We start from the raw sequence: 57,671 nt of genomic DNA, 5'->3' as shown, positions 1-57,671 counted from the left end.
TTGATTAGCCGCGACGGCATCATTCCAATTTCCCATAGCCAAGATACGGCAGGACCAATGGCACGCTCTGTCACTGGTGCCGTTATATTGTTAGATGCCTTGGCAAGCTACGATAAAAATGACCATGACAGTTATTCAAGCCAACAAACTTTTGCCACACATTTAACGCTGGAAGGACTGAAGGGAAAACGAATAGGCGTTGTACGTAATTTAATGGGTTATCACCCTATATTAGATGCGCGTTTTGAGGAACAGCTCAAGTTGCTGCAAGCCCAAGGAGCTGTGCTGGTTAATAATGTAAATCTACCCGAAATGAACAAATGGCAAGCACTAGAACTACCCATTTTACTGCATGAATTTAGACAAGGGATTGCAGATTACTTAAATAGTACCGAGTTGCCCTATAAAACACTCACCGACCTTATAGAAGCCAATAAAGCCAATGCCAATGAGGAGCTAGGGATTTTCGGCCAAGAACTGTTTGAGATGGCCGACAACAATCATTTCGAGTCACAACAAGCCTATCAACAAGCCTTAAGCGATGCTAAACAATTAGCCGGAAAACAGGGGATTGATGCGGTATTGGCTGAACATAAGTTAGATCTATTAATAGCACCGACCGTCGGCCCGGCCTGGAAAATAGATCATATCAATGGCGACCATTATTTAGGCGCAGCCAGTTCACCGGCGGCTGTTGCCGGATACCCACACATTACTGTTCCTATGGGACTAATAACCGCAGGCGATGCCAAGCCTTTACCCGTTGGACTGAGTTTCTTTGGTACAGCGAAATCTGAAGCCACGCTCATCGAAGCAGCATATGGTTACGAACAAGCGAGTCAAGCACGTCTGCCACCCAAGCAATAACTTAGTCTTATGCTGTAAGGTATAAAAAGAGCTTTTAAAAAATTAACTGATATGAAAAAAATGCCACGCCGATGAGGGCGTGGCATGCTTGAAGCTCGAGCTCTACTGTACTTATTCGGTTATGGGTAGATCCATCCATTCACTTGGCGTCAAGCCTGACTCAGCAGCAGGCGCAAACATCACTTGCAATAACGGACTTTCGCTGCCTACGTATTGGATGCTGCCTTCGACTAACACCCAAGTCTGACCTTGGCTTTGGCCTTGGCCAGGTCCGCTACATTCACCCACGTTGGCATACTCTGGATTACTGTTAATATCCATACCTTCAAGATTAAAGCCGGTGATCATTCCCTTCTTATTTTTTCGTGAATCCAGCGTTGCCCCTGCATCGACTGATGTACTCGTTGATGGGTATGTTGTTTTGGTTAGCTTATCACCTGTATACCTTTCACATTTCCAGGTAATGGTTCCCTCGCTGATAAAGCGAAATTGTAGCGCACCGGCATTTTCCTGCAGTTGACTGTTGTTCCAATCAAAAAGCGACTGAATATCTCCTTTCCCCACAAAACCGACACCATTTTCATCATAGGTGACAGAAGCATTAGCCGAAAGAGCAATAAACAAAGATGCTAAAGCGACTACAGTATTTTTAATTTTCATAAACTCTCCGAAAGGTAAAAAATAAATTTCCGTATAAAATAAGTACTGCTTGTCATTAGCGCAGCACTTAAATTTTTCACCTGATTCGGCAACTCAGCCATCTTAATAACAGCAAATACACTAAGATCCGAAGTTTTGCGGCCCCGTTTCACAACGGGTGTGCCTGTTCGTCAGTTAACATTGGACCATTAGCACATCCTAAAGTCCTATTATAAGATGATTGATAATTTTCGAATCGTCAAACCTAAGCAGTAAAAATATTTTTCTTATAAAATAGATAGCTATATAAATACCTACCTAACTCATACACCAGAGTAAAATAAACACTTTTAGGCTAAAGCAACGCATTTTATAGGCTGTAACATATTGATAAATTTTATTAGTTGTTTGTTGCAACGATTCTAGCTAGCGTAGTTGCCTATCAATATAAGAAGGTGGTCGACTCAGCATTTTTTTGGCAACTCATTCAAGGCGAATGGATGATGGAATGGTGACTCCCTTGTGAGGCAACTCAAGGCAGAAGTCGGAAGCCAAAAACATACCTAGCAGGCGAGTTTTAGCACTTATGATACGGTGTTAACGAGTTTGACCGTAGAATAACTATGCTCTCCACTCCTTGCCTCAGAAACGCTAAATTCTCGTAGAGCTATCACTTCTTTATACTGATTGGTAAACATTAAATGAGCGTTTTTAATTTCTGAACATGGGAGTTCCAAGGATGAAACATATACTGATATCAGCCGCGACAGTTTGCTTATTAGCGGCATGTAGTTCTTCACCAAATGAAGGAAAAACGGCTAGCACTCAACCAGAGCGTACTGATGGTTATCGTTGCGATAAAGTTGTCGAAACGGGTTCACGAATTTCTACCCGTCGCTGTACAACGGCCCAGCAACGCGAGGATGAAAAACGTGAAGCGGATGTGATGATGCGCAACAATCGTGTGCTATCAGAAAGTCGCGAATAATTTCTATTTTTTAAAGTAATATTTAGATGTCACTTCAATAGAGTGATATCTAATTATCTACCACTCCAAATTTACATGTAAAGTGTCTAAGATATTAGGGGCTTACCACAAAACACCATATGGAACATTTCGATGTGATAATGCATGTAGCATTGACAGCAATTGGAATGTTACTGATTGCTGTGGTGGGAGCGTTTGGAAGATGATGGAATAACGCTTTATCGATTATGGCAACCATCATATATTTTGTGATGGTTGCCTAAAGCATATGGAATGTTTAAGAAATAGGAGCCGAATTCTCATGAAAAAATGGACTTTGATGTTATTGTCAATTTTTGCAATTACAATATTAATTTCTGTATACACAAATCAAGTTGATAATGGTGATAAAGAATTCAACTATAACTCGAATGGTACTGATGGTGTTACACCTAATGGAAGTTCTGAATTAATAAAACCCCAAAATAAAAACAATTATAATGATTCAAGAGATATACAGCATGTAGTCATTCCACCTCAAGATAGCCTTATCAATAAATCACAGGTTGATGATATTTTGGAAGCGAAAAAGTCAGAAGTTGTTATTAAAAGTGATTTTTTTGAAGAAATGGGGGCGGAAGATATGAACTTATTGATTGACACGGTAAAATACTCAACGCAAAAAAATGAATATTCTTATGAAACAGAAGAAAAAATAAATAATGAATTAAGTAATTTGAATTTAGATAATATTTCATTAGGGTCGGCAGTAGAAGCAAACTGTGATATGCAAGTGTGTATTATAAATTTCCTTTCAGATGATAAGGTGTCAGCTATTAATACGCTCGAATATTTAAGCAATAATAAAAAAATTGGAAATCACTTAAGAGGTGGTATTTTGAAAGTGTTTGAGGAAGACGGGGCCTTTCATGGATTGATGTACGCTGTTGTTGGGGAGCATGGTGGAACTGTAAAAATAAATTAGTATATTAACTTCATCAGAAGTCTGGTGATAATTTCATAAATATTAATTTAGTTCAAGGATTGACATAAATTCTAACTTAATAATGACCAATATTGATAGAGATAAAGATAAGGCTGGGACGTTACATTTTGTTACTGTTAGGGTGGTGTTTAATTAAAAAAATCACAACTTTTCACCAGGTTCATTATTCTTTGGTAGACAAACAAATCTGTGCTTTCTTAGGCTTTTACCCCATTAATTAATCTGTGAATGTAGAGGTCATGAGAATCTGCCCACGTGCTCAAAGGTTAGTCATACAAAAATTAATCCGAATCTAAAAAGGTATACCTAAAGCCCTATCTCACTTTTGTCCAAAAGTGTGTTCCCTTAACTTCCAATTTTCTGATTGGAACCTATCTATTGCTAATTTGGCTCTAGCCAACCATTAAATATGGTGTGGCAGTTCAAATTTCCAATAAGCGCAATATTACAAAACTCATTAAATTATAAAAAAGGAGCTCACTGAGCTCCTTTACACTTTCCAACTTTGTTCAGTTGTTTCCATCTTTATTCAGACGTTTCCAACTTTATTTAGAATCCACAACAACCATTTAAAAACAACAACTTATTCTACAGTTACTGATTTAGCTAGGTTTCGAGGCTGATCTACATCGGTGCCTTTAATTAAGGCCACATGATATGAAAGTAGCTGTAATGGAATGGTATAAATCAATGCAGCCATATACTCATCGCAATGTGGCACAGGAATGACTTTCATGGTGTCATCAGATTCAAACTCGGCATCGCGATCGGCAAACACATACATTAAGCCGCCACGAGCACGCACCTCTTCCACATTTGATTTAAGTTTCTCTAGCAGTTCGTTATTAGGCGCAACCACAATTACCGGCATATCAGCATCGATCAACGCCAATGGGCCATGTTTTAGCTCACCAGATGCATAGGCTTCAGCGTGGATATAAGAGATCTCTTTTAGTTTGAGCGCCCCTTCCATCGCAATAGGATACTGATCACCACGACCTAAAAATAAGGCATGATGTTTATCGGCAAAGTCTTCTGCTAATTCGGCAATTTCATCATCCAGACCGAGAACCTGCTCAACTTTGGCTGGCATAGATTGTAGGCTCTTGGTGATACCAGCCAATGTTTCATCTGACATACCGTTATGACGACCAATTGCGGCCGTTAGCATTAAAAGCCCAGCCAACTGAACCGTGAATGCTTTAGTGGAAGCTACACCAATTTCGGCGCCAGCTTTCATCATATAAGCCATATCGGATTCTCTGACTAATGAAGAACCTGGGGCATTACAGATAGTCATAGTCGCTTTATAACCCATCTCTTTTGCCAAACGCAGTGCCGCCAAAGTATCGGCTGTTTCGCCTGACTGAGAGATAGTGACTAACAAGCTATTAGGGAACAGATGCGATTTGCGATAACGAAACTCAGAGGCAATTTCAACATTACAAGAAACCCCAGCCCAATCTTCTAGCCAGTAACGCGCCGCCATACCTGCGTGATAACTGGTACCACAGGCGATGATTTGCACGTGTTTAATATCTTTTAAAAACTCGGCGGCATTGTCACCAAAAGCAGAATCTAATACCTGTCCACCAGCAATACGCCCTTCTAAGGTATGAGAAATCGCACGGGGCTGCTCGTAAATCTCTTTAAGCATATAGTGGCGATATTCACCTTTATCGCCGGCATCATGAGTCACTTCTGACTCTTTGATTTCACGCTCAACAGCATTACCATCTAAATCGAAAATAGACACGCTGCGGCGCATCACCTCGGCCACATCGCCCTCTTCTAAGAAAGCAAAAGAGCGAGTTACAGGTAGTAATGCAAGTTGATCTGAAGCAACAAAGTTTTCACCCAGTCCAAAACCAATCACTAGCGGGCTACCACTGCGCGCCACTATCATGCGTTCGCTATCACGACGGTCAATAACCACTGTACCGTAGGCGCCTTCAAGCTGTTTAACCGTTGCCTGAACCGCTGCAAGTAAGGTGTCATGGCTTTTAAGTTCATGGTGCACTAGATGACAAATAACCTCGGTGTCTGTGTCTGATGCGAACACATAACCCAAACCTTTAAGCATCTCACGTAACTTGTTGTGGTTTTCGATAATACCGTTATGAACGACGGCAATATCACCACTGGATAAATGAGGATGAGCATTACGCTCACTAGGCTCACCATGAGTAGCCCAGCGAGTATGTGCAATACCGGTTCCGCCGATTAATGGACTTTCATCAAGGGCGCTAGATAGCTCCTGCACCTTACCGACTCGGCGAGTACTGCTGAGTTGGCCTTGATTAATCACCGCAACACCGGCTGAGTCATAACCACGGTATTCGAGACGGCGTAGGCCTTCTACTAAGATTTCTGCCACATCCCTTTGCGCTACTGCACCAACGATTCCGCACATAGTCGTTTCCTAAAAATTGAATAATTAAAAATAAAGTTATTTAAAGTAGGGCGCCAAAATGACATTAACGCCCTGCTGAGTGATCTGTTCTACGATGGCTGCATCGATTCTATCGTCGGTCACCAGAGCACTTATTTGCTCCCACGCTAGCTCAAGATTAGGAATACGCTTGCCTATCTTATCTGAGTCGACCATCACGATAACTTCTCGTGAGACTTCTGCCATCACCTTGCTTAAACCGGTTAATTCATTAAACGTGGTTGTGCCTCGTTCGAGATCGATTCCATCGGCACCTATAAACAGTTGATCAAAGTTATATGAACGCAATACCTGTTCAGCTACCTGTCCCTGAAAAGATTCTGAATGTGGGTCCCAAGTGCCACCGGTCATCAATAATGTGGGTTCATTTTCCAACTCATGAATAGCATTAGCCAACTGCAATGCATTAGTCATTACCACTAAACCGCGCTTATCGTTAAGTTGCTGCACTAGACCTGATGTCGTGCTGCCACTGTCGATAATGATGCGATTATGATCTTTAATCAGTTTGGCAGCCGCTTGAGCAATCGCCATTTTATTAGGAGATAATTTGGCGCTAAATTGCTGAGTAACTTCATCAGGAATCGCTACGGCACCGCCATAGCGACGTAGCAGAAGCCCAGTTTTTTCTAACGCGGCAAGATCTTTTCTTATGGTGACTTCAGAGGTAGAAAAACGATTGGCAAGCTCATCGACGCTAACTTCGCCCTGCTCATTTAAGATGGCAATAATGCTATGTCTGCGCTGTTGAGTGTTTCGTTTGTTCATTATATCTTTCAGTTAACTTTCGTTTCGGAAGTTATATAGTAATGAATCGAAACTTTTATTACCAGTACTTATACTGATATTGTGACTAATTCCTAGCAATAAAGGGGATTACAAATTACCTAAGTAGCGGCCAAAAAAAACCAGTAGTCGAAACTACTGGCTTAATGAAATCATCACCCTATAGAAGGTTAGAAGTTAGAACTTAGCTTGCAGGGCTAAACCAAAGTTACGTCCTTCACCCACAGTCACATCTGTATTAGTGCCACCGGCAAGATAATCGGTATCAAATAGATTTTGAACGTTTAAACGCAGGTTAACATCTGTTCCCATTACATCCATATTGTATGCCGCACCTAAATCAAAACGGACATAAGCCTCTTTTGTAATGTCATTTGAGGTGTTTGCGAAACGTTCGCCCACATACACTGCACCAAAGTTAAAAGCTAAGTTTTCGGTCATTTCGTAGCGAGTCCAGATATTAGCCGACCATTCAGGAGCATCTACTGGCGTTTTGCCATTAAGGCTATCATTTGCAGGGCGTACATATTCGGCATCGAGATACATCATTGAGCTGGTTACGAACCATTTTTCACTGACCTGGCCTTGGGCACCCACCTCAAAACCTCTATGGTGTTGCTCACCACTTTGAGTAGTAATGGTTTGATCACCAGCGGCATTAATAACATTGAGATCTTCGGTCACGGTAACATTAGAAACTTTTATGTCGAAGATGGCACCAGTTAGTAACAAGCTAGCATCGAACAACTCCCATTTAGTGCCCACTTCATACTGTTCCCCATATTCAGGGTCAAGATTCATCCCGTCATTAACGTCTAAATCATTATTGACGCTACCTTGTGGAACAAAACTTTTAGAGTAGTTGAAATAGATGCTGCCATTTTCCGCTGGAGAGTAAATCACTCCCACTTTAGGTGATACCGCGTAGTTGTTTTGTCCCTCGCCGTCTTTCTTCTGCTCATCGTAACGAACACCTGCAAGCAGTTGCCAAGTATCGTTGATGGTGATCAGATCTTGCAGGTAAAAACCATAATGCTTGTAATCATTCTCAGATAGGCTAGCACGGTGATAATCTAAATCAGGCTTAGCTACAGGTTGACCAGGCATAACTAGCTGACCACGTTGACCGGAGTCTCGCTGCACTCCGTAATAGTACTCCAGCATATTTGCACCGATAAGTAATTGATGCTCTAGCCCAAAGGTTTCCACTTGGCTTGTAAAATCGATGAAGCCTGTTTTATGTTGCCAATCATCGTAACGGTCAAATGCACTTATGGTGTAACCATCGGCAAATGGATCTTCAGAACCTCTAACTAAACTTGGTGATGAATCTAAGCGCTGACGATTAAATTGCTGATCGTTATAACCCGCTTTGACTTTCCAATCACTGCTGATGTGGTAAGTCAGTTCGGCACCTAGATTAGAAATGGTGTTATCGGTAAACGCCCAAGGCATGTCCCAAATAATCTCTTTGCCCCCAATAAGGTCACCGTCACTATTTAACCAGCCACCACGGTCGATACCTGTCTTATCTTGAGTATGATCATATTTAAGCGACAGCAATAAGTCGTCAGTAATATCAAACTCTAGGTTTAAATAACCTAACCAGCGATCACGCTCTTGATTGCTGCTATCTTGGTACTCTCTCCAGTATTCAGTATCTTGCTTCACTAACACGCTGCGATAGCGAATAGTCTGCGCTTCATTTAAGCTGCCACCCGCATCCAGTTGAAAACGAGTAGAGCCATGTTCATCGGTATCAAAGCCCAGTTCGAATAGTGAATCGTAGGTCGGCTTCTTTGTCACCATATTGATCAAACCACCTGGACCTGACTGACCATACAACATGCTTGATGGGCCTTTTAACACTTCCACTTGCTGTAATGTTTCAATAGGTTGTACATAGTGCGACCATTGCTGCTGACCATTGATGAGGAAGCCCGAACCTGATGACAATTCAAAACCACGAATATTAAAGACTTGGCGGTTCCATTTTTCGCTACCACCAGTCACACTTGAATCGTTAACTAATACTTCAGAAAGGTTAGTTGCCAACTGCTCGTCGGTAACAAAATCGGGAATGACGGCTACCGATTGCGGAGTGTCCATTAAGTCGATATCACCGCGCATTGCGCCCGAAGCCACACCGACTTTGTAATCATTAAATGTTCTGCCAGATACGGTTATACGTTCTATTTTGTTATCAATAGCCGCTGTAGTTTGTGCTTCATCTGCAGCGACAGCCATGCTAGATAAGACACTAAAAACCGCTAATCCCACTCTCGAATAACTAAAACAACGACACTTAACAGACATAACAACCTCAAAATGATAATGGCAACAACCTTTAAGTTGTTGCGACTATAAATGAGAATCGTTTTTATTTAAACTAATTTACAGATGTTTACTTTCCAACTGTGATCCCTGTCTGCTTCTCCAATTTGAAATGGTCAAAATTCAAACAAACCTCTATTTTTAAACAATAAAAAAGCGACCCTTAGGTCGCTTCACTTACACTTCGTCGAGTTACTTTTTAATCTTAACCGGTCTCGCCCAACCAGAAATATGGCGCTGTTTGACTCGTGTAATAACTAATTCATCTGCTGCAACGTCACGAGTGATTGTTGAGCCGGCGCCTAATGTCGCTCCTTTGCCAATAGTAACTGGCGCAACAAGCTGAGTATCACTCCCCACAAAGACATCATCTTCGATCACTGTCAGATGCTTATTAACACCATCATAATTACAAGTGATCGTTCCCGCACCAATATTCACCCCAGCACCAACTTTAGCGTCACCAATATAAGCTAAGTGTCCCGCTTTAGAGCCTTCACCCAAAACGGCTTTCTTCATCTCAACGAAATTACCTATGTGCGCATCACGTTTCAATTCGGCTCCCGGACGTAAACGCGCAAATGGACCCGCGCTCGCCGCTTCACCGACAATGGCATTTTCAACGATAGAATAAGGTTTAATCTCAGCATTATCGGCAATTTCACAGTCGATCAGAATAGCGCCCGCACCAATGGTAACATTGTTACCTATGGTAACCTTACCTTGAAAAATAACATTCACATCCACCATCACATCCATACCTACGGTAACATCACCACGAATATCGATACGGGCAGGATCGCGTAAATTAGCACCTGCTAACATTAATTGTTCGGCAGCTCTAGCCTGATAAGCGCGTTCGAGTTGTGCTAGCTGTACACGGTTATTAGCACCTTCAACCTCAATAGCTGACTCAGGCTGCGCCGTGGTGATAGCCACGCCATCACGATGAGCCATGGCAACGATATCGGTAAGATAATATTCCCCTTGAGCATTATCTGACGACAGTTGGCTCAACCAGTTCTTAAGCTGCTTACCTGGAGCGGCCATGATACCTGTGTTAATTTCATCTATCTTCAACTGCTCAACATTGGCATCTTTCTGCTCGACAATTCCCACAACTTTGCCCGCTTCTCGGACAATACGACCATAACCTGTCGGATTAGGCAAATTAACGGTAAGTATCGCCAATCCATCGGTTTCACGAGCCTTGAGTAACGCTTCAAGAGTCGATGATTGAATCAAAGGTACATCGCCGTATAGGATCAATACCGTATCATCATCGTTAATATTATCGTTAGCCTGCGCCACCGCATGGCCTGTACCTAACTGCTCTGCCTGCAATACCCAGTTCAGTTGCTGCTCGCCCAGCTTTTGTTTTAATTGCTCGGCGCCGTAACCGTAGACCAACTGAATAGCGTCACTGCCCACTTGATGAGCGGTATCAATAACGTGCTGAACCATACTTTTATGGGCAATAGGATGAAGAACTTTAGGAAGATCTGAGCGCATGCGAGTTCCTTTGCCTGCAGCCAGAATAACGACATTAAGAGCCATGAAATGATCCTTGAGCGAATGCTGTAAAAATAAAAATAGAGGTCAATTTTATGCAGTGATTTTAAAGTAAAACCTCGATAAAAGCGAAGTTGATTGGTGATACCAAGACATACAGAATTAAATATCAGCAACAAAAAAGGCGGTCACCTTTCGGTTTCCGCCTTTTAATATCAAACAATAACCTTATCTGGCAATGTTCTTCTTGATGGTTTCTACAACGCGCAATTGAGCGATAGCCTGAGCTAATTCAATCGCTGCAGCGGCATAGTTAAAGTCTGCACCTGCATCAGCCATATGGGCTTCTGCACGACGCTTGGCTTCTACAGCTGCCTGCTCATCAATCTCTTCGGCACGCAATACCACGTCAGCCAATACGGATACTGAGAAAGGTTGTACTTCCAGGATACCACCTGAAAGATAGAACACTTCTTCTTTACCATCTTGTTTGACGATGCGCGCCATGCCAGGTTTGATATGGGTAAGCAAAGGTGTATGACCAGGCATAATACCTAAGTCACCTTCTGCACCTGATACCTGTAGATGTGCTACAAGACCTGAATAGATGCTATTTTCTGCGCTTACAATATCAAGTTGTACTGTCATGGCTGCCATCCGTTCTCCTTAAAATATCAAGCTAATGCTCGATTATTTTTTGTTAGCTCGCTCGATTACTTCGTCGATTGAACCTGCCATGTAGAACGCTTGCTCTGGAATGTGATCGAACTCACCTTCCAATAGTCCCTTAAAGCCACGGATAGTGTCTTTTAGAGAAACGTACTTACCTGGAGAACCGGTGAATACTTCTGCTACGAAGAATGGCTGAGAAAGATATTTTTCAATCTTACGCGCACGAGATACCGTTGTCTTATCTTCATCAGATAATTCATCCATACCTAGAATCGCAATGATATCTTTCAGCTCTTTATAGCGCTGTAGTACAGTCTGTACACCGCTTGCTACGTCGTAATGCTCTTGGCCAACAACCTGTGGATCTAGCTGACGTGAAGTCGAATCCAATGGGTCAACCGCTGGGTAAATACCCAGAGAAGCAATGTTACGTGACAATACAACAGTCGCATCTAAGTGAGCGAAGGTTGTTGCTGGTGACGGATCCGTCAAGTCATCCGCAGGTACGTATACCGCTTGAACAGAGGTAATAGACCCTGTCTTAGTCGATGTAATACGCTCCTGAAGTACACCCATCTCTTCAGCCAATGTTGGCTGGTAACCTACTGCTGATGGCATACGGCCTAGCAGTGCAGATACTTCGGTACCCGCCAAGGTGTAACGATAGATGTTATCGACGAACAATAGTACGTCTTTACCTTCATCACGGAACTTCTCAGCCATAGTTAGACCGGTAAGTGCAACGCGAAGACGGTTTCCTGGAGGCTCGTTCATCTGACCATAAACCATGGCCACTTTATCGAGTACGCCAGATTCTTCCATCTCGTAGTAGAAGTCGTTACCCTCACGAGTACGCTCACCTACACCGGCGAATACTGACAAACCAGAGTGTGCTTTAGCGATGTTGTTAATCAGTTCCATCATGTTAACTGTCTTACCAACACCCGCACCACCAAACAGACCTACTTTACCACCCTTAGCAAACGGACATACAAGGTCGATAACCTTGATACCTGTTTCTAAAAGTTCAGTAGTGTTTGACTGATCTTCATATGAAGGAGCTTCACGGTGAATTTCATAACGCTCTTCTTCACCAATAGGACCCGCTTCATCAACAGGCTGACCTAATACGTTCATGATACGGCCTAGGGTCTTATCCCCAACCGGAACAGTAATAGGTGAACCAGTATTTACTACCTCGATACCACGACGCAGACCATCTGAAGAACCCATAGCGATGGTACGAACTACACCACCACCAAGTTGTTGCTGAACTTCCAGCACCAAGCCTTCACTTTTGATCTCTAGAGCGTCATAGACCTGAGGTACGGCATCATGTGGAAACTCAACGTCCACAACCGCGCCAATTACTTGGACTACAGTACCTGTGCTCATGATTAATCCTCTAAAACTTGTATTCGTTACCTAGCCTAAACCGCAGCGGCACCGGAAACAATTTCCGACAGTTCTTGCGTAATCGCAGCCTGACGGGCTTTGTTGTACACCAACTGCAAGTCATCGATAAGCTCACCAGCGTTGTCTGTCGCAGCTTTCATCGCAACCATACGGGCTGCTTGCTCAGAAGCGATGTTTTCAACAACACCTTGATACACTTGAGACTCAACATAACGAACCAATAAGGTTTCCAAAATTTCTTTTGGATCTGGCTCATAAATGTAGTCCCAGTGATGAGTAATCTCATCATCTTGTGACTTAGGCAAAGGTAGCAGCTGTTCGATCACAGGCGTCTGGCTCATGGTATTAACAAACTTGTTAAATACCACATACAGACGGTCTAGCTCGCCTTTGTTGTAAGCTTGAAGCATTACGCGCACTGTTCCGATCAAATCAGATAACGACGGAGCGTCACCTAAACCTGATGCATGAGCAGACACTTTGCCTCCAAAGCTATTGAAGAACTGCACACTGCGAGCACCAATTGGGCAGAATTCAACATCTACCCCTTGCTCACGCCAGTTCTTCACGTCTGCGACAACCTTTTTGAAAAGGTTGACGTTTAGACCACCACAAAGACCACGGTCGGTTGACACTACAATGTAACCAACTCGCTTAGCTTCTCTCACTTCCAAATATGGATGCTTATATTCGAGAGAACCTTGCGCCACGTGACCGATCACCTTACGCATATTTTCCGCATAGGGACGACTTGAAGCCATGCGATCCTGCGCCTTGCGCATTTTGCTGGCTGCAACCATTTCCATTGCGGATGTGATCTTCTGAGTGTTTTGTACACTCGCGATCTTGGTTTTAATCTCTTTAGCGCCGGCCATCTTTACTCTCCAATCTGGACCTGAGGTGCCTAAAGACACCTCTGTGTCTTTACCAGGTTTGGGTTTCTACGAACTTGTCGAGGCCAGCCTTCAAACCACCTTCAATATCGGCGTTATAATCGCCAGTATCGTTGATAGTCTTCATTAGGTCAGCATGCTCGCTGTTCATGTAAGAGAGCAAAGAAGCTTCGAAATCACCGATCTTGTTCAGCTCAACACCTTTTAGGTAGCCTTTTTCAGCTGCGAAAATAGACACAGACTGAGCCGCTACGCTCATTGGCGCATATTGCTTTTGCTTCATAAGTTCGGTAACACGCTCACCATGCTCAAGCTGAGCACGAGTTGCATCATCTAGATCCGATGCAAACTGAGAGAACGCCGCAAGCTCTCGATACTGTGCAAGTGCAGTACGGATACCGCCTGACAGTTTCTTGATGATCTTAGTCTGCGCAGCACCACCAACACGAGAAACCGAAATACCAGGGTTAACAGCAGGACGTAAGCCTGAGTTAAATAGGTCGGTTTCAAGGAAGATCTGACCATCGGTAATAGAAATTACGTTAGTCGGTACGAATGCAGAAACGTCACCAGCTTGAGTTTCAATAATCGGTAGTGCAGTTAAAGAACCTGTTTGGCCCTTAACTTCGCCGTTAGTGAACTTCTCAACATACTCAACGTTTACACGTGAAGCACGTTCTAGTAGACGTGAGTGAAGATAGAAAACATCACCTGGGTATGCTTCACGTCCAGGAGGACGCTTAAGCAGCAATGAGATCTGACGGTAAGCAACTGCTTGCTTAGATAGATCATCATAGACGATTAATGAGTCTTCACCGCGGTCACGGAAGTATTCACCCATTGAACAACCAGAGTATGGCGCCAAGTATTGTAGTGCAGCAGCTTCAGAAGCTGTAGCAACAACAATGATGGTATTAGCCAATGCACCGTGTTCTTCAAGTTTGCGCACTACGTTTGCAATGGTAGAAGCTTTTTGGCCTACCGCTACGTATACACACTTAATGCCAGAGTCTTTTTGGTTGATAATGGCATCGATCGCTAGTGCTGTTTTACCAGTCTGACGGTCACCAATTACCAATTCACGTTGTCCACGACCGATTGGGATCATAGAGTCAACGGCTTTATAACCAGTTTGCACTGGTTGATCTACTGACTTACGTTCAATAACGCCTGGTGCAATTACTTCAACAGGAGAGAAACCATCGTTATCGATAGGTCCTTTACCGTCGATTGGTTGACCCAAGGTGTTGACAACACGGCCTAATAGACCACGGCCAACTGGGACTTCCAAAATACGACCAGTTGTTTTAACTTTTTGACCTTCTGCCAAATCGGCATAAGGACCCATAACTACGGCACCTACAGAATCACGTTCTAAGTTCAACGCGATTGCATAACGGTTACCAGGCAGTTCGATCATCTCACCTTGCATTACATCTGCAAGACCGTGAACGCGAATGATGCCGTCACTAACTGCAACGATAGTACCTTCGTTGCGAGCTTCACTAACGACTTCGAACTGCTCGATCCGCTGTTTAATCAGATCGCTGATTTCAGTGGAATTCAGTTGCATGCTCAAACTCCCAATTACGACTGCAGGGTATCAGACAGACGGTTTAGTTTACCGCTGACCGAGCCATCAATGACTAGGTCGCCTGCCGTGATAATTACACCAGCCACAAGGCTGGCATCTACGCTGCAATTCAGCTTAACTTTGCGTGTGAGACGTTTCTCTAGAGAAGCACTAATTTGCTGCTGTTGCTCTGTGCTAAGCTCAGTGGCAGAAACAACATTTGCTTCAACCTCTTTCGCCCACTCATTTTTGAACTGATGAAACAGTTCATACACAGCAGGTAGTACTTCCAAACGACCGTTTTCAGCCATTACCTTTAACAGATTTTGACCTTGCTCATTAACCTGCTCACCACAAACCTTAATGAAAAGGTCGGCAAGCTGGTGGCTGGCAATGCTGCCAGACAGTAGTGGCTTCATCGTCTCGTTTTCACTGACTTGAGCTGCAAAATCAAGCATCTCTGCCCAACTTTCTACTGCTTTGTTTTCTAGAGCAAAATCAAACGCTGCCTTTGCGTAAGGACGAGCGATGGTGGTTATTTCAGCCATAACTCAACTCCCTTATCAAATTTCAGCAACAAGTTTATTAACTATGTCACTGTGGGCGGCTTCATCAATCGAACGCTCAAGGATCTTCTCTGCGCCAGCGATGGCTAGAGTAGCAACTTGCTTACGCAAGTCTTCTTTCACGCGATTACGTTCAGCTTCAATTTCTGCTTTACCCTGAGCGATAATTTTTGCACGCTCAGCGTCTGCTTCGGCTTTGGCCTCATCGACAATCTGAGCTTTACGCTTATTAGCTTGCTCAATGATTTCGTTAGCAGTTGCCTTAGCTTCTTTTAGTTGGTCGGTGGCTTTCGCCTGTGCCAACTCAAGGTCTTTTACAGCACGATCAGCATCAGCTAGACCGTCGGCTATCCTTTTTTGGCGCTCTTCGATGGCATTCATCAAAGGCGGCCAAACAAACTTCATGCAGAACCACACGAAGATAATAAAGGCAACCGTCTGACCGATTAGGGTAGCGTTGATATTCACAACAGCCTCCTAGTTAGATTAAAGACAGAAGCGTTGATTACAGCATTGCACCCAGTGGGTTAGTAAACAGCATAAATAGTGCAATACCTACACCGATCATGGTTACCGCATCCAATAGACCAGCAACAATGAACATCTTAACTTGTAGCATAGGAGCCATTTCTGGTTGACGCGCAGCGCCTTCCAAGAACTTGCCACCTAGTAGGCCGAAACCGATAGCGGTACCTAGAGCACCCATACCAATCAGTAGAGCAACAGCAATTGCTGTCATGCCTAATACAGTTTCCATCTCTATCTCCAGTATTCTAAATCTTTAGTTAGTTAGTGATTTAGCTTAAAAAAAATTTCTTCAGCAACCCTTAATGATCTTCATGCGCCATGCTGAGATATACGATCGTCAGCATCATGAAGATAAACGCCTGTAGAGTGATAACTAAAATATGGAAGATTAACCAACCTAGTTGTAAACCAACACCTAGGGCAGATAACGCCATGTTAGCACCATACATCAACGCAATAAGGATGAAGATCAACTCACCTGCGTACAAGTTACCGAATAGACGCAAGGCCAATGAAATTGGCTTAGCAATCAGAGTAACCGACTCTAATAGGAGGTTGACGGGTATCATTGCCTTATGGTTGAAAGGCTGTAATGTCAATTCTTTAACAAAACCTGAAACACCCTTAACCTTAATGCTGTAATAAATAATCAGCAAGAACACACCAATAGCTAAGCTGAAGGTAATGTTAAGGTCAGTTGTTGGTACCACTTTCATGTATGGAATGCCAGCCGCAGCTGCCAAAGATGGGATCCAGTCTACTGGAACCATATCCATGAAGTTCATCATGAATACCCATACAAAGATTGTGAGTGCCAACGGAGCAATTACAGGATTGCGACCGTGGAAGGTCTCTTTCACACTAGAGTCAACAAACTCAACGATCATCTCAATAAAACATTGAAGTTTACCGGGAACACCTGTCGTTGCTTTTTTGCCAACACTGCGGAATAACCATAAGAAAAGAACACCAAGCCCAACCGAAAAGAACAACGAATCAATGTGCCATGTCCAGAAGCCTTCGCCAACGCTTAGGTTGGTAAGGTGGTGCTGGATATAGCCCTGCGGTGTTAACGCTTCACCAGTTGCAGCCATGATTCATCCCACTTAACTTTGCTTGAAGTATAAAGGAGCTGTCCAATGCACTATTAACGCTGAGATATAACAAACAAAAAGCGGCATAAATACGACCTTAAGATTGATAAAAACTAACGAAAACATTGCTATGGTTAACAGCAACTTTACCGCTTCCCCCCAGTAAAAAGTTTTCATAACTTTTCCTGCTGAACTTGCTCCCGTATGGGAAAAAGCGAGGGTCGCGAATACAAAATTAGGGAGTACAGCGATTGCACCACCCGCGATAGCGGATAGCCCAAACTGTTCTCCCCACACGGCGAAAAAGATAATCGAAACAATCCCAGCAATCGCCGCCTGCATCATCACCAATTTATAGGCAGACCAACGGCCACGACGTGCTAAAACCTTGCTCAATTCACCTTCTCCGCATTCATACTTTTTGTTTCTTTGTTCAGATAACGATTATCCGAACAATGACTAGGTACAAAAAGCTTGCGAAAGTATACCTTTTCGCACATTCAAAGCAAGTTTAAGGTGATAAAAATGGCGACTTTTAACTTGATCTACGCCAAAAGTCTAAAAGTGGCAAATTAACAGATGTTACAAAGTTACATAATATCGTGTTAACTTGTGATATTTATCCAATTTTGGCAATTATTCCATCTAATTCGGCTAAATTTTGATAATTAATTACCATTTTTCCCTTACCCTTTTTATTGTGAGTAATGGTTACTTTGGCACCTAATTTATCAATTAACTGGCTCTCTAGACGGACGACATCTTGATCTTTTGTGGTTTTTTCGACGATTTCAGGTTGGCTTAAGGTTTTATTAACTAACCGTTCAGTTTCACGAACAGTTAGTTCTTTAGTACTAACTAATCTAGCGAGAATAATTTGCTGTTCACCGGATACGGCAAGTAAGGCCCTGGCATGTCCCATATCGATATCACCATACTCAAGCATGCGTTTCACAGGCTCTTGTAATCCGTTTAATCGTAGTAGGTTTGACACTGTTGCACGAGATTTCCCTACAGCATCGGCAGTTTGTTGGTGAGTAAGGTCAAATTCTTCAATTAAGCGATTAAGGGCAATCGCTTCTTCCATTGCATTAAGATCTTCACGTTGAATATTCTCAATCAAGGCTATCACTCCAGCCGCTTCATCAGGAACCTGCTTAATGATACAGGGAACCTTATCTAATTTAGCAAGTTGAGCAGCTCTCCAGCGACGTTCACCGGCAATGATTTCATAGGTTTTATCAGAGACTCTACGTACAACGATGGGCTGAATTATCCCTTGTGTACGAATAGATTCAGCTAGCTCTTCTAATGCCTCTGGAGACATATCTTTTCGTGGCTGATATTTCCCCGGCTGCAATAGATCTAGCGCGATCATCTTTAACTCTTCACCGGAGCTGTTAGCACTATCTTTGGCTTGAGCCTGTGTTGCAGCGGCATGGCTAGTACTTAAAAGTGCATCTAATCCTTTGCCTAAGCCACGTTTTTTCGCTGTCATCTATTTTTCCTTAAACTTGCTCTAACTTTGAATGCTGCTCTGCGCGTCTAATTATTTCACCGGCTAAAGCAAGATAAGCCTTAGCTCCCGCACTGGATTTATCATAATACATGGCTGGAGCACCAAAACTAGGCGCTTCGGCTAATCTGACATTTCTTGGGATCACAGTTCGGTAAACTTTATCACCAAAATGCTGTTTGAGTTGATCAGATACATCGTTAGCTAGGCGGTTTCGAGGATCGTACATGGTACGCAATATCCCTTCGATCGCTAACCCAGGATTAACCATAGAGGCTAACTTCGAAATGGTGTCCATCAATGCGGTTAACCCTTCAAGGGCATAATACTCACACTGCATTGGAACCAAAATAGAATCGGCTGCAGACATCGCATTAACCGTCAGCATATTTAACGAAGGAGGGCAGTCAATAAAGATAAAATCATATTCATCTTTTACCGGAGCCAGTGCATTACGCAAACGGATCTCACGGGCAAAAAACTCCATCAACTTGATTTCAGCGGCGGTCACATCACCATTAGCGGCGATCAGATCATATTTACCCGCAGTGTCATGGTAGGCGACTTCGGCAACGCTTTTTTCTTCGACTAACAACTCATAGGCCGTATTTTCAACACTGTATTTGTCGACACCACTGCCCATAGTGGCATTGCCTTGAGGATCGAGATCGATCAGCAATACTTTGCGCTTTGTGGCAGCCAAAGATGCAGCTAAATTGACACAAGTTGTTGTTTTTCCGACGCCACCTTTCTGGTTGGCCACGGCTATCACTTTACCCACAATATTATCCTGTCTATCACGTTAGCAGATATTGGTATGCTGATTCAGCTATAACAAATTGCTTGAACTGATTAAAGAATGCAACTCATAAGCCTTAAATTACTGGGTTTTAACCACTCTCAGTAAGTGACGTTGCTCATCGAGACGAGGTACTTTTAATTCAAATACATCGGTAACACTAAAATTATCAGGTAATTGTGCCATCTCTTCATCGCTAAGTTGACCTTTTAGCGCATAGAAACAACCACTGGATTTAGGTAAATGCTGACACCAATGCAACATATCTTCGATGGATGCAAAGGCTCGGCTTAATACGCCATCAAATTTGTCTTGTGGTTGATAAGCTTCGACCCGGCTTTCAATCGAGGTGATATTTTCGATACCCAGTTCAAATTGAACCTGTTTTTGAAAACGAATTCGTTTACCTAAGCTGTCGAGTAACACAAATTGTTTATCGGGATTCATAATTGCCAAAGGGATCCCTGGTAGACCTGGACCGGTTCCGACATCGATAAATCGATCGCCAACTAAATAACGACTCGCAGCTAAACTATCCATGATATGACGGATCAACATCTGCTCAGGATCTCTCACAGAGGTTAGGTTATACGCCTTATTCCATTTTGCCAGCATAGCGACAAAGTCCAGCAATTGCTGTTTCTGCTTAGGCGTGGCCGACATTTCGATTTCGGCCAAATAGGTATCTAATTGGGCTGCTAACACAGGAGTATCCTCGATAAACAATGGGATATTATGAAGTGATGACGCCTAGATGGGAAGTAGCAAACCTCTCATCTAGGCGAACAATTGGTAACACATGGGGATTTACGCGCTTTTTCTAAGCAAACCACGTTTTTTAAGATGAACCAATAAGATCGAAATCGCCGCAGGAGTAATACCTGAAATACGCGATGCTTGACCTATGGTTTCAGGTTTATGATCGTTAAGCTTAGCAATCACTTCATTTGAAAGACCTGGTACTTCTTGATAATCAAGTTCTTGTGGCATCAAGGTTTTTTCGTTACGAACAGCCTTATCAATCTCATCTTGCTGACGTTGAATGTAACCCGAGTATTTCACCTGGATCTGAACTTGCTCGGCAGCACGTTGATCTTCAATTGCCGGGCCAAAACCTTCAATATCCATCAATTTGGGATAATCTAGCTCAGGACGACGCAACAGCTCTTCGAAAGTCGCTTCACGGGTGATTGGCGTTTTCAAATGTGGATTCAGAGCATCGACCAGAGGTGAATTAGGGTGGATCCATTGGCTACGTAAACGCTGTAGTTCTAATTCGATAGCTTCACGTTTAGCATTAAACTTAGCCCAGCGATCATCGTTAACTAAACCAAGCTCACGACCTTTTTCGGTTAAGCGCAGATCGGCATTATCTTCACGCAACAATAGGCGATATTCAGCACGGCTAGTAAACATGCGGTAGGGCTCTTTAGTACCGAGAGTGGATAAATCATCGACCAATACGCCAAGATAAGCTTCATCACGACGTGGACACCAAGCCTCTTTACCTTGTATTTGAAGTGATGCGTTCATCCCTGCCAATAGACCTTGAGCACCAGCTTCTTCATAACCCGTTGTACCATTGATTTGTCCAGCAAAGAATAAACCATTGATAGACTTAGTTTCTAACGAGCTTTTTAGATCTCTGGGATCAAAATAATCATATTCAATGGCATAACCAGGACGAATTATTTGTGCATTTTCCATCCCTTGGATAGAACGCACTAAATTTAACTGCACATCGAAAGGCAAACTGGTTGATATGCCGTTAGGGTAGATCTCAGTGGTATTTAATCCTTCTGGCTCGATAAAGATCTGGTGAGAAGTCTTATCGGCAAAGCGATTAATTTTATCTTCGATCGATGGACAATATCTTGGGCCAATTCCTTCGATCACACCTGAATACATTGGGCTGCGATCGAGTCCGCCACGAATAATATCGTGAGTACGCTCGTTAGTATGAGTGACATAACAAGAAACTTGGCGTGGATGTTGGCTTACATCTCCAATAAATGACATAACAGGGAGAGGATCATCTCCTTTCTGTTCCGTCATCAAATCAAAATTAATGGTATTGGCATCGATTCGAGGCGGGGTACCTGTTTTAAGGCGGCCGACTCGAATAGGAAGTTCTTGTAAACGATGAGCAAGTGAAATTGATGGCGGATCACCAGCACGACCACCACTGTAATTTTCTAAACCAATATGAATTTTACCACTCAAAAAAGTGCCTGCAGTTAACACGACTGCTGGTGCTTCGAAAGCCAATCCCATTTGGGTAACCACACCAACAACGCGATCGTTTTCAACAATTAGATCGTCTACCGATTGTTGAAAGAGGCGAAGGTTGGGTTGGTTTTGTAAGATCTGTTGGATCTTAGCTCGATAGAGTGCTCTGTCAGCTTGTGCACGTGTTGCGCGTACCGCAGGGCCTTTACTGGAGTTTAATGTTCGAAATTGAATGCCTGCAAAGTCGGTAGCTGTTGCCATAGCACCGCCTAGTGCATCGATCTCTTTAACCAAATGTCCTTTACCAATTCCACCAATAGCAGGATTACAGGACATTTGGCCTAAGGTATCTATGTTGTGGGTCAGTAATAATGTTTTCGAACCCATTCTAGCTGATGCGAGTGCCGCTTCGGTTCCGGCATGGCCACCACCAACAACAATAACATCAAACCGTTCATGAAAATGCATCACAGTACCTTAAATAAAAACCGTATCTAAATTAAAAATGATATCGAATCATTTGGAAAAACTACTTATCGAGTAGCAGAGCATTTTAGCACTTGGATAGCATTAGGTGAAAGATCATTTTAGAGGTTTAGATCTCAATGGGATCGGCTTAATAGATCTTAAGATCTTTATATAGATCTCTTTATTATGTTTACTATTAGGATCGCTAATTACGGTGGATAACCTTTATTTTTATTTTAAATCAATAGTTAACAACTAAATATTCCTGTGATCTGATCGCGATCTAACCGACTTAAGCTTGGGGATAGATCGCTTACTTATCCACAAGGTGGATCTATCGTCAGATCGCCTGTTGAATAATACAGAGTTAGATCATCTATAAATAATATGTTATCCACAAATTTGTTATATTAAGATCTAATTTGTGGGTAAGTTAGATCTAATCTGTGAGTTATTGTTGGGTTTTACTGGTTATAGATCATTTAGAGTTTATCTTGCCATTCGGCTAACCAAGCTTGAGCGGGTTCTTCAGGGATGGGATCGTATTGAACATCGATCTGGATCTTATCCACATAAACTTGTGCACCGCAATTTTCCATTGCTTCGATAAGTTTTTCTGGTCCCTGACAAAAAGTATCGTAACTGGAGTCGCCAATGGCACATAAAGCAAATTTTGTTGCATTTAAATTGGGTTTTTTAGCCTGGATCTCATCAAAAAATGGCTGAATATTGTCAGGTAAATCGCCAGCTCCATGAGTCGATGAAACGATTAACCAAAGGTTATTGGGATCGATATCGCTAAGTTCTGGGGTTAAATGCACTTCTGTTTCATGGTCTAAGCTTTCTAATTGAGCGGCTAATTCATCGGCTACATATTCTGCACTACCTAGTGTTGTTCCAACGATGAGTTCTATTTTGGCCATGATATTTCCTACGTTTTGCTGAATAAAAAGGTGAGATCACTAAGATTATTGTCACAATGATAAGTGAAAATATGGCTAGGATCTTGTGGAATACGCGATAGTGATTCGGTTAATTGGAGTTATATCACTATGTCGTCGACTTAGGTTTATAGGCGTAAAGCAGGTAATTTACTCGAGTATTATTACCAATTTTCCATTTAGTCGTTAACGGATTAAAAGTCATTCCTTCAGTGGTAATGGTGGCTAACCCTCTAGTTGCAATCATTTTATCCAGTTCTTCAGGTTTAACGAAATGCTGCCAATCATGGGTTCCTTTGGGTAGATATTGCATCACATATTCTGCGCCAATAATGGCTATTAAATAAGAGGCAAACGTGCGATTTAACGTTGCCATGATCAATAAACCTTGTGGTTTAAGTTTTTCACAACAGATATCAATAAGCTGTTGTTTATCTTCAATATGCTCGATAACTTCAGTATTTAAAATCACATCATATTGGGTTTCTATATCGACTAAGTCGCTTGCAAGGCAATGTTTGTAATCTACTTTTATTGACCAAGCTTTGGCATGTTGAGTCGCCATAGTGATGTTATGGGCGCTGGCATCTATACCTGTTACAGCTGCACCTTGGCTTGCGAGGGGTTCACATAATAGTCCAACTCCACAACCTATATCTAAGATCTTTAAGCCCTCAAAGGGAATATCTTGTGTCAGATCCCGTTTAAAGTGGATCGCAATGGCGTTTTCTATTGCGGTTAATCGAGTCTGATTAAAGCGCAATACGTGTTTAAACTTGCCATTGGGATCTCGCCATTCTTGAGCAAGAGCATCAAATTTAGCAATTTCTGCTTGTTGATCTATAGAAGAGATTTTTCCACTTAATTGGCTTTTATCTAACATAAAAACAGACTGCAATCGGATGATAGGATCCAGTATATACCAATCGATAATTTGATGGTCTCTTGTTACCTTTAAGCAAGTTTTGGCTTAAATCGAGCCATATCCGCTTAGTTTCTAATTAGATATACTTCCGAATAAAATTAAAATTCAGCATAAAGCTATGCGATGAGCGACAGAGAACATGAGCATTAATCTTATCAATGCGAGTTATCCTAATTCCACCAGCAAGATATTTATTATAGGTTTGCCACGTACCGGCACCACCAGCATGAGTGTTGCTTTGTTGAATTTAGGATTTAAAGTTGCTCATCAAGCCTTTACTCAACAGACATTTGAGCTTGCCAATGTTGTATCTGATGCCCCATGTTTTAGTGATTATCGCCAGCTGCATCGCTTATATCCGAATGCGAAATTTATCTATCTCGATAGAGCCTTGGATGTTTGGCTGCCATCGATGCAGATGTTACTTGGTCGGATGTTAGTGCATTTAGATGAAACACAGGGCAGGTTTCATCCCATTTTAAAACGTAGTTTTAATCATAGTTTTGGGATTTTCAGCGTTGATGACCCAATGGATGATGCACATTTAATCCATTGTTATCAGTTTCATAAACAACAGGTTTTTGATTACTTTACCGATATTGATCCAAACTCATCTCAGTTTATTGCTTTAGATCCTAGTCACTCTGATAGTTTTGCAGCGTTAATGGCGTTTTTAGAGATAGATTCATCGCAATTATCCGCATCTGAAGCGGCATTTCCACACCTGAACAGAGGAAGAAATGTGGCAAGCTGGGATGAATATAAGCATGAAAATAAGATAAGCAGTAATGCGAGTGGTCCCAATAAACGTAAGTTCTTTAGTTATAAATTGGATGATCGTTTAAGTGTATATTTGCCTAGCAGCTTTAAGCGCTAGGATCTACGGTTAGATCGCACATTTTTAGTTGAAATGACTTTGAGTATAACTTTTAGCTTGAGATCTAAAAATTATTGGTTGAATCAAGCAATTAGATAAGGTTAAAAAATAAAACAAATATTAATCAGTATGTTAGGGCTGTATAATAGAATAAAACTGCCAAGATCCTTTACTGTATTACTTGTTGATATCTCTGTTGATTAAATAGATCTTTTTATTGATTATCATGCTCTAAAATGGTGCTGGGATCCTTGGTGGATCGGCTTTGTTAGAGGATATCTATCATACTTATTTGGGAAATAACCTATAGCTTGCGGGCTAAAACGCAGAGATAATGACAGGCATAATTTTAATTATTATGCCCGTTTACTGTGCAGCGCTATTTTCCTATACAGAAAGAGCTGAATATTTTACCTAGTAGATCGTCTGAAGTGAATTTACCGGTAATTTCAGAAAGTGCCAGTTGGCACATGCGTAACTCTTCGGCCAATAGTTCTCCCGCCTGAAAAACTTCTAGTTGTTCTTTGCCGAGTAGTAGATGACTGCTGGCCAGTTCTAATGCTTCTAAATGACGTCTGCGGGCAATAAAGCCGCCTTCAAGATTACTTTTATAACCCATTAAGGTTTTGAGGTGATCTTTCAGTTCCGCAACACCTAAGCCAGTTTTGGCTGAAAGTTTAAATACTTTATGACCATGATCTTCACTGGTCGCCAGAGGTTCTCCTGTTAAATCCGCTTTATTACGGATAACGGTAATCCCCAGGTTTTTAGGTAACCTGTCGATAAAGTCTGGCCAAATATCATGGGGATCGACAGCATCTGTTGTGGTGCCATCGACCATAAACAACACCTGATCTGCGGTGTCTATTTCGGCCCAAGCGCGCTCGATACCTATTTGCTCGACGGTATCTGTAGTATCACGTAAACCGGCGGTATCTATGATATGCAGTGGCATGCCATCGAGATGGATATGTTCGCGTAATACATCTCGTGTCGTTCCAGCAATTTCGGTCACAATGGCGGACTCTTTACCGGCAAGGGCATTTAGCAGACTCGATTTCCCTGCATTAGGCCGACCTGCGATAACAACTTTCATCCCTTCACGGATAATCGCGCCTTGTTTAGCACTCGATTGTACTGAATCGAGTTTATCTATGATGTGGTTAAGCGAACCGGCAATTTTACCATCGGAGAGAAAATCGACCTCTTCATCAGGGAAATCAATAGCCGCCTCAACATATAGACGTAGATTAGTGACTTGCTCAACCAGCTCATGGATCTGGGTAGAAAATTCGCCTTGTAATGAATTGAGGGCGCTTTTTGCTGCCTGTTCACTGGTTGCATCGATAAGATCAGCAATCGCTTCGGCTTGGGTAAGATCCAGCTTATCGTTCATAAACGCTTGCTCGCTGAATTCACCCGGCTTAGCAATACGTACGCCGCTGATATCCATTACGCGATTAATTAGCATATCTAAAACGATTTGGCCGCCGTGACCCTGTAGTTCCAGTACATCTTCGCCAGTAAAGGAGTTTGGGCCTTTGAAGAATAGGGCGATGCCCTGATCGATCACCTGGCCTTGGTCGTCTTTAAAATCACAGTAATCGGCATAGCGGGTTTTAGGTAGATGACCTAAAACAGCCATAGCGACGTCGCTGGCTTTGTCGCCTGAGACTCGAATGATACCTACACCGCCGCGTCCAGGAGCGGTGGCTTGTGCCACTATAGTATCTGTAGTCATTACTGTTTTTCCTAAGTTAAAAGCGAAGTTTGGTTGTTCATTAAAAGCAAAAAAGCGGTCAATACAGAGTATCCGACCGCTTTTAACTAGTTGGAGCTAAGGATTATTTTAACCCTTTTTTCTCCAAACCGGCATAGATGATCTTCTGTTGGGTAATAGCAACTAAGTTACCGACTAGCCAGTACAGTACAAGACCTGCTGGGAACCATAGGAAGAATACGGTAAATACCACAGGCATCCACTGCATCATCTTTTGCTGCATTGGGTCCATAGTTGGCGCCATAGGTTGCATCTTCTGCATTAGGAACATAGATACACCCATTAGCAATGGCAGCACATAGTATGGATCCTGTACTGATAAGTCACTGATCCAAAGCATAAATGGTGCATGACGCAATTCGTAGCTTTCTAATAGTACCCAGTATAGTGCGATGAAGATTGGCATCTGTAACAGAATAGGAAGACAGCCACCCATAGGGTTAACTTTCTCTTTCTTATACAGCTCCATCATGGCTTGTCCCATCTTCTGGCGGTCATCACCGAAGCGCTCTTTCATATCTGCTAGCTTAGGTTGCAAGTTACGCATCTTCGCCATAGAGGTGTATTGCGCTTTAGTCAGCGGGTAAAGCAGACCACGAACCGTCAAGGTGATGAGGATAATCGCTACACCCCAGTTACCCACAAATGATTGATAGAACATCAGTAGCCAATGAATAGGGATAGCTAGCCACCAAAGGAAACCGTAATCCACTACTAAGTTTAAAGACTCAGAGATTGCTGATAAGGCTTTTTGATCTTTAGGACCAACGTAGAATTGGGCACCGATTGTTTGTTGCGAGCCAGGTGCTATGTCATATACTGCACCGCGGAAACCAATATTGGCCAGTCCACCAGCACTAATGCTAGTGAAAATGGTGTTTTGGTCATTTGCAGGTGGAATCCAAGCCGATACGAAGTAGTGTTGTAGCATAGCTGCCCAACCACCTAGGGTCTTCTTATCTAGGTTTTTGTCGGCCATATCTTCGAAGCTGTACTTCTCATAACGTGTATCTTGCGTTGAGAAAGCGGCACCGCGATATGTCGGCATCATCATGCTGCTTTCGCTTTTCTTGATGCTGTGCTTAATCTGGCCATACATCTGAACTTGAAGCTGTTCAGATGAAGTATTATTGATTCGGTAGTCTACATTGATATCGAACTGACCACGATGCAGGGTAAATACTTTAGTGTACGTAACTCCATTATCTGCAAGGTAAGTAAGTGGTATTTCAAGAGTGTCTTGACCATCAGCCAGCGTATATTGCTGTGATTGAGCCGAATAATGTGCACGACCTTTAGTACTGCTGTCGATACCATTACGACCGATCAAGCCACTTTGAGCTGTGTAGAAGATATCGTTAGTTTGTTGAAGTAGTACAAATGGGTCTTCTTTGTCTTCTTCAAGTTTATGATCGACTAATGCCGAGTATACGATATCACCACCAACAGGATTAATTTTTAAAATTAACTGGTCGGTCGTTACCTTGATCAGTTCTTTAGAAACTGCAACTGCCTCAGGTAGTGCAGCATCTGAATCGGGGACGTCAGTACTGTGTGAATCTGTAACGCTCGGAGACGCTGAAACTGAAGATGTTGTCGCAGCCTGCTGCGGATTTTTGTCTGTTTGCCATTGCTGCCACAGCAAAAAGCTGACAAAAAGCAGACCGATAAGCAATATATTGCGTTGAGATTCCATAGCCTATTTATTACACCTGTTATTTTTAGTGGGGACGGGATCTTCACCGCCCGGATGTAAAGGGTGACATTTTAATACGCGTTTCCCTGCAAACCAACTCCCTTTCACAAATCCATGCAATCGAATTGCTTCTAATGCGTAATTGGAACATGTGGGATGAAAACGGCATTTAGGCCCTAGTATAGGGCTGATAAAGATTTGATAGCCACGAATTAATTTGCTGGCTAGCCATTGTAACGGCGACTGAGTTTGCGCCATAACTTCTCTACCAATTTATGTAGTGCCGGATTATCCATATTCAAGACACCATTTCTTACCAGAACCACAATATCCACCGGCGGTAATTCGTGCTGATGCAAACGAAAATTATCGCGGATGATACGTTTTATTCTGTTGCGTTGATTAGCTTTCTTTACGTAACGTTTAGCAACGGTTAATCCAATACGTGGATGTTGCTCAGAGTTAGGAACAGCAAGTAAGGTAATTTCAGCCGAAGAAGCTTTGATGGGATTTGAGAATACAGATTTGAATTGCGCGGGAGTTAACAAACGTAACTCCCGCGTAAAGGTATAGCTGGTCACTTGCATTTCTACTTATTAAGCAGAAAGACGAGCGCGACCTTTTGCACGACGACGTGCGATGACCTTACGGCCACCTACAGTAGCCATACGAGCGCGGAAGCCGTGAGAACGCTTGCGCTTCAGGTTGCTAGGTTGAAAAGTACGTTTACTCATTATGGCAATCCGTCTTTGTTAGGTGAATAAACCTTACTCTCTTGTAAAAGAGGTAAGGGCAAAAAAGAGGCCGAATTGTAATCACTTTAGTTATGCTCGTCAATAAGCAAAACCAACAAGTGAACAAATTCTGCCACTATATCTTCTTATAAAGTGACCCTAATACACTATCTAGTGTGGATAACTCTGTGAATGGACACTACATCTTGTGGATCTAGGACTCATTGCATTGATCGAAGGTCGCTAATTATAGATCGATCTCGATCCCTTAATAAAGCTGAGTTTTGCGCTTTATTAAAATAAATTGATCGCGGTGGATCGTTTTGGATCTGTGTAAATAAATAATGATGATATTACTGGGGATAAATCTATTTTAAGGATAGCGATCCTTGCTGTCTCACTATAGAATACATCTCTTTCTATATGATCTTTTGGGGATAAATACGTGGCGGTTTCACTTTGGCAGCAATGTATCGGACGACTACAAGACGAGCTTTCTGCTCAGCAATTTAGTATGTGGATCAGACCGTTGCAAGCCGAAATGGATGGGGATACTCTCGTATTATATGCACCGAATCGATTCGTTCTCGATTGGGTCAGGGACAAATACCTTAATACCATTAATCAGTTCTTTACTGAGCAGCTCGGAAGTGACGCACCTAAGTTACGTTTCGACATTGGTAGTCGTCCCGCAAGCCAGCCTGTTAAGGCGACAGCTGCGGTAAAGACCACTGCTACGCCTACAGCAACTCATTCTCCAGCTAAGCCTTCATTTAATACCCATGAACCTTCAGTGAATACCAATCACAGAAGTAATATCAATCCGACTTACCAATTTGATAATTTCGTAGAAGGTAAATCTAACCAGTTAGGTAAAGCAGCTGCGCTACAAGTTTCTGAAAATCCGGGCGGTGCTTATAACCCACTATTCCTATATGGTGGCACTGGTTTGGGTAAGACTCACCTATTGCATGCGGTTGGTAATGGCATCATTAAGAACAAGCCTGACGCTAAAGTTGTTTATATGCACTCTGAGCGTTTTGTGCAGGACATGGTCAAGGCACTACAGAATAATGCGATTGAAGAGTTTAAGCGTTACTACCGTAGTGTTGATGCTTTATTTATCGATGACATTCAGTTCTTTGCCAATAAAGACAGATCTCAAGAAGAGTTTTTCCATACCTTTAATGCTTTGCTAGAAGGTAATCATCAAATCATCTTGACCTCTGATCGCTACCCTAAAGAGATCGATGGTGTTGAAGATCGTCTTAAATCGCGTTTCGGCTGGGGATTAACCGTTGCAATTGAGCCGCCAGAATTAGAAACCCGTGTGGCCATCTTGATGCGTAAGGCGCAAGAGAGTGGTATTAATTTGCCAGATGAAGTAGCTTTCTTTATAGCCAAGCGTTTACGTTCTAACGTACGAGAGCTTGAAGGGGCATTAAACCGTGTGATTGCCAATGCTAATTTCACCGGTCGTCCAATCACTATCGATTTTGTGCGCGAAGCCCTAAGAGATCTCTTGGCTCTACAAGAAAAATTAGTCACTATAGACAATATTCAGAAAACCGTTGCTGAATATTACAAGATCAAGATGGCTGATATGTTGTCAAAACGTCGTTCACGCAGTGTTGCGCGACCAAGACAGATGGCGATGGCGTTATCAAAAGAACTCACAAACCAAAGTTTGCCGGAGATCGGCGATGCCTTTGGTGGTCGTGACCATACGACAGTGCTACACGCCTGTCGTAAAATTGCGCAGCTGCGTGAAGAAAGTCATGACATTAAAGAAGATTATGCTAACTTGATCCGTACGTTATCTTCATAAATCTGGGAAATTGAAACTGATGAAATTTTCAATTGATAGGGATGCCCTATTAAAGCCGTTACAGCTAGTCAGTGGAGCGGTGGAGAGACGACATAACTTGCCTATTCTGGCAAACCTTTTAGTTGAAGTAAGTGGTCACTCACTTAAGTTGACCGGGACCGATTTAGAGGTAGAACTCGTTGGTCAAGCGGCGCTTGAGGGAGAGGTCCAAGAGGGGCGTACCACAGTTCCTGCGAAGAAGTTTCTCGATATCGTTAAATCCCTTCCCGATCAAGTTGAGTTAAAGATAGAACAGCAGGACAATCGCCTGTTGTTACGCTCTGGTCGTAGTCGTTTTACTTTGGCGACATTACCTGCGGAAGAATACCCTAACGTCGAAGCATTCCAGGCTGATATTAAATTTACTATCAAGCAGGGAACGCTTAAGTCACTTATCGATGCGACGCAATTCTCTATGGCAAACCAAGATGTTCGCTACTATCTCAATGGTTTATTATTTGAAACCGAAGGGAATGTACTGCGTGCTATTGCCACCGATGGCCACCGTTTAGCCCTTAGCCATCGTATGATTGAAGAATCACTACCTGAAAAGCAAGTTATCGTGCCACGTAAAGGCGTTCTCGAGCTGCAGCGTCTGTTTGAAGGTGAAGATCTCGATGTCACTATTGAGATTGGTGATAATGCAATTAGAGCCACCACCCAGAGTGCGGTATTTACCAGTAAGTTAGTCGATGGTCGTTTCCCTGATTATCGCCGCGTATTACCAAAAGGTGGCGATAAAATCGTTATTGCCAGCCGTAACCAGCTAAAACAGGCCCTGTTACGAGCCTCTATTCTCTCTAATGAGAAGTTCCGTGGTGTGCGAGTTCAGTTAGAAACCAACCTTATCAAGATCACTGCCAATAACCCTGAACAGGAAGAGGCAGAAGAGATCTTAGATATCGAATATGAAAATAGTCCTTTGGAAATAGGCTTCAACGTGAGCTATTTATTGGACGTGCTAAACAACTTACCTTCAGACGATGTGCGTATTACCTTAATCGATGGCAACTCCAGTGCCTTGATTGAAAACCATATCGAAGAAGATTCTATGTATGTTGTTATGCCAATGCGCCTTTAATAAGCCGCTTCTTATTAGCCATAGCCTAACATCACCCAAGTGTATGTTAGGCTAGCATTAGGCTGACAAAACTGAGTATTTAATGAGTTTAACTCGGCTTCATATCGATTCTTTTCGTAATATCACTTCTGCTCAACTGCAATTAGGCGATGGGCTTAATTTGATCTATGGCCAAAACGGCAGTGGCAAAACCAGCATATTAGAAGCGATCTATTTTCTGGGAATGGGACGATCGTTCCGCAGTCATCTGTCACAACGTGTAATTAATAATCAGCAAGATCAACTGACCCTATTTGCCAATTTAGAACAACAGCAACAACAAGCAAAAGTCGGTTTACGTCGGTTTCGCAGTGGTGAAATCGAAGTCAAAATTAACGGCGATAAGGTGAAACGTTTATCGACTTTGGCCGAGACTTTACCCATTCAGGTGATCACTCCTGAAAGTTTTTCTTTGCTTTTTGAAGGACCTAAATCCCGCCGACAATTTATTGATTGGGGGGCATTCCATACAGACAAAAACTTCTATAGTGCTTGGGCCAATGTGAGGAGAATTTTAAAGCATAGAAATCAGATGCTTAAAAATGAAACGCCTTATCAGCAAATTCAATTTTGGGACAAGGAATTAGTGCGTTATGCTGAAATGGTTACCCAGATACGAAAGCAATATGTAGGCTCGTTAAATGAACTACTTAAGGGTATAATCGAAGAGTTTTTACCTCAGGTAGATGTTAAAGTTTCCTTTACTCGAGGTTGGGATAGCAAAACTCATTATCATGAGTTGTTGCAAGCTCAATATCTCAGAGATTTAGCGGCAGGACATACAGCAAGTGGGCCACATAAGGCTGATCTAAGATTGCGTGTGGGAACCTTGCCCGTTCAGGATGCATTATCCCGAGGCCAATTGAAATTGTTAGTGTGTGCATTACGTATTGCACAGGGAAAGTTGCTAAAACAACAAATAAATAAAAACAGTATTTATCTGGTGGATGATTTGCCATCGGAACTGGATGCAAGACACAGACAACTATTGCTGCAGCAGCTAAGCGATACCGGGGCACAAGTTTTTGTCACCGCCATCGAGCCTGCAGCAATAATAGATTCGTTAAATACGCCACCTGCAAAGGTGTTCCATGTGGAACAAGGGCGGGTAACGGTAATTGAATAACCGACGAGAGAATAATATGTCAGAGAATAGTTACGATTCTTCGAGTATTAAGGTTCTAAAAGGCCTTGATGCGGTACGTAAGAGACCTGGAATGTATATCGGTGATACCGATGATGGTACGGGTCTACATCACATGGTATTCGAAGTGGTCGATAACTCTATCGATGAAGCACTTGCTGGTTATTGTAGTGACGTTACGATCAAAATCCATTCAGATGGTTCGGTATCAGTTAAAGATGATGGCCGTGGTATTCCTGTTTCTATCCATGAGGAAGAAGGGGTTTCTGCTGCTGAAGTTATTATGACGGTTCTGCATGCGGGCGGTAAGTTTGATGATAACTCTTATAAGGTTTCTGGTGGCCTTCATGGTGTGGGTGTTTCAGTTGTAAACGCGCTGTCTGAAAAGCTGCAAATGACCATTCGCCGTGATGGTAAGCTTTATGAGCAATTTTATACACATGGTGTACCAAATGAGCCAATTAAAGCGATTGGTGACGCAACATCAACGGGTACAGAGATCCGATTTTGGCCAAGCGCTCAAACTTTTTCGGATACCAAATTCCATTTCGATATTCTAGCCAAGCGCGTACGTGAGCTGTCTTTCCTTAACTCAGGTGTAGGTATTCGCCTAGTTGACGAGCGTGACAATAAAGATGAGTTCTTCAAATATGACGGTGGTATCAGCGCGTTTGTTGACTATCTAAACGTAAATAAAACCCCTGTAAACAAAGAAGTGTTCCATTTCGTGCAAGAGCGTGAAGATGGTATTACCGTTGAAGTGGCGATGCAGTGGAACGATGGTTTCCAAGAAAACATCTTCTGTTTTACCAACAACATCCCACAACGTGACGGTGGTACTCACTTAGCCGGATTCCGTAGCGCATTAACGCGTAACCTAAATACTTATATGGACCGAGAAGGTTTTAATAAGAAAGGCAAAACCAGTGCTACTGGTGATGATGCGCGAGAAGGTTTGACTGCAGTTATCTCGGTTAAAGTTCCAGATCCTAAGTTCAGTTCACAGACGAAAGATAAATTGGTATCTAGTGAAGTAAAAACCGCAGTTGAGCAGACGATGGGTGAGCAGTTAGGTGATTACCTGATGGAGCACCCTAACGAAGCTAAAATGATTGTGGGTAAGATCATCGATGCAGCGCGTGCTCGTGAAGCGGCACGTAAAGCTCGTGAGATGACTCGTCGTAAAGGCGCATTAGATTTAGGTGGCTTGCCAGGTAAATTGGCCGATTGCCAAGAGAAAGACCCAGCGCTTTCTGAAATCTACATAGTGGAGGGTGACTCTGCGGGCGGTAGTGCTAAGCAGGGTCGTAATCGTAAGAACCAAGCGATTTTGCCATTGAAAGGTAAGATCTTAAACGTTGAGAAGGCGCGCTTCGATAAGATGTTGTCTTCTCAAGAGGTGGCAACGCTTATTACGGCTCTTGGTTGTGGTATTGGCCGTGACGAATATGATCCCGATAAGACACGTTATCACAACATCGTTATCATGACCGATGCTGACGTCGATGGTTCGCACATTCGTACACTGCTGTTGACCTTCTTCTTCCGTCAAATGCCTGAGATGATTGAGCGTGGTTATGTTTATATTGCTCAGCCACCTTTGTACAAAGTGAAGAAAGGTAAGCAAGAGCAGTATTTAAAAGATGATCCAGCCTTGATCGAATACCTGACTAATTTGGCATTAGACGGTGGTGAAATCCATCCTTCTCAAGATGCTCCAGCTATGTCTGGTGCGCCGCTTGAAAAGCTGGTTTATCAATACCGTGAAGTTGAAGGTATTTTTGAGCGTCTAAATCAGCGTTTCCCGCTAATGTTAACTGAGCGTATGCTTTATCAACCAGGGCTAACGCCTGAACTGTTAGCCGACGAAGCTAAAGTTAAGCAATGGTGCGATAAATACGTCGCGGCATTAACTGAAGCGGAATCAGGTGGCTTTATCTTTAGCGCTGAAGCATTCCTCGATCCTGAGCGTCAGGTTTACTTGCCTAAGGTGACTATCCGCAAGCATGGTATCGACACTCATTATCTGTTCTCTTATGACTTCTTACAGTCGAGCGATTACCAACGTATGTCTAAGTTGGCTGCAGAGCTCGATGGTTTGATCGAAGAGGGTGGTTATGTGAAGCGTGGTGAACGTGTTAAAGAGATCAGTTCTTTCGTTGAGGCGTTAGATTGGTTGATGACAGACTCTAAGCGTGGTCTTTATATCCAACGCTATAAAGGATTGGGTGAGATGAACCCTGAGCAGTTGTGGGAAACTACAATGGATCCAGAATCGCGCCGTATGCTGCGTGTCACCATTGAAGATGCTATCGGTGCCGATCAACTATTTACTTGTTTGATGGGTGATCAGGTTGAGCCTCGTCGTGACTTTATTGAGTCTAACGCGCTAAATGTCGCTAACCTAGACGTTTAACCTAAACATATAAAATTAGCATTTAGAAAAGCCCTAGAGAAATCTAGGGCTTTTTTGTTTTCTACTGAAACTGTTTGGCAATTAATTGGGCAAATGCCAATGCGTGTTCATTATCACCATGTAGACAAAGGCTATCGGCATTGATGATTATGGTTTTACCATCGATAGTTTCAATTGCCTGCTTAGCGACTAATTTACTAACTTGATCAAGAGCCTGTTGTTCATTACCGATAACGGCGCCGGGTAAATTTCGCGGAGCCAAACTAGCATCGGCAAGATAGGCGCGATCGGCAAAGGCTTCCTCGATAACACAAATGTTTTGCTGGCGAGCCTGAAAGACCAAACTGCTGCCAGCTAAGATCATCAAATTGAGGTTGGGGTCGATGGTTTTAATGGTGTCGATAAGAATTTGACCTAAATCGGCATTAGTCGCGGCTAAGTTATATAAGGCACCGTGAGGTTTAACGTATTGCAATGGTACGTTTAAATCGTCGCATATTTGCTTTAAGGCGGTAATTTGTTGCTGTAGAGAAGCTTGCAACTTCGCTGTTGAAATATCCATGGCCTGACGACCAAAGTTGCGTCTATCAGGAAAGCTGGGATGAGCGCCCACCGTTACCTGATTCTGTTTAGCCAGTTTTACTGTGGTTAACATACTGTGGTTATCACCGGCATGGCCGCCACAGGCAATATTGGCACTGGTGATTATCTGCAATAAGGCTTCGTCATTAAGGGAGCCTTCGCCCAAATCGGCATTTAAATCGATAGGATAATTCACTTTGTTGTCTTGATTAACTGGCATCGATAGCCCTCGATAATCGGTAAAAATATTGCTGCCATTCAAAGTTGGCGCTCTCGGCCTGATTTGGACTGATATGCTGAAATGTCACAGTCTGTCCTGGTCGGCATTGTGCGACTTTCCACAGATCGGCCTCTATGATGCAGGCGATAATGGGGTAGCCACCTGTTGTCTGGGCATCGGCAAGTAAGATGATTGGCTGACCATTTGGGGGGACTTGTACAGCTCCTGGCATTACACCATGTGAGCGTAAACTGAGTTGTGATTCTGTCGCTAATGCTTCACCCTCGAGTCGAGCTCCGATTCGATTGCTTTGATTTGATAATCTCCATTGGTTGTCCCAAAAACGCTTTTTACTTGGGTTATCAAATTGGTTGAGTTCAGGGCCTGCGAGCGCTCTGAGTATGCCATCATTGGCGCGCGGTACGGCGCCAATGGGCTTGTAGAGCATGGTTTCTGCAGGATCTAACTCTAGTTTGTCGTCAACTTGCAGGTATCTGCCTTCAAATCCACCAAATTGAGCGGTTAAGTCGGTTCCTTTTCCACCGAGAACACAGTCGCAATTAATACCACCTAAAATGGCTAAATAACCATACATGCCAGTTTTAGGGCCACGAATAGCGAGTCGCTCACCTTTATTTATTTTAGCTCGCCAGCCATTCCACAGTGGCCGAGATTCTATTTTTGCTTCAAATGCGGCCCCGCATAGGGCTATCCAGGTATCTTCTTCAAATTGGATCTGAATTTCACCAGCAGTAAACTCAAGTACGGCGCAGTTATCTGGATTTCTAAGGAGTCGATTAGCGAGTGTTAACGCTTGTTTGTCTACCGCACCACCAGAAGCAACCCCTAAATGGGCAACGCGCTGACGACCTAAGTCTTGAATGCTGATATGGGCGCTGGCTTGCAAGATCGTTAGCATTTGTAGCCCCTTTTTTTGGCGATAAAACGAACGATATCGCCAGGGTGTAATAGACAAGGTTCAGCATTATACGGGTTAAATAATTTAAGTTCGGTGCGGCCTATTAGCTGCCAACCTCCGGGGCTTTGACTGGGATAAAAACCTGTTTGTTCACCGCCGATACCAACAGAGCCTGCTGGAACTGCAAGCCTAGGGCGTTCGAGCCTGGGGGTATGCAGACTCGATGGCAGACCATCTAGATAGGCAAAACCGGGTTTAAAACCAATGAAAAACACTCGATATTCGGCCTGACTATGGCGCTTAATTACTTCATCTGTGCTGAGCTGGTGGAGTTTGGCGACATTATCTAAATCTGGTCCATATTGACAGCCATAAATCACAGGGATATCAATATGACGTTGTTGGAACTCTTGCTGCTGTGCCTGTTCATAGAGGGTTAATAAGTGAGATTCTGCCGCTTTCAGTTTTTCGGCATGGCTATAATAGACGGTCAGGTTATTCATTCCTGCTACTGCATTGATGACATCTGTCGACTGTCGGCATTGTTCTGCTATCCAGCAGAGTTTGGTTTGCAAGGTAAAGTCGATCGCTTTTTTTGGGGCTGGCGATAAAACTAAGGCATTTTCACCGAGTGGATAGATAAGATTATGTGATCTCAAAACAGACTCTAATGATGCGATTGATGAATTTAGTCTAACTTGGCGCAGTTATAAGATCCATTGACTTACAAAGCGTTACGATGAATTATGAATCTCGGACATAAAAAACGCACCACTAAGGGTGCGTTTTTATTGATAAATCGTTAACTATTACTGTAATAACGAGATATCTGCAGCGTGTAAGAACTGCTCGCGTAGGTTTGATAATAACGCTAATCGGTTATTCTTCAGCGCTTCATCGTCTGCCATCACCATCACATCTTCGAAGAAGGTATCGACACTTTCGCGTAGGCCAGCAAGTAATGCTAATGCTTGTTGGTAATCGGCATTAGCAAATAGAGGTGCTAGCTGAGGCTGTAACTCATTTAACTTAGCGGCTAAGGCTTTTTCGGCCTGTTCAACCAATAAGTTTTCATCGATGTTGATCGCTAATTCGCCTTCGACTTTAGCCAAGATATTAGATACACGCTTATTGGCGGCAGCGAGGGCTGCGGCTTGTTCTAGGGTTCTAAAGTGAGCGACGGCTTTAATACGGCTATCGAAGTCAGCTGGAGATGTTGGACGACGCGCCAATACTGCTAAGATAACATCGACGCTAACACCCTGATCTTGATACCAAGAGCGGAAACGACCCATCAGAAACTCAAGTACTTGCTCGGCAGTGTCTGTATTGCTTAGGTTGCTGCCATGTAGCGCTTGGGCCTTAGCGATTAAGTCGACTAAATCCAGTGGAAGTTTGTTCTCAACACAGATACGTAAAATACCAATAGCGGCACGACGTAATGCAAATGGATCGGCAGCACCTTTAGGTGCTTGGCCAATACCGAAGATACCCACTAAGGTATCGAGCTTCTCGGCTAATGCAACGGCGATAGAAATATCGGCTGTTGGTACAGTATCACCAGAGAACTTTGGCTTGTATTGCTCTTCAAGCGCTAACGCAACCGCTTCGGTTTCACCGTCTAAGCGTGCGTAATGCATGCCCATGGTGCCTTGTAAGTCCGTAAACTCCATTACCATGTTTGTCATCAAATCTGACTTAGAAAGTAAACCGGCTCGTGCAGCTTGTTCGCTATCGGCATTAATGCCTTGAGCAACAAAAGCGGCGAGGGCAGAGATACGCTCTACTCGGTCTTTTATGGTACCTAGTTGCTTCTGGAATACGACAGTCTCTAGGCTGGTAAGGCGTGATTCTAGACTGTGTTTTTTGTCTGTTTCGAAGAAAAATTCTGCATCGGCTAGACGTGGGCGAACTACTTTTTCGTTACCTGAGATGATCTGTTGTGGATCTTTAGATTCGATATTTGTCACGAAAATAAAGTTAGGTAACAGTTCGCCTGCAGGGTTGAAAACAGGGAAATATTTCTGATCACCCTTCATGGTATAAACCAAGGCTTCTGCCGGTACATCAAGGAATTTTTCTTCAAAACTGGCGGTTAATACCACTGGCCATTCAACCAAAGAGGCGACTTCTTCAAGAAGATCGTCTTCAAGGTCGGCTACGCCACCAATTTTACTGGCTGCCGCTTGTGCATCTGCTTTGATGATAGATTTACGTAATTCATAGTCGGCAAGCACTTTACCTTGCTCTTTTAAGGTGCAGAGGTAGTTATCTGCATGATCCAGCTCGAAAGTGTCGACACCCATAAAGCGATGGCCGCGAACGGTACGTGCTGATTTGATGCCTAATAGTTCACCTTCAATAAGCTCACTGCCCAACAGCATGGTGACTGTATGTACAGGGCGAATAAACTGAGTTTTGTTGCTACCCCAACGCATAGGCTTAGGAATAGGCAACTTATCCAATGCTCGTTGTGCCATTTCAGCGACTAAAGATTTAGTTTCAACACCAACGACTTTAGCTTGATGAAGTAGCCATTCACCCTTATCTGTTTTTAGACGTTCAGCCTGTTCAACGGTAATACCGTTACCGCGAGCCCAACCCATAGCAGCTTTTGTTGGATTGCCATCGGCATCAAAAGCTTGAGCAACAGCAGGACCACGTTTTTCAACGGTTTTGTCTGCCTGAGCGAGAACCAATTGCTTTACGTTAATGGCTAAGCGGCGAGGTGCTGCATACCAAGTTGCTGATTCATAGCTTAGTTCTGCTTTGTTTAGCTCTTCTTCGAAATTCGCTACGAATGATTCGGCTAATTTACGTAGTGATTTTGGCGGTAATTCTTCTGTACCCACCTCAATGAGTAAGTTTTCAAAATTCATCTTAATACCTCTTTACTTACACATTGGGAAACCAAGCGCCTCACGGGCTTGGTAGTAAGACTCTGCTACGGCTTTAGCCATGGTACGAACGCGGAGAATATAACGTTGGCGCTCAGTTACCGAGATGGCATGACGGGCATCGAGTAGATTGAATGCGTGTGATGCTTTCATTACTTGCTCATAAGCAGGTAATGCTAATGGTTTTTCTAGTGCAAGCAGCTCATTACAGGCCTTCTCACAGTCGTCGAATTGCTTAAATAATACGTCGACGTTAGCGTGTTCAAAGTTGTATGTAGACTGTTCAACTTCGTTTTGATGGAACACATCGCCATACATGATTTTACCCATAGGGCCGTCGGTCCAGACAAGGTCATAAACACTGTCAACCTCTTGGATATACATGGCAAGGCGTTCAAGACCATAGGTAATTTCGCCAGTAACTGGGTTACATTCTAGACCGCCTACTTGTTGGAAGTAGGTGAACTGCGAGACTTCCATACCATTGAGCCACACTTCCCAGCCCAGCCCCCATGCACCAAGCGTGGGAGACTCCCAGTTATCTTCGACGAAACGCACATCATGGACGTTCATGTCGATCCCAAGCGCTTCTAAAGAGCCTAAATATAACTCTTGAATATTACTTGGAGAGGGTTTCAACACGACTTGAAACTGATAATAGTGCTGTAGACGGTTAGGGTTTTCACCATAACGGCCATCAGTTGGACGGCGACAAGGCTGAACATAGGCACTGCTCATTGGCTCTGGGCCTAAAGAGCGTAAAAAAGTCATTGGGTGGAATGTGCCTGCACCCACTTCCATGTCCAGAGGTTGAACGATAGCGCAACCTTGCTGGGCCCAGTATTCTTGCAGGGTTAAGATAAATCCCTGGAATGTTTTTACGTCGTGTTTCGTCGTCATGTCTACTACTGTCAGCTTGTGATAGAAAATGGTTTCGATTATACCTTGTTGAAAACGGCTTATGTAGGTTATTTTTTAGGTTAACCGCCTAAATTTGGGAAAATTAGCATGGATTTACAACGTTGTGGCTGGGTGAGTAAAGATCCTTTATATCAAGACTACCACGATAACGTGTGGGGCAGGCCTGTATATGACAGTCAGGAGCTGTTTGCCAAACTCTGTTTAGATGGTCAGCAGGCGGGACTATCATGGATTACCATCCTCAAGAAACAGCAAAATTACCAAGCGGCATTTGCCGATTTTGACCCTTATGTTATTGCAACGTTTGACGAGCAAAAGGTCGAGGCGTTATTGCAAAATCCCGGTATTGTTAGGAACCGTCTCAAGGTTAATTCCATTATTAAGAACGCCAAAGGCTACATCGCATTTGTAGAGCAGGGAAATGATTTCTCTGCGTTTCTATGGAGCTTTGTAGGCGGTGAACCGAAGTTGAATCACTTTCAGTCGTTAGCGCAATTGCCAGCCCAAACCCCTGAGTCGGAAGCAATGTCGAAAGCATTGAAAAAATTAGGGTTTAATTTTGTCGGGCCGACGATTTGTTATGCTTTTATGCAGGCTGTGGGCATGGTCAATGACCATACCCAAGATTGCTTCTGTTACCAGGATAAGTCTAACTAAGGCTATTAGTAACCTTTAAAACGCATAGTCGATGGGTCATCTGTTTGTAGATAGATGGCCTGAAATTGTGTCTCTCCCGAGTCGAGCTGTGTCTGCTTGATAAATGCATAGTTCTTATCAAATTCACTCAATTTATCAATGCTTTGTTGGCTAATAGTGTCTGTTGTAAGGCTTAGGGCGCAGATTCTGTCTGCGCAGGCATATTTTTCACTATATATGGCCTCCGGCAAATGAGCGAGTCTGTCGGCCAGTGCCGTCAGGCGTTGTTGGCTGATGGTATCATAGTTGTCGAGGGACTCGATGAGCTCGACATAGGCTTCCAAGTCTTCACTAAGTAGTTTTTTTATCTGCTCACCATCAACGACCTCCTGCGCATCAATGATTTTTGCTACCAACTGCTTGGCCGAAATATTCTCGGTTGAAAGTGATTGGGCTGTCTGATCATCATTGCTGCTTTTGGCTTGAGCTATTTGCACTTCGCTAGATGGAGTTATATCAGTTTGTTTCTCTGTATCAGTTAATCGAGTTTCGGTATTTGTGAGCAGAATTTGTTTTTGGGCTTGGTCAGGCACTTGATCCTTGTTTAGTGAGAAGTAGGTAATTGCAGATAGAATTAATAGAATCACTAGGGTGATGATTATCGATTTCATTTCCAAGTTCCTTATTGGCGAAGCTCTTCGGTCTGAGCAGATTTTTGGTTAATCAGCTTAGGCTTATTTATATTTAGATGCAAAGCGGCTGGATAGTTTTCAGATAATTAAAAAGGGTGTTTCACGTGAAACACCCTTTTTTCTTTTTTTAGGTCATTTTTGATCTGTTTTTAAATTTTTATGAAATTAAAATTTGGCTGTAAAGTTAGCCAGATTTTAAAATTAAAAACGAATCAAATTTCAAAGAAAAATGGCTTTCTCTGAATTTTTTCACCATTAAGTTGGTCCATGGTTTCAGCATTATAAAGTTTGCCATTGACCATAGTGTGAGTCACCTTGTCGGTGTCTCGTATATTTTCTAATGGATTACCATCGATAACGATCAAATCTGCTAGCTTACCTTCTTTAATAGAGCCTAATTGATGATCCATTGCGAAAGTCGTTGCTGGATTAATGGTTGCGGTTTTTAACACCTCAAGGTTGCTCATTCCACCTTGAGCAAACATCCACATTTCCCAATGAGCAGCTAAACCTTCACGTTGACCATGGGCACCAATATTGGGTTTAACACCTAGGTCATTTAGTTCTTTGGCAACGCGCGCAACATTAAAATGGTTGTAATGCTCATCTGGTGCAGTTGGTCTACGCATGGAGCGAGCTTGAAGAAGATCGCCTGGAACATACATAGAAAGGCGTGGGTGTGCCCAAACATCAGTTTTATCGTACCAGTAGTTTTCACCAGAGATGCCACCATAAGCGACTACTAAGGTCGGTGTATAGTGAACATCGGTTTGGCTCCATAGCTGTTTTATGTCGCTATAGATTTTCGCGGCTGGCAATGAGTGTTCAACCGTAGTGTGGCCATCAGCAATCATAGTCAGGTTGTGTTGCAATAAACTACCGCCTTCAGGTACAACCATCATTTCGAGTTCCCGAGCTGCTGCAATGACCTGTTGACGTTGATTACGACGAGGTTGGTTATAGCTCTTAACGCTAAAAGCGCCGACCTTTTTTAGGCGTTCTAGGTGGAATTTGGCATCATCTAATGAATCGATGTGCGAGGTATAGCCTGGCACGTTGGCGCCATACAAGATGGTACCGGTTGAGAATATGCGTGGCCCAGCGATATTCCCCGCTTTCTGTTGCTCAGATGCCGCGAATATTTCAGTGGTGTCGTTCGATGGATCGTGGATGCTGGTGACACCCAGCGATAGGTTAGAGTACAGCTCCCAATTTTGTTGTGGGATGATTTCATTTTCACCCTGTGCGCCATGTGCATGGGCATCGAATAAGCCGGGCATTATGGTTTTGCCTTTAATATCGACAACTAAGGCTCCGTCAGGAATAGTTGTATTGGCATCTCCAACAGCGATGATTTTGTTATTCTTGACAATAACCGTTCCGTTTTTGATCACCTTATCATCTTCCATCGTGATCACCTGACCACCAACAAAAGCGACGGTTCCACGTGGAACGTCGGCATCTTGGCTGAAACCAATCTCTGTGATTTTCGGTGGATTATCTGTTTTAGCTTGTTCATATTGCTGGTATTGAGCATCAACTTTTACTTGATAAAGCTCAGGGCCGAGAGTCCAATAAAGTTGGTCGCTATCGTTGTTCCAGCTAATACTTTCACCAGCGCGAACACTTAATTGTGTTACTGGAAGATTATTAGCTTTTGGTCCAATTTCTATGGTTTCGCCATGTTTAGCGAAAGGGGTGACCCAAACTTTAAAGCGTTCAGCAAAGGCTAGCTGTTTACCATCTGGAGAGACTCTAAACTCAGTTGCATGCTTGCTGGTGTAATGTACGCGTTTTTGAAAACCATGCAGATTGATTGAAGATAACTGTGGCGTTTCTCCATAGTCCATAAAATAAATGCGCTCTGAATCAGCACCGAATTGAGGCTGATGACCTTCAGGAGTTATTTTGGTGTTGGTTTTTGCTTTGATGTCTGCAACATAAAGACCGGGTTCTTGTGACCAGGTTCTAGGGGTTATATATCCGCCTTTTATTTTTCGGTAAACAACAAGATCACCTTGAGGTGAGAAGGTGGGCTCGACGTATTTACCGGGCTCTGTGGTTAAGGTTTTGGCCTTACCGCCGCGGGCGCTAATGACGCGTACACTGCCTTGCTTATCATCATCCCAAGTCGTGAATACAATGTTTTTACCATCGCGTGACCACTGTGGATACAGCTCTCTTAATGATTCATCGAGCTTGGTAAGACGGCTGACCTTGCCATTGTCTAAGGTTTTTAGCCAGAGTTTACCTAAGGCTTCATAAACCACTTTTTTCCCATCGGGAGAAACCTGTGCCATACGCAGCATTTTCACATCAAACTTATCTTGATCTAGATTCTGTTTAAAGCGAACCGATGGCTGAACGGCAAGTTGAGTTTTAACCGAAAAGGGAATTTGGGCTACTTTCTTCGAATCAACATTGAGTCGATTAATCTGGCCATTGGCCCAAAATACAATTTCTTCATTATCGGCTGTCCAGCTCATGGTTGGATACACACCGTGAATTGCCCAAGTTTCTTGCATATCACGGTCAAGCTTGTCGTATAACTTGGTTTTTTCTCCAGACTTTAAGTCCAGTAAATAAAGCGAAGACTGGAAACCGTCACGCTTGATGAAGGCAAGCTTTTTACCATCGGGACTTGGGGTTGGACGAATTGCACCACCCGTTCCTTCAATTAATACTTCGATATCACCTGTCTGGGTGTCATATCTTTTTATCTTATAAATACCTTTGACCGAGTCTTTTGAGTAGTGAAAAGTTTTACCCGGCGTGGCATCTTGGCTGAAATAGACATAGCGGCCGTCTGGAGAGTAGGCGGGTTCGCCTAAATCTTTTTGCTCGTTAGGACGCTCAGTTAATTTTACACCTGTGCCGCCCGCAACATGATAAAGCCATACTTCGCCAGCACCTAAACTACGGCTTCCGGTAAAGTGCTTACGACCAATGAGATACTGAGAGTCAGGGCTCCAAGAAGGGCTATTAAGCAGTCTAAAGGTTTCTTTGGTTACTGGGTGAGGATTACTGCCATCGGCTTCCATTACCCAGATATTATCACCACCATCTTCATCTGAGGTGAAGGCAATATATTTACCATCAGGGCTATAAACGGGTTGCATCTGCCAAGCAATACCTTGAGCTAATACTTTAGGCTCACCCCCTTCGATGGGCATTTGGTAAATATCACCGAGTAGATCGAAAACAATGTGTTTGCCGTTAGGGCTAACACTGACGTTCATCCAAGTACCTTCTTTAACGTCGATGTTAACTTGTTCTAAAGGCGCGTTTGCGGGGGCGTTGACTTGCCAACTGGCTTCGCCAGCATTGTTGTCATCTGCCAGGGTTGGAGTACTAAAGCTTAGGGCTATTGCTGCACATAAGGGCTTGATTTTATGTTTTAGCATTATCATTTCCGTTTATTATTTTTGAGTGGAGACGCTATTTGCTGAAGTCGGTTAGCTTAGCGGTATCGTTATTGTAATGTTATTTGTCGCCTGTTTTTATAACAGAAAAACAAACAATGTGTGACATTAATTGAATGTTAGAGGGTAAAGATGAGTTGAAACTGAAGTTGTAGGCTTATAAGTGGACTCAAGCCTACATTAATTAGCTGGAGAAGGTTACTTGCTGAAATAGAAAGTAAGGTCGGTAACTTGCCTTAGGCTAAGCTCACCTCGTCGCCGACATTAATACTGGCATCATTGATGACTCTACAGGTGACGCCACCACGCCAATCGGGGCGAAGTGCCTGTTCAAGACCGGGGTGAGCTTGTTGCATTTTTTTGCAGGGATCGGTTTCACCGGTGATTAGCAATTGAAGTTCGCCTATATGTAAGGTTTTGCCAACATCGGTTTCACTAAAGGTGAGTCCCTCGACTAATAAGTTTGCGCGGCGAGTTGTCCAATGTAACTCAGCTTGTACTGTCTCACAGGCTTGTTGCCATTGTTCGAAAGAAAGTACTGTGACTTGACGCTTACTGGGTTTGCCATATACATCTTGTGCTACGCCAGTCGAGGTTGTCACTAAGGCGCTAGAGGTTTCTAGCATGGGGCCTTTTTTGACTGTTTTGTAGCTAATGCCTTGTAAACTTGCCATGTTATTAAATCCTTTTAACTGTGTTTGGTATTACAAGCCTTTTTTGATCAGATATTGGTACGGAGTCGATTCCGTTTGACTAGCTAATAGCGTGTGATCCATAAACTCGCAGAAGCTAGGAATATCTCGGGTCGTTGCTGGGTCATCTGCAATGATCAGTAAGGTTTCACCTTCCAGCATTTTGCGCACAGATTTTCTCACCATCATTACTGGCTCAGGGCAGCGAAGACCAAGAGCATCGAGTTGATGTTGTGCGTCTGAAAATGTATTGCTCATAGAGATATCCGATAGAAACTTACGACTGATAAAATAACCACCTCAATTAGAATGCTAATGTTACGTCAGCTACCGATTGAAACCAAGTTGTTAGCCTGCTTTTGTGAGTTAAAAGCTTGTTTCATGCCGTTAGCTGAGTAAATTTTGCCTGGGTGATATTTTGTAAATCAGTTGGCGACAAGGCGATATCTAACCCCCGGCGTCCGCCACTCACGTATATTAACGACAATCCAGCTGCGCTGGCATCGATAAAAGTCGCTAAGCGTTTCTTCTGACCAATAGGGCTCACGCCTCCCAAAATATATCCGGTCGATCTCTGCACATCCTGAGGTGTGGCCATGGCAGCTTTTTTACAACCAGCGGCTTTGGCAAGTTGTTTCATATTCAGCTTGTGAGCGACAGGAATAATGGCAACCACTAATTTGGCCGAGTCGAGTTCTGCGACTAAAGTTTTGAAAACTTGCTCGACGGGAAGGTTAAGTTTTTCTGCGGCTTCCAAACCATAAGCTGTGCTATTGGCATCATGTTGGTACTCATGGATGCTATATTGGATTTTGGCTTTATCGAGAGCTTTGGTTGCTGGTGTCATCAAGGGTGTCGTTAACAGTTGTCTGTGGATATACCATAACGATTTTTGATGATCGAGTGTAGAGAAAAGTAACAGATGGTTTCACGTGAAACAGATAAAAAAGAGTCGCCCCGTTGGCGACTCATTGAAGTGGATTTCTAACCTGTTCCGTGTCGATTACAGAACAAGGATAAATAATCTCTAAGTTCGTTCAAATACGGTTGCGATACCCTGACCTAAACCAATACACATGGTCGCTAGACCTAAGCTCGCATCCTTATGTTCCATTAAGTTGATTAGGGTCGTTGATATACGAGCACCTGAGCAGCCTAGAGGGTGACCCAGTGCAATGGCGCCCCCATTAAGGTTCACTTTCTCATCGACTACATCCATTAAGCCGAGGTCTTTTACGCAAGGTAGAGACTGTGCTGCAAACGCTTCGTTTAATTCGATAACATCGAGGTCGTTAATGCTTAAGCCTGCACGCTGAAGAGCTTTCTGAGTAGCAGGTACAGGACCATACCCCATGATAGCTGCATCACAACCCGCGACAGCCATAGAGCGAATACGTGCACGGATAGGAAGCCCAAGCGCTTTGGCTTTTTCCTCTTCCATGACCAACATGGCCGATGCGCCATCAGACAGTGCCGATGAAGTACCTGCTGTAACTGTGCCGTTAGCCGGATCGAATACCGGTCTGAGTGAAGCGAGAGACGCTAAGCTGGTTTCTGGACGAATCACTTCATCGTGGACCACTTTAATCAAAGCGCCATTGGCATCATGGCCTTCGATAGGGTGTATTTCATTGGCGAAACGTCCCTCAACGGTAGCTGCATAGGCACGTTGATGTGAGCGTACGGCAAATTCATCTTGTTGCTGACGCGTGATGCCATGCATTTTGCCAAGCATTTCAGCTGTAAGTCCCATCATTCCTGAAGCTTTAGCCACGTTATTGGCCAAACCTGGGTGGAAGTCCACACCATGGTTCATTGGCACGTGGCCCATATGTTCAACACCACCAATAATGAAAGTGTCACCCATGCCTGTCATGATTGCGCGTGCGGCCTGATGAATCGCCTCCATCGATGAACCACACAGACGGTTAACGGTTACAGCCCCTGCTTGTTTTGGGATGCCCGCTAATAACGCTGAGTTACGGGCAATATTAAAACCTTGCTCTAAGGTTTGCTGTACACAACCCCAAATCACATCTTCGATGGTGTTGGGATCGAGTTGGGTATTACGTGTTAGCAAGGCTTTCATCAGCTCCGCTGACAAGGTTTCTGCGCGTACGTTTCTAAATACTCCAGCCTTTGAGCGGCCCATCGGAGTACGGATGCAATCTACAATAACTGCTTGTTTCATTATCTTGTTCCTTCCGGTGATTAGGCTTGGTAGTAGCTGCCGTTGTTAGCAGCGAGTTCGCGCATCTTATCTGTCACTTGGTACAGACCACCTAAATGAGCATATTGATCGGCTAAGGCGACAAAGTTAGCAATACCCATGGTGTCGATGTAGCGGAATACACCACCTCTAAATGGTGGAAAACCAAGACCATAAACCAATCCCATATCGGCTTCAGCTGGGGTGGCAATAATACCTTCTTCTAGGCAGCGAACTGTTTCGATGATCATAGGTATCATGGTACGGGCGATGATCTCTTCGCTGCTGAACTCTTTTAGCTCACCAAATGCTTTGCCTAAGAGTTCATAGCTGACGGGATCGATATCTTTCTTGGGCTTACCACGACGGTCAACAGAATATTGATAGAAGCCCATGGAATTCTTTTGTCCAAAACGCTCGGCTTCAAACATCACATCGATAGCATCTTTACCTGTTTTAGCCATACGATCAGGGAAACCTTCAGCCATCACTGCTTGAGCATGGTGACCGGTATCTAAGCCTACAACGTCGAGTAAGTAGGCTGGACCCATTGGCCAACCAAATTGTTTTTCCATGACCTTATCGATAGCCGCAAAATCGGCGCCATCGGCGAGCAAGCCGCTAAAGCCTGCGAAGTAGGGAAACAACACTCGGTTCACAAAGAAGCCTGGGCAGTCATTAACGACAATCGGGGTTTTGCCCATCTTCGCCGCGTAGGCTACAACGGTAGCGATAGTCTCGTCAGAGCTATTTTCACCTCGAATGACTTCTACCAAAGGCATTTTGTGTACCGGGTTGAAGAAGTGCATGCCACAGAAACGTTCAGGCTTCTTTAGGCTCTTGGCTAATAGGTTGATTGAGATGGTTGAGGTATTAGAGGCGATAATTTTATCTGGCCCTACAAATTGCTCAACTTCGGCTAGTACTGTGGATTTAACTTTTGGATGTTCAACAACGGCTTCAACTACCACGTCTGCATGGGCTAGGGCGCTATAATCCAATGATGCTGTGATGTTATTAAGCACCGCTGCCATTTTTTCAGGAGTTGAACGTCCGCGTTTGATTTGGGCCGTCAGCAGTTTTGATGCTTCACTTAAGCCTAAATCTAGGGCTGATTGGTTGATATCTTTCATCACGATTGGGGTGCCTTTACTGGCACTTTGATAGGCTATACCGCCCCCCATGATTCCTGCACCTAACACTGCTGCGTTGTGAACAGTATCAGCCTGTTTGGCAGCTTTCTTAGCTTTGCCCTTAACAAGCTGATCATTCATGAAAATACCGATTAATGCTTGTGCTACATCGGTTTTAGCAAGAGAAATAAAGGCGCGATGTTCTACTTTTAATGCTTCTGCACGTTGCTCTTTAGCCGCCTTTTCAATTACATCAACAGCAGCCATTGGCGCTGGATAATGCTTGCCTGCCACTTGGAATACCATGCCTTTTGCGGTTGCAAATGACATCATGGCTTCAAGCTTCGGTAAGGCTAATGGGGCCTGTTTGCGTTGGCGACGAGCTTGCCAATCGATATTGCCTGCAATAGCGTCATTCAGCATCTGTAATGCTGAGCTTTCTAATGCTTCTGGTGTAACAACGGCATCGATAGCACCGACTTGCAGTGCCGCATCTGGGCGTTGGTCTTTTCCTGTGGTTATCCACTCTAATGCGTTATCGGCACCGATTAAACGTGGTAGGCGAACCGTACCACCGAAACCTGGGATGAGGCCGAGTTTAGTTTCAGGTAAACCGATACGCGCCGAGGTGTCGGCAATACGAAGGTCGGTTGCTAAGATGGCTTCACAACCACCGCCTAATGCAAAACCTTTGACTGCAGAAATGGTTGGGAAGGGCAGATCTTCGAGTTTATTGAAAACCTTGTTAGTTTCTTCAATCCAATGAAAAAGCACTTCATCTTCTTGGGCGAACAGACCTAAAAATTCTGTGATATCGGCACCGACGATAAAGGTCTCTTTGCCCGAAGTAAGTAACAAGCCTTTGATATCACCCGCCTGGGTTATTGCGTCTAAGGCGGCATTAAGAGAATCGAGGGTTTCTCGGTCAAACTTATTCACTGAGCCGGCTGAATCGAAACAGAGCCGAGCGATATTGTCTTCAAGTCTTGTAACTTGAATCGTAGGACTTTGGTAGATCATTGCTTACTTCCTTATTGCTTTAAGAGCGCACCTGCTGAGGGTTTGTTATAGCTTAGGTCAATTTCTCTGTGACAGCAGGCCATCATTTGACCAGTTGCTGCTCAGTGTGCGTCTAATTCGATAAAATTTCAACACCCAATTTAAACGGTTGTTTAATTTTCTTTGGTTAGGCTGATTTTTACGCTTTATGATAGACTCTTGTGATCGTTGTCGCAGTCTCACAACTTGGCTGAGTAATTTCTGCACTAAGTCTGAATAGAACAATAATAGGAAATGATTGATGGAAAATTTAGCGTCTCTGTATCCCAAGCATATTATGGAGTTGAATCGTCGTGTTGCAGAGGTTGTGCAACGTGAAAATATGAGCGGTTTGGTGATTCATTCAGGACAGCCCCATCGTCAGTTTCTCGATGATATGGATTACCCTTTTAAGGTTAATCCTCATTTCAAGGCTTGGCTGCCGGTTATCGATAACCCTAACTGTTGGCTGATTATTAATGGTCAAGATAAGCCGCAATTGATTTTTTATCGTCCGGTAGATTTTTGGCATAAAGTAGCCGATGAGCCAAGCGATTTTTGGGCGAGTGAATTCGATATTAAATTGCTGACTAAAGCCGATAAAATTGCCGACTTTTTGCCTACAGATATTCAAAACTGGGCTTATATTGGCGAACATATCGATGTGGCCGAGGTGCTGGGATTTGATGCGCTCAACCCAGATGCCGTTTTGCATTACCTTCATTACCACAGAGCGACCAAGACAGACTATGAGTTGGCATGTTTACGTGGTGCAAATGAGATTGCTGTCAAAGGCCATCAAGCGGCGAAGAGTGCATTTTATAGTGGCGGTAGTGAGTTTCATATCCAGCAGGCTTATTTAGCCGCTGCGGATCAGGGCGAAAATGACATGCCTTATAGCAATATTGTCGCGCTTAATCGTAACGCATCGATTTTGCATTATATGGCACAAGAGCATCAATCTCCGGCGCAGCGTTTGTCCTTCTTAATCGATGCTGGTGCCAATTTTCATGGTTATGCCGCAGATATTACTCGTACTTACGCATTTGAAAAAAATCAGTTTGGTGAATTGATTGCTGCAATGGATAAATTGCAGCTTGAGATCATCGATATGATGGCGCCAGGGGTTAAATATGCCGACTTACATATTGCGACTCATCATAAGTTGGCGCAGATTTTAGTGGATTTCAACATAGCAACTGGTTCTGCACAAAGTCTAGTAGAGCAAGGGATCACCAATGTGTTTTTCCCTCATGGCTTAGGCCACATGCTGGGTTTACAAGTGCATGATATGGGGGGATTCCTCCATGATGACTTAGGGCACCATGTTGCAGCACCAGAAGGACACCCTTTCTTACGTTGTACTCGTACACTGGCGAAAAACCAGGTGCTGACCATCGAACCGGGTGTTTATATCATTGATAGTTTATTACAAGAGTTAAACCAAGATAATCGCGCTAAGCAGATTAATTGGGATATGGTCGATATATTGCGTCCTTTCGGTGGTATCCGCATTGAAGACAACGTGATTGTGCATCCTGATCGTAATGAGAATATGACCCGTGATTTCGGTTTACACGGTTAATCCCCTGTTTGAAATTGGGTCGATAACTGAGTTTGAGCAATAAGTTTTGAATGAAAGTTACCTGATACCTTCGGCGTCAGTGGTCATTGAAGAAGAGATAAAGCATAGCCGCTTTATCTCTTCTTTGTTTCACTGCTCGTCTGAGCAAGAGTTGAAGTGTGCGCTTACTAACATTAAGGCGCAATATCCAGGAGCAAACCATTATTGCTATGCCTTTATTGCCAATTCTCCTAAAAATGGCGTGGCAATTGGCTCTAGCGATGATGGTGAACCTGCAGGAAGTGCCGGACGGCCAATGTTAGCTACGTTACAGGGCGCTAATATCGGCGAGATAGGTGCGATTGTTGTGCGCTATTTTGGCGGTACCAAGTTAGGTGTAGGCGGCTTAGTAAGGGCTTATAGTTCGGGAATAAAACAGGGTCTGCTACAACTTGAAACCGAGTTAAAGTTGATTCGTTATCCCGCTAGACTAGTATGTGACTATCATCAGCTAAAAGATGTCGAGCACTTTTTAGCTCGCAGTGAGGCGTTGGTCACCGATAAACAGTTTACTGATAAAGTACTCATAGAGTTTATGCTACCTAAGCGTTTTCAGTCACAACTGACCCAAGAATTAGCCACCATGAGCCAAGGTGGGTTACGGCCAGATTTCGATATTTAACCCTAAATCTTATCCTGGTTTGTTATGTATCAAGGTGCTTGCGGTATCAGCGCAATAAACTTTTATATAACTAGAGCTTAAATATGTGCGAAAATGCCTGTGTGAGTAAGATGGCCTATATGGATGAATAGAAAGCCCTGATGCAATATCGAACAATAATAAGAATTACGGGTCTATTAATGGGCCTTTTTTCTTTGTCACTGCTACCACCGGCTCTGGTTGCTGTTATCTATAAAGATGGTGGCGGTACTGCATTTATTCAGGCTTTTTTCTTAAGTCTGGTGCTCGGCTTTTTCCTCTGGTATCCCAATCGTCATCATAAGAAAGATTTAAGAACTCGCGAAGGCTTTATGCTGGTGGTGCTGTTCTGGGGAGTACTTGGCTCTATTGGTGCTGTGCCTTTTATTTTTTCTAGTCAGCCCGATCTTTCCTTAACCGACAGTGTATTTGAATCTTTTTCTGCGCTAACCACTACCGGTGCCACAGTGTTGGTGGGGCTGGATAACTTACCTAAAGCAATTTTATTTTACCGCCACTTACTGCAATGGCTTGGTGGTATGGGGATCATTGTCTTGGCTGTGGCGATTCTTCCCGTATTGGGCATCGGGGGAATGCAACTTTATCGTGCAGAAATCCCTGGTCCGGTAAAAGATGCCAAGATGACGCCGCGAATCGCGGAGACAGCCAAGGCGCTTTGGTATATCTACCTTGCACTCACGCTTGCCTGTGCATTTGCATATTGGGTGGCGGGAATGGATGTGTTCGATGCCATTTGCCACTCATTTTCAACCATCGCCATTGGCGGGTTTTCGACTCATGATGCCAGTATGGGCTATTTCAATAGCACGGCTATCAATATGGTTTGTGTGGTGTTCTTGCTGATCGCGGCGCTCAATTTTAGCCTACATTTTGCGGCTTTTACCCGTCGAGGCATCAATCTAAAAGTTTATTTTCGTGATGCCGAATTTAAGGCGTTGATCGTAATTCAGTTGGCTTTAACCTTTATCTGTTTTGTGACACTTTATCATTCGGGCATTTACGATAGCGCCGAAGAGACATTCGACTTCGCCCTGTTCCAGGCTGTGTCGATTTCTACCACGGCCGGCTTTGGTACCGAGAGTTTCCATATGTGGCCGTTGTTTCTACCTATGTTGCTGATTTTTTCCAGTTTCATTGGTGGTTGTGGTGGATCTACCGCTGGTGGTATCAAGGTGGTACGTATGGTGCTGTTGCTATTGCAGGGCTCTCGAGAATTAAAGCGTTTAATCCATCCCCGTGGCATGTTCTCTATTCGTATTAGCGGTAAGGCCTTGCCCGATAGAGTGATCGATGCTGTGTGGGGCTTTTTCTCTGCTTATGCCTTAGTATTTGTGATTTGTATGTTGATTTTAATGGCGCTGGGGATGGATAACATTACCGCCTTCAGTGCTACCGCGGCTTGCTTAAATAATCTTGGGCCTGGATTGGGGGAGGTCGCGAGTAATTACGCCAGCATTGGCGATGGTGAGAAGTGGGTTTTAGTCATGGCGATGTTATTTGGCCGACTAGAAGTCTTTACCCTATTGGTGTTGTTTACCCCGACGTTTTGGAAGAATTAATGAGTCGTACCTTAATTATTTATTCGACAGTTGATGGACAGACTAAGTCTATTTGTCAGCAAATAAAGCAAATCTGTGAGGCCGATAATAAACCCGTGACCTTAGTCTCTTTGGCTGAAGCGCAATCGGTGAATTTGTCTTATTACGATAAGGTGATGATTGGTGCGAGTATTCGTTATGGTAAACATAGACCAGAACTGTTTCAGTATGTGAATCGTCATCGAGCTGTACTCAATAACAAAAAAAATGCGTTTTTTACCGTCAATGTGGTGGCGCGTAAGCCGGAAAAAAATACTCCAGAAACTAATCCTTACATGCAAAAGTTTATACAACTCTCTTTGTGGCAACCGCAACAGCTGGGAGTGTTTGCAGGCAAGATTGATTATCCTAAATACCGAATGTTCGATAAGTTGATGATCCGTTTTATTATGTGGATGACCAAAGGGCCTACTGATACAAGCGGTACTTTTGAGTTTACAGATTGGGATAAAGTCGGTGAATTTGCTAAAGCCTTTAGTGAAAGATAAAGGCTTTAGTCGCTTAAGTTGGCTCTTTTCTTAAGCGCAGTAGCGCTTATATAAAATGGAGATAACTTCGGTGACCTGTTCATTTTTGAGGGTGTAATACACCACTTGAGAGCTTTTACGAGTCGCTACTAAATCTTCAGCACGTAATACCGCCAAATGCTGTGACAATGCCGATTGGCTCAGAGGTACGGTTTCATTCAATTGGGTGACACTGAGTTCATTGTCGAGCAGTTGGCACAAGATCATCAAGCGGTAAGGGTTAGCGATAGCCTTGAGCCATTTAGCCGCGCTCTGTGCATTGATAACCATTGCCTCTACATCAATATCTTTTAGCATTTGATTCTTCTCTTGTGCTTATTTATTAGTTTATTCTAATTAAGTGGTAGCCAGAAAGCAATCACTTGTCTATCGCCAATCCTTGGGGAGCCAGATTCACTCCAATGGAGGAGTTCGTTTATAAGCCTATTCTAACGTGAATAAATTTATGATTAGGTGGTGTATTTCACAAAATCCTTAACTAATTTGTGATCCACGGGCGGGAATTGTGGTCTCATAATTGCCACAATATTGGCTATTAATGGTCCTTATCAAAATGGGTGCGTATGGCTTCTGTATTAATTGTTTATTATTCCCGTGGTGGTCACACAGCTAAGATCACTCAGGCGATGGCAGAGCATATTCGCCAGCAGGGACATCTGTGTGATGTGGTTACCGTGGCAGAAGCACAGGCTATTGATTGGGATAAATATGATACCCTTGCCTTGGGTGCCTGCGTGCTTTACGGCAGCTATGATAAGTCGGTTTTTGCTTTCGCTAATCAGTATCAGCAGCAGTTGAATAGTAAACCAAGCAGTTTTTTCAGTGTTAACGTGGTTGCTCGTAACCCTGAAAAACGTATTCCAGAAAATAATAAGTATTTGCAGAAGTTTATTGAACTGTCAGCCTGGAAACCAAAAGATGTAAAGGTGATTGCCGGCAAGGTTGATTATCCTTCATGGCGTTGGTACGACAGATGGATGATCCAATTGATCATGAAGATGACAGATGGACCAACCGATCCTAAAGCGGTGATTGATTACACCGATTGGCAAGATGTTAACTGTTACGCTGATCATCTTATTGACCTTACCCAATAACTTCGCTTTGGAATAACCCATAGTTTTATGAGCAAAAAGAGCCTTTATGGCTCTTTTTTTTTCGTCTTAATCTATGGCTATTCAGGGAGAAGAACATAAGATTTCTCCCTCTTGTTATCTGGTATGACCTCTGTTAGCCTTTTGGGGCTCATTTCAAAGGATGCTAATGTAATGAATCTTTATTTTCGATTGTTTTGGCTGATGATGTGGCGTATTCGGCGCTGCCAAGAGATCGACTTCCTTGGTACCAGTAAAATCGATTATCGTGCCTTGCCATCTGATTGCGATATCAATTTTCATCTGACAAATTCTCGATACCCCGCATTTATGGACTTGGCTCGTACTTATATGTTGGCCGAAATGGGCTTGCTGAGTCGGTTTATTAAATTGAAGTGGATGCCAATCGTTAATGCCGTCGAGTTTACTTATATTCGCGATATTAAACCGCTGCGTAAATTTGAGATTGAGAGCAAGGTTGTCGGTTGGGATGAGAAATATTTCTATATAGAGCAGCGCTTCGTGAGTGAGAACACCTTGCATTGCATCGTGCATGTTCGAGGGGTGTTTATTTGTCGTCGCAAGCAGGTGCCAATCACAACCATGTTAGCAGAGGTTGGTTATCACCAGAATCCACCTCCATTGCCGCCAGAAGTCGAGCAGTGGAAAGCATTTTTACAATTGAAAAAAGAGCGAAATCAGTAACAAGCTCAATAAAGATCAAGGGAGCAACTGGCTGTTTTAGCCAGTTCAGCTTCCTCTTTTACTTGCATCCAAGCACCACGGATCTCTGCTTGGTGTAGATATCTGTCTAACCCATCATATTGGTAAAGTTGGAATTGCGTTTTGGCATCCATTAGGCAGGGGATCAATGCGCAATCGGCCAGAGTGAAATGGTCGCCACATAGCCAATGATTTTGAATTAAACGCTGATTTAAGCGTTCGAGTGTCATATTAATTTCATTTTCTATCCGTTTTATTTTTATCGG

Annotated in this window: 54 protein-coding genes and 1 riboswitch (2 of these 55 running past the window's edge); of the genes, 15 read left to right on the top strand and 39 right to left on the bottom strand. The window is 43.4% G+C overall.

Features of this window, described 5'->3' with window-relative positions; genetic code table 11:
• Positions 1-867, top strand: partial view of an amidase gene (locus L1D21_RS14555; protein ID WP_239845992.1) — the 3' portion only. 696 nt of this gene lie to the left of the window's left edge; the window shows 867 of its 1,563 coding nt (coding positions 697-1,563); its start codon lies off the left edge, out of view; the stop codon is at positions 865-867.
• A 111-nt stretch (positions 868-978) separates the two neighbouring features.
• On the opposite strand, the gene L1D21_RS14550 is transcribed toward L1D21_RS14555, so the two are convergent.
• Positions 979-1,527: a hypothetical protein gene (locus tag L1D21_RS14550; RefSeq protein ID WP_239845991.1), complete on the bottom strand. Its 549-nt coding sequence runs from the start codon at positions 1,525-1,527 to the stop codon at positions 979-981.
• 84 nt (positions 1,528-1,611) lie between these two features.
• A riboswitch (cyclic di-GMP riboswitch) is annotated at positions 1,612-1,701 on the bottom strand.
• A 544-nt stretch (positions 1,702-2,245) separates the two neighbouring features.
• Between L1D21_RS14550 and L1D21_RS14545 the strand changes: the two genes are divergently transcribed.
• Together L1D21_RS14545 and L1D21_RS14540 are read left to right on the top strand one after the other, a co-directional pair.
• Entirely contained in the window at positions 2,246-2,494 is a 249-nt protein-coding gene (locus L1D21_RS14545; protein WP_239845990.1) for a hypothetical protein, read from the top strand.
• Positions 2,495-2,795: 301 nt separating this feature from the next.
• On the top strand, positions 2,796-3,458 hold the full coding sequence (locus L1D21_RS14540; protein WP_239845989.1) for a hypothetical protein: 663 nt from the start codon (positions 2,796-2,798) through the stop codon (positions 3,456-3,458).
• Positions 3,459-4,062: 604 nt separating this feature from the next.
• Here L1D21_RS14540 and glmS read toward each other — a convergent pair.
• The 19 genes from glmS to ubiG all read right to left on the bottom strand — a co-directional run bounded on the left by glmS (position 4,063) and on the right by ubiG (position 24,141).
• Positions 4,063-5,892 carry a glutamine--fructose-6-phosphate transaminase (isomerizing) gene (glmS, locus tag L1D21_RS14535; RefSeq protein ID WP_239845988.1) on the bottom strand — a complete coding sequence of 610 codons (1,830 nt, stop codon included), beginning with the start codon at positions 5,890-5,892 and terminating at the stop codon, positions 4,063-4,065.
• Positions 5,893-5,928: 36 nt separating this feature from the next.
• Entirely contained in the window at positions 5,929-6,699 is a 771-nt protein-coding gene (locus L1D21_RS14530; RefSeq protein WP_239845987.1) for a DeoR family transcriptional regulator, read from the bottom strand.
• A gap of 195 nt (positions 6,700-6,894) precedes the next feature.
• Complete coding sequence (locus tag L1D21_RS14525; RefSeq protein WP_239845986.1) at positions 6,895-9,033, bottom strand: TonB-dependent receptor; 2,139 nt, start codon at positions 9,031-9,033, stop codon at positions 6,895-6,897.
• Between the two features lie 210 nt (positions 9,034-9,243).
• Positions 9,244-10,608 carry a bifunctional UDP-N-acetylglucosamine diphosphorylase/glucosamine-1-phosphate N-acetyltransferase GlmU gene (gene glmU, locus L1D21_RS14520; RefSeq protein WP_239845985.1) on the bottom strand — a complete coding sequence of 455 codons (1,365 nt, stop codon included), beginning with the start codon at positions 10,606-10,608 and terminating at the stop codon, positions 9,244-9,246.
• 183 nt (positions 10,609-10,791) lie between these two features.
• A complete protein-coding gene (locus L1D21_RS14515) occupies positions 10,792-11,220 on the bottom strand; it encodes a F0F1 ATP synthase subunit epsilon (RefSeq protein ID WP_239845984.1) in 429 nt (142 codons plus the stop codon).
• A gap of 33 nt (positions 11,221-11,253) precedes the next feature.
• Complete coding sequence (gene atpD / locus L1D21_RS14510; RefSeq protein ID WP_239845983.1) at positions 11,254-12,630, bottom strand: F0F1 ATP synthase subunit beta; 1,377 nt, start codon at positions 12,628-12,630, stop codon at positions 11,254-11,256.
• A gap of 35 nt (positions 12,631-12,665) precedes the next feature.
• Positions 12,666-13,526 carry a F0F1 ATP synthase subunit gamma gene (atpG, locus tag L1D21_RS14505; protein WP_239845982.1) on the bottom strand — a complete coding sequence of 287 codons (861 nt, stop codon included), beginning with the start codon at positions 13,524-13,526 and terminating at the stop codon, positions 12,666-12,668.
• Between the two features lie 49 nt (positions 13,527-13,575).
• Entirely contained in the window at positions 13,576-15,117 is a 1,542-nt protein-coding gene (gene atpA, locus L1D21_RS14500; protein ID WP_239845981.1) for a F0F1 ATP synthase subunit alpha, read from the bottom strand.
• A gap of 14 nt (positions 15,118-15,131) precedes the next feature.
• A complete protein-coding gene (gene atpH, locus L1D21_RS14495) occupies positions 15,132-15,665 on the bottom strand; it encodes a F0F1 ATP synthase subunit delta (protein WP_239845980.1) in 534 nt (177 codons plus the stop codon).
• A 15-nt stretch (positions 15,666-15,680) separates the two neighbouring features.
• Complete coding sequence (gene atpF / locus L1D21_RS14490) at positions 15,681-16,151, bottom strand: F0F1 ATP synthase subunit B (RefSeq protein ID WP_239845979.1); 471 nt, start codon at positions 16,149-16,151, stop codon at positions 15,681-15,683.
• 37 nt (positions 16,152-16,188) lie between these two features.
• Complete coding sequence (gene atpE, locus L1D21_RS14485; RefSeq protein ID WP_011639455.1) at positions 16,189-16,440, bottom strand: F0F1 ATP synthase subunit C; 252 nt, start codon at positions 16,438-16,440, stop codon at positions 16,189-16,191.
• A 70-nt stretch (positions 16,441-16,510) separates the two neighbouring features.
• Complete coding sequence (gene atpB / locus L1D21_RS14480; protein WP_239845978.1) at positions 16,511-17,305, bottom strand: F0F1 ATP synthase subunit A; 795 nt, start codon at positions 17,303-17,305, stop codon at positions 16,511-16,513.
• A gap of 12 nt (positions 17,306-17,317) precedes the next feature.
• Positions 17,318-17,701: an ATP synthase subunit I gene (locus L1D21_RS14475; RefSeq protein WP_239845977.1), complete on the bottom strand. Its 384-nt coding sequence runs from the start codon at positions 17,699-17,701 to the stop codon at positions 17,318-17,320.
• Between the two features lie 223 nt (positions 17,702-17,924).
• Complete coding sequence (locus L1D21_RS14470) at positions 17,925-18,803, bottom strand: ParB/RepB/Spo0J family partition protein (RefSeq protein WP_239845976.1); 879 nt, start codon at positions 18,801-18,803, stop codon at positions 17,925-17,927.
• Positions 18,804-18,813: 10 nt separating this feature from the next.
• Entirely contained in the window at positions 18,814-19,602 is a 789-nt protein-coding gene (locus tag L1D21_RS14465) for a ParA family protein (protein WP_239845975.1), read from the bottom strand.
• Between the two features lie 99 nt (positions 19,603-19,701).
• Positions 19,702-20,325, bottom strand: coding sequence for a 16S rRNA (guanine(527)-N(7))-methyltransferase RsmG (gene rsmG / locus L1D21_RS14460; protein WP_239845974.1), 624 nt, complete (start codon positions 20,323-20,325; stop codon positions 19,702-19,704).
• A gap of 102 nt (positions 20,326-20,427) precedes the next feature.
• On the bottom strand, positions 20,428-22,317 hold the full coding sequence (gene mnmG / locus L1D21_RS14455) for a tRNA uridine-5-carboxymethylaminomethyl(34) synthesis enzyme MnmG (protein WP_239845973.1): 1,890 nt from the start codon (positions 22,315-22,317) through the stop codon (positions 20,428-20,430).
• A gap of 482 nt (positions 22,318-22,799) precedes the next feature.
• Positions 22,800-23,240 (bottom strand): FMN-binding protein MioC, encoded by a 441-nt coding sequence (gene mioC / locus L1D21_RS14450; protein ID WP_239845972.1) that lies wholly within the window; start codon positions 23,238-23,240, stop codon positions 22,800-22,802.
• A 127-nt stretch (positions 23,241-23,367) separates the two neighbouring features.
• Positions 23,368-24,141, bottom strand: a complete 774-nt coding sequence (ubiG, locus tag L1D21_RS14445; RefSeq protein ID WP_239845971.1) for a bifunctional 2-polyprenyl-6-hydroxyphenol methylase/3-demethylubiquinol 3-O-methyltransferase UbiG — start codon at positions 24,139-24,141, stop codon at positions 23,368-23,370.
• Between the two features lie 181 nt (positions 24,142-24,322).
• On the opposite strand from ubiG, the gene L1D21_RS14440 reads away from it, so the two are divergent.
• Positions 24,323-25,060, top strand: a complete 738-nt coding sequence (locus L1D21_RS14440) for a sulfotransferase family protein (RefSeq protein ID WP_239845970.1) — start codon at positions 24,323-24,325, stop codon at positions 25,058-25,060.
• Positions 25,061-25,439: 379 nt separating this feature from the next.
• Here L1D21_RS14440 and mnmE read toward each other — a convergent pair whose 3' ends face one another.
• From mnmE to rpmH, 5 genes are all read right to left on the bottom strand, one after another.
• On the bottom strand, positions 25,440-26,801 hold the full coding sequence (gene mnmE, locus L1D21_RS14435) for a tRNA uridine-5-carboxymethylaminomethyl(34) synthesis GTPase MnmE (protein ID WP_239845969.1): 1,362 nt from the start codon (positions 26,799-26,801) through the stop codon (positions 25,440-25,442).
• Positions 26,802-26,904: 103 nt separating this feature from the next.
• On the bottom strand, positions 26,905-28,536 hold the full coding sequence (gene yidC, locus L1D21_RS14430; RefSeq protein WP_239845968.1) for a membrane protein insertase YidC: 1,632 nt from the start codon (positions 28,534-28,536) through the stop codon (positions 26,905-26,907).
• 3 nt (positions 28,537-28,539) lie between these two features.
• Entirely contained in the window at positions 28,540-28,794 is a 255-nt protein-coding gene (gene yidD / locus L1D21_RS14425) for a membrane protein insertion efficiency factor YidD (RefSeq protein WP_239845967.1), read from the bottom strand.
• Positions 28,761-29,117, bottom strand: coding sequence for a ribonuclease P protein component (gene rnpA / locus L1D21_RS14420; protein ID WP_239846012.1), 357 nt, complete (start codon positions 29,115-29,117; stop codon positions 28,761-28,763). The genes yidD and rnpA overlap by 34 nt, the downstream gene beginning before the upstream one ends.
• 15 nt (positions 29,118-29,132) lie before the next feature.
• Positions 29,133-29,270 (bottom strand): 50S ribosomal protein L34, encoded by a 138-nt coding sequence (gene rpmH, locus L1D21_RS14415; RefSeq protein ID WP_011867659.1) that lies wholly within the window; start codon positions 29,268-29,270, stop codon positions 29,133-29,135.
• A gap of 445 nt (positions 29,271-29,715) precedes the next feature.
• Here rpmH and dnaA point away from each other — a divergent pair, with 445 nt between their 5' ends.
• The 4 genes from dnaA to gyrB all read left to right on the top strand — a co-directional run bounded on the left by dnaA (position 29,716) and on the right by gyrB (position 35,817).
• Positions 29,716-31,098, top strand: coding sequence for a chromosomal replication initiator protein DnaA (gene dnaA, locus L1D21_RS14410; RefSeq protein WP_239845966.1), 1,383 nt, complete (start codon positions 29,716-29,718; stop codon positions 31,096-31,098).
• Between the two features lie 19 nt (positions 31,099-31,117).
• Complete coding sequence (gene dnaN, locus L1D21_RS14405; protein ID WP_239845965.1) at positions 31,118-32,218, top strand: DNA polymerase III subunit beta; 1,101 nt, start codon at positions 31,118-31,120, stop codon at positions 32,216-32,218.
• Between the two features lie 82 nt (positions 32,219-32,300).
• Positions 32,301-33,383 carry a DNA replication/repair protein RecF gene (gene recF / locus L1D21_RS14400; protein WP_239845964.1) on the top strand — a complete coding sequence of 361 codons (1,083 nt, stop codon included), beginning with the start codon at positions 32,301-32,303 and terminating at the stop codon, positions 33,381-33,383.
• 16 nt (positions 33,384-33,399) lie between these two features.
• Positions 33,400-35,817 carry a DNA topoisomerase (ATP-hydrolyzing) subunit B gene (gene gyrB, locus L1D21_RS14395; RefSeq protein WP_239845963.1) on the top strand — a complete coding sequence of 806 codons (2,418 nt, stop codon included), beginning with the start codon at positions 33,400-33,402 and terminating at the stop codon, positions 35,815-35,817.
• Positions 35,818-35,878: 61 nt separating this feature from the next.
• Here the strand turns inward: gyrB and pxpA are convergent, their stop codons facing one another.
• From pxpA to glyQ, 5 genes are all read right to left on the bottom strand, one after another.
• On the bottom strand, positions 35,879-36,619 hold the full coding sequence (pxpA, locus tag L1D21_RS14390) for a 5-oxoprolinase subunit PxpA (RefSeq protein WP_239845962.1): 741 nt from the start codon (positions 36,617-36,619) through the stop codon (positions 35,879-35,881).
• Positions 36,609-37,538: a biotin-dependent carboxyltransferase family protein gene (locus L1D21_RS14385; RefSeq protein ID WP_239845961.1), complete on the bottom strand. Its 930-nt coding sequence runs from the start codon at positions 37,536-37,538 to the stop codon at positions 36,609-36,611. The genes pxpA and L1D21_RS14385 overlap by 11 nt, the downstream gene beginning before the upstream one ends.
• Positions 37,532-38,197, bottom strand: a complete 666-nt coding sequence (pxpB, locus tag L1D21_RS14380; protein ID WP_239845960.1) for a 5-oxoprolinase subunit PxpB — start codon at positions 38,195-38,197, stop codon at positions 37,532-37,534. The genes L1D21_RS14385 and pxpB overlap by 7 nt, the downstream gene beginning before the upstream one ends.
• A 150-nt stretch (positions 38,198-38,347) precedes the next feature.
• A complete protein-coding gene (glyS, locus tag L1D21_RS14375; RefSeq protein WP_239845959.1) occupies positions 38,348-40,417 on the bottom strand; it encodes a glycine--tRNA ligase subunit beta in 2,070 nt (689 codons plus the stop codon).
• A gap of 12 nt (positions 40,418-40,429) precedes the next feature.
• The gene (glyQ, locus tag L1D21_RS14370; protein ID WP_239845958.1) at positions 40,430-41,335 is read right to left on the bottom strand and encodes a glycine--tRNA ligase subunit alpha; all 906 of its coding nucleotides are present in this window, start codon (positions 41,333-41,335) and stop codon (positions 40,430-40,432) included.
• A gap of 108 nt (positions 41,336-41,443) precedes the next feature.
• Between glyQ and L1D21_RS14365 the strand changes: the two genes are divergently transcribed.
• Positions 41,444-42,013, top strand: a complete 570-nt coding sequence (locus L1D21_RS14365; protein ID WP_239845957.1) for a DNA-3-methyladenine glycosylase I — start codon at positions 41,444-41,446, stop codon at positions 42,011-42,013.
• A gap of 5 nt (positions 42,014-42,018) precedes the next feature.
• On the opposite strand, the gene L1D21_RS14360 is transcribed toward L1D21_RS14365, so the two are convergent.
• The 7 genes from L1D21_RS14360 to fadB form a co-directional block, all read right to left on the bottom strand.
• A complete protein-coding gene (locus L1D21_RS14360) occupies positions 42,019-42,663 on the bottom strand; it encodes a hypothetical protein (protein WP_239845956.1) in 645 nt (214 codons plus the stop codon).
• A 233-nt stretch (positions 42,664-42,896) separates the two neighbouring features.
• Complete coding sequence (locus L1D21_RS14355) at positions 42,897-46,088, bottom strand: amidohydrolase family protein (protein WP_239845955.1); 3,192 nt, start codon at positions 46,086-46,088, stop codon at positions 42,897-42,899.
• A 254-nt stretch (positions 46,089-46,342) separates the two neighbouring features.
• Positions 46,343-46,780, bottom strand: a complete 438-nt coding sequence (locus tag L1D21_RS14350) for an MOSC domain-containing protein (protein WP_239845954.1) — start codon at positions 46,778-46,780, stop codon at positions 46,343-46,345.
• Between the two features lie 30 nt (positions 46,781-46,810).
• Positions 46,811-47,056, bottom strand: coding sequence for a sulfurtransferase TusA (tusA, locus tag L1D21_RS14345; protein ID WP_239845953.1), 246 nt, complete (start codon positions 47,054-47,056; stop codon positions 46,811-46,813).
• 121 nt (positions 47,057-47,177) lie between these two features.
• Positions 47,178-47,645: a Cys-tRNA(Pro) deacylase gene (gene ybaK / locus L1D21_RS14340; protein ID WP_239845952.1), complete on the bottom strand. Its 468-nt coding sequence runs from the start codon at positions 47,643-47,645 to the stop codon at positions 47,178-47,180.
• A 180-nt stretch (positions 47,646-47,825) separates the two neighbouring features.
• Positions 47,826-48,989 carry an acetyl-CoA C-acyltransferase FadA gene (fadA, locus tag L1D21_RS14335; protein ID WP_239845951.1) on the bottom strand — a complete coding sequence of 388 codons (1,164 nt, stop codon included), beginning with the start codon at positions 48,987-48,989 and terminating at the stop codon, positions 47,826-47,828.
• 20 nt (positions 48,990-49,009) lie between these two features.
• Positions 49,010-51,160 (bottom strand): fatty acid oxidation complex subunit alpha FadB, encoded by a 2,151-nt coding sequence (fadB, locus tag L1D21_RS14330; protein WP_239845950.1) that lies wholly within the window; start codon positions 51,158-51,160, stop codon positions 49,010-49,012.
• A 280-nt stretch (positions 51,161-51,440) separates the two neighbouring features.
• Between fadB and pepQ the strand changes: the two genes are divergently transcribed.
• The 4 genes from pepQ to hemG (L1D21_RS14310) all read left to right on the top strand — a co-directional run bounded on the left by pepQ (position 51,441) and on the right by hemG (L1D21_RS14310) (position 55,549).
• Positions 51,441-52,763, top strand: coding sequence for a Xaa-Pro dipeptidase (pepQ, locus tag L1D21_RS14325; protein ID WP_239845949.1), 1,323 nt, complete (start codon positions 51,441-51,443; stop codon positions 52,761-52,763).
• A 46-nt stretch (positions 52,764-52,809) separates the two neighbouring features.
• Entirely contained in the window at positions 52,810-53,424 is a 615-nt protein-coding gene (locus tag L1D21_RS14320; protein WP_239845948.1) for a YigZ family protein, read from the top strand.
• A gap of 140 nt (positions 53,425-53,564) precedes the next feature.
• Positions 53,565-55,022: a TrkH family potassium uptake protein gene (locus L1D21_RS14315; protein ID WP_239845947.1), complete on the top strand. Its 1,458-nt coding sequence runs from the start codon at positions 53,565-53,567 to the stop codon at positions 55,020-55,022.
• Positions 55,022-55,549 carry a menaquinone-dependent protoporphyrinogen IX dehydrogenase gene (gene hemG / locus L1D21_RS14310; protein WP_239845946.1) on the top strand — a complete coding sequence of 176 codons (528 nt, stop codon included), beginning with the start codon at positions 55,022-55,024 and terminating at the stop codon, positions 55,547-55,549. Before L1D21_RS14315 ends, hemG (L1D21_RS14310) begins: the two co-directional genes overlap by 1 nt.
• A gap of 30 nt (positions 55,550-55,579) precedes the next feature.
• Here hemG (L1D21_RS14310) and L1D21_RS14305 read toward each other — a convergent pair whose 3' ends face one another.
• On the bottom strand, positions 55,580-55,885 hold the full coding sequence (locus tag L1D21_RS14305) for a metalloregulator ArsR/SmtB family transcription factor (RefSeq protein WP_239845945.1): 306 nt from the start codon (positions 55,883-55,885) through the stop codon (positions 55,580-55,582).
• Between the two features lie 266 nt (positions 55,886-56,151).
• Between L1D21_RS14305 and hemG (L1D21_RS14300) the strand changes: the two genes are divergently transcribed.
• The gene (gene hemG, locus L1D21_RS14300) at positions 56,152-56,685 is read left to right on the top strand and encodes a menaquinone-dependent protoporphyrinogen IX dehydrogenase (RefSeq protein WP_239845944.1); all 534 of its coding nucleotides are present in this window, start codon (positions 56,152-56,154) and stop codon (positions 56,683-56,685) included.
• A 171-nt stretch (positions 56,686-56,856) separates the two neighbouring features.
• Positions 56,857-57,387, top strand: a complete 531-nt coding sequence (locus L1D21_RS14295; RefSeq protein ID WP_239845943.1) for a thioesterase family protein — start codon at positions 56,857-56,859, stop codon at positions 57,385-57,387.
• A gap of 5 nt (positions 57,388-57,392) precedes the next feature.
• Here the strand turns inward: L1D21_RS14295 and L1D21_RS14290 are convergent, their stop codons facing one another.
• A protein-coding gene (locus L1D21_RS14290; protein ID WP_239845942.1) for a glutathione S-transferase family protein crosses the window boundary here: on the bottom strand, positions 57,393-57,671 show its 3' end. The gene runs 363 nt beyond the window's last position; only the last 279 of its 642 coding nucleotides appear in the window; its start codon lies off the right edge, out of view — the gene reads right to left on this strand; it ends in the stop codon at positions 57,393-57,395.

This window comes from Shewanella sp. Isolate11 (assembly GCF_022398315.1).
Taxonomy (GTDB): Bacteria; Pseudomonadota; Gammaproteobacteria; order Enterobacterales; family Shewanellaceae; genus Shewanella.
Note: the sequence above shows the minus strand (reverse complement) of the source record. Positions and strands in the feature narration are given on the sequence as shown.

Excerpts from the sequence above, each read along its gene's own strand:
- L1D21_RS14550 (WP_239845991.1), bottom strand. The coding sequence starts at position 1,527 with ATGAAAATTAAAAATACTGTAGTCGCTTTAGCATCTTTGTTTATTGCT.
- L1D21_RS14545 (WP_239845990.1), top strand. The coding sequence starts at position 2,246 with ATGAAACATATACTGATATCAGCCGCGACAGTTTGCTTATTAGCGGCA.
- L1D21_RS14540 (WP_239845989.1), top strand. The coding sequence starts at position 2,796 with ATGAAAAAATGGACTTTGATGTTATTGTCAATTTTTGCAATTACAATA.
- glmS (WP_239845988.1), bottom strand. The coding sequence starts at position 5,892 with ATGTGCGGAATCGTTGGTGCAGTAGCGCAAAGGGATGTGGCAGAAATC.
- L1D21_RS14530 (WP_239845987.1), bottom strand. The coding sequence starts at position 6,699 with ATGAACAAACGAAACACTCAACAGCGCAGACATAGCATTATTGCCATC.
- L1D21_RS14525 (WP_239845986.1), bottom strand. The coding sequence starts at position 9,033 with ATGTCTGTTAAGTGTCGTTGTTTTAGTTATTCGAGAGTGGGATTAGCG.
- glmU (WP_239845985.1), bottom strand. The coding sequence starts at position 10,608 with ATGGCTCTTAATGTCGTTATTCTGGCTGCAGGCAAAGGAACTCGCATG.
- L1D21_RS14515 (WP_239845984.1), bottom strand. The coding sequence starts at position 11,220 with ATGGCAGCCATGACAGTACAACTTGATATTGTAAGCGCAGAAAATAGC.
- atpD (WP_239845983.1), bottom strand. The coding sequence starts at position 12,630 with ATGAGCACAGGTACTGTAGTCCAAGTAATTGGCGCGGTTGTGGACGTT.
- atpG (WP_239845982.1), bottom strand. The coding sequence starts at position 13,526 with ATGGCCGGCGCTAAAGAGATTAAAACCAAGATCGCGAGTGTACAAAAC.
- atpA (WP_239845981.1), bottom strand. The coding sequence starts at position 15,117 with ATGCAACTGAATTCCACTGAAATCAGCGATCTGATTAAACAGCGGATC.
- atpH (WP_239845980.1), bottom strand. The coding sequence starts at position 15,665 with ATGGCTGAAATAACCACCATCGCTCGTCCTTACGCAAAGGCAGCGTTT.
- atpE (WP_011639455.1), bottom strand. The coding sequence starts at position 16,440 with ATGGAAACTGTATTAGGCATGACAGCAATTGCTGTTGCTCTACTGATT.
- atpB (WP_239845978.1), bottom strand. The coding sequence starts at position 17,305 with ATGGCTGCAACTGGTGAAGCGTTAACACCGCAGGGCTATATCCAGCAC.
- L1D21_RS14470 (WP_239845976.1), bottom strand. The coding sequence starts at position 18,803 with ATGACAGCGAAAAAACGTGGCTTAGGCAAAGGATTAGATGCACTTTTA.
- mnmG (WP_239845973.1), bottom strand. The coding sequence starts at position 22,317 with ATGCATTTTCATGAACGGTTTGATGTTATTGTTGTTGGTGGTGGCCAT.
- mioC (WP_239845972.1), bottom strand. The coding sequence starts at position 23,240 with ATGGCCAAAATAGAACTCATCGTTGGAACAACACTAGGTAGTGCAGAA.
- ubiG (WP_239845971.1), bottom strand. The coding sequence starts at position 24,141 with ATGTTAGATAAAAGCCAATTAAGTGGAAAAATCTCTTCTATAGATCAA.
- L1D21_RS14440 (WP_239845970.1), top strand. The coding sequence starts at position 24,323 with ATGAGCATTAATCTTATCAATGCGAGTTATCCTAATTCCACCAGCAAG.
- mnmE (WP_239845969.1), bottom strand. The coding sequence starts at position 26,801 with ATGACTACAGATACTATAGTGGCACAAGCCACCGCTCCTGGACGCGGC.
- yidC (WP_239845968.1), bottom strand. The coding sequence starts at position 28,536 with ATGGAATCTCAACGCAATATATTGCTTATCGGTCTGCTTTTTGTCAGC.
- yidD (WP_239845967.1), bottom strand. The coding sequence starts at position 28,794 with ATGGCGCAAACTCAGTCGCCGTTACAATGGCTAGCCAGCAAATTAATT.
- rpmH (WP_011867659.1), bottom strand. The coding sequence starts at position 29,270 with ATGAGTAAACGTACTTTTCAACCTAGCAACCTGAAGCGCAAGCGTTCT.
- dnaN (WP_239845965.1), top strand. The coding sequence starts at position 31,118 with ATGAAATTTTCAATTGATAGGGATGCCCTATTAAAGCCGTTACAGCTA.
- recF (WP_239845964.1), top strand. The coding sequence starts at position 32,301 with ATGAGTTTAACTCGGCTTCATATCGATTCTTTTCGTAATATCACTTCT.
- gyrB (WP_239845963.1), top strand. The coding sequence starts at position 33,400 with ATGTCAGAGAATAGTTACGATTCTTCGAGTATTAAGGTTCTAAAAGGC.
- pxpA (WP_239845962.1), bottom strand. The coding sequence starts at position 36,619 with ATGCCAGTTAATCAAGACAACAAAGTGAATTATCCTATCGATTTAAAT.
- L1D21_RS14385 (WP_239845961.1), bottom strand. The coding sequence starts at position 37,538 with ATGCTAACGATCTTGCAAGCCAGCGCCCATATCAGCATTCAAGACTTA.
- glyS (WP_239845959.1), bottom strand. The coding sequence starts at position 40,417 with ATGAATTTTGAAAACTTACTCATTGAGGTGGGTACAGAAGAATTACCG.
- glyQ (WP_239845958.1), bottom strand. The coding sequence starts at position 41,335 with ATGACGACGAAACACGACGTAAAAACATTCCAGGGATTTATCTTAACC.
- L1D21_RS14365 (WP_239845957.1), top strand. The coding sequence starts at position 41,444 with ATGGATTTACAACGTTGTGGCTGGGTGAGTAAAGATCCTTTATATCAA.
- L1D21_RS14360 (WP_239845956.1), bottom strand. The coding sequence starts at position 42,663 with ATGAAATCGATAATCATCACCCTAGTGATTCTATTAATTCTATCTGCA.
- L1D21_RS14355 (WP_239845955.1), bottom strand. The coding sequence starts at position 46,088 with ATGCTAAAACATAAAATCAAGCCCTTATGTGCAGCAATAGCCCTAAGC.
- L1D21_RS14350 (WP_239845954.1), bottom strand. The coding sequence starts at position 46,780 with ATGGCAAGTTTACAAGGCATTAGCTACAAAACAGTCAAAAAAGGCCCC.
- tusA (WP_239845953.1), bottom strand. The coding sequence starts at position 47,056 with ATGAGCAATACATTTTCAGACGCACAACATCAACTCGATGCTCTTGGT.
- ybaK (WP_239845952.1), bottom strand. The coding sequence starts at position 47,645 with ATGACACCAGCAACCAAAGCTCTCGATAAAGCCAAAATCCAATATAGC.
- fadA (WP_239845951.1), bottom strand. The coding sequence starts at position 48,989 with ATGAAACAAGCAGTTATTGTAGATTGCATCCGTACTCCGATGGGCCGC.
- fadB (WP_239845950.1), bottom strand. The coding sequence starts at position 51,160 with ATGATCTACCAAAGTCCTACGATTCAAGTTACAAGACTTGAAGACAAT.
- pepQ (WP_239845949.1), top strand. The coding sequence starts at position 51,441 with ATGGAAAATTTAGCGTCTCTGTATCCCAAGCATATTATGGAGTTGAAT.
- L1D21_RS14315 (WP_239845947.1), top strand. The coding sequence starts at position 53,565 with ATGCAATATCGAACAATAATAAGAATTACGGGTCTATTAATGGGCCTT.
- hemG (WP_239845946.1), top strand. The coding sequence starts at position 55,022 with ATGAGTCGTACCTTAATTATTTATTCGACAGTTGATGGACAGACTAAG.
- L1D21_RS14305 (WP_239845945.1), bottom strand. The coding sequence starts at position 55,885 with ATGCTAAAAGATATTGATGTAGAGGCAATGGTTATCAATGCACAGAGC.
- hemG (WP_239845944.1), top strand. The coding sequence starts at position 56,152 with ATGGCTTCTGTATTAATTGTTTATTATTCCCGTGGTGGTCACACAGCT.
- L1D21_RS14295 (WP_239845943.1), top strand. The coding sequence starts at position 56,857 with ATGAATCTTTATTTTCGATTGTTTTGGCTGATGATGTGGCGTATTCGG.